The 57,671-nt window shown below is 72.6% G+C and carries 46 protein-coding genes and 1 tRNA gene (2 of these 47 only partly in view); 21 read left to right on the top strand and 26 right to left on the bottom strand.

The features are described from left to right. From thrB to ACH4J0_RS22630, 6 genes are all read right to left on the bottom strand, one after another. On the bottom strand, positions 1–760 hold the 5' portion of the coding sequence (gene thrB / locus ACH4J0_RS22655) for a homoserine kinase (RefSeq protein ID WP_396242318.1). The gene continues 179 nt to the left of window position 1, outside the view; only the first 760 of its 939 coding nucleotides appear in the window; its start codon is at positions 758–760; its stop codon lies beyond the left edge, outside the window. A 366-nt stretch (positions 761–1,126) separates the two neighbouring features. Continuing rightward, entirely contained in the window at positions 1,127–2,224 is a 1,098-nt protein-coding gene (gene thrC / locus ACH4J0_RS22650; RefSeq protein ID WP_396242317.1) for a threonine synthase, read from the bottom strand. A 10-nt stretch (positions 2,225–2,234) separates the two neighbouring features. After that, positions 2,235–3,527: a homoserine dehydrogenase gene (locus ACH4J0_RS22645; protein ID WP_396242316.1), complete on the bottom strand. Its 1,293-nt coding sequence runs from the start codon at positions 3,525–3,527 to the stop codon at positions 2,235–2,237. A gap of 138 nt (positions 3,528–3,665) precedes the next feature. Beyond that, positions 3,666–5,057 carry a diaminopimelate decarboxylase gene (gene lysA / locus ACH4J0_RS22640; protein WP_396242315.1) on the bottom strand — a complete coding sequence of 464 codons (1,392 nt, stop codon included), beginning with the start codon at positions 5,055–5,057 and terminating at the stop codon, positions 3,666–3,668. Between the two features lie 155 nt (positions 5,058–5,212). After that, positions 5,213–6,874: an arginine--tRNA ligase gene (gene argS / locus ACH4J0_RS22635; RefSeq protein WP_396242314.1), complete on the bottom strand. Its 1,662-nt coding sequence runs from the start codon at positions 6,872–6,874 to the stop codon at positions 5,213–5,215. Positions 6,875–6,968: 94 nt separating this feature from the next. Next, the gene (locus ACH4J0_RS22630; protein WP_396242379.1) at positions 6,969–7,388 is read right to left on the bottom strand and encodes a response regulator; all 420 of its coding nucleotides are present in this window, start codon (positions 7,386–7,388) and stop codon (positions 6,969–6,971) included. A 181-nt stretch (positions 7,389–7,569) separates the two neighbouring features. On the opposite strand from ACH4J0_RS22630, the gene ACH4J0_RS22625 reads away from it, so the two are divergent. Continuing rightward, positions 7,570–7,641, top strand: a tRNA-Arg gene (locus ACH4J0_RS22625). Between the two features lie 125 nt (positions 7,642–7,766). On the opposite strand, the gene ACH4J0_RS22620 is transcribed toward ACH4J0_RS22625, so the two are convergent. Both ACH4J0_RS22620 and ACH4J0_RS22615 read right to left on the bottom strand, forming a co-directional pair. Continuing rightward, entirely contained in the window at positions 7,767–8,747 is a 981-nt protein-coding gene (locus tag ACH4J0_RS22620; RefSeq protein ID WP_396242313.1) for a trypsin-like serine peptidase, read from the bottom strand. Positions 8,748–8,984: 237 nt separating this feature from the next. Next, on the bottom strand, positions 8,985–10,691 hold the full coding sequence (locus tag ACH4J0_RS22615) for a DUF885 domain-containing protein (RefSeq protein ID WP_396242312.1): 1,707 nt from the start codon (positions 10,689–10,691) through the stop codon (positions 8,985–8,987). Positions 10,692–10,890: 199 nt separating this feature from the next. Between ACH4J0_RS22615 and ACH4J0_RS22610 the strand changes: the two genes are divergently transcribed. After that, on the top strand, positions 10,891–11,643 hold the full coding sequence (locus tag ACH4J0_RS22610; protein WP_396242311.1) for a TetR/AcrR family transcriptional regulator: 753 nt from the start codon (positions 10,891–10,893) through the stop codon (positions 11,641–11,643). A 57-nt stretch (positions 11,644–11,700) separates the two neighbouring features. Here ACH4J0_RS22610 and ACH4J0_RS22605 read toward each other — a convergent pair whose 3' ends face one another. Next, positions 11,701–12,552, bottom strand: a complete 852-nt coding sequence (locus ACH4J0_RS22605; RefSeq protein WP_396242310.1) for a fumarylacetoacetate hydrolase family protein — start codon at positions 12,550–12,552, stop codon at positions 11,701–11,703. A gap of 273 nt (positions 12,553–12,825) precedes the next feature. Between ACH4J0_RS22605 and ACH4J0_RS22600 the strand changes: the two genes are divergently transcribed. Then, positions 12,826–13,560, top strand: a complete 735-nt coding sequence (locus ACH4J0_RS22600) for an MBL fold metallo-hydrolase (RefSeq protein ID WP_396242309.1) — start codon at positions 12,826–12,828, stop codon at positions 13,558–13,560. Here ACH4J0_RS22600 and ACH4J0_RS22595 read toward each other — a convergent pair. From ACH4J0_RS22595 to ACH4J0_RS22565, 7 genes are all read right to left on the bottom strand, one after another. Continuing rightward, positions 13,480–14,730 (bottom strand): serine/threonine-protein kinase, encoded by a 1,251-nt coding sequence (locus ACH4J0_RS22595; RefSeq protein WP_396242308.1) that lies wholly within the window; start codon positions 14,728–14,730, stop codon positions 13,480–13,482. The two genes, ACH4J0_RS22600 and ACH4J0_RS22595, sit on opposite strands and share 81 nt — an antisense overlap. Before the next feature lie 98 nt (positions 14,731–14,828). Next, positions 14,829–15,818 carry an ABC transporter substrate-binding protein gene (locus tag ACH4J0_RS22590; RefSeq protein WP_396242307.1) on the bottom strand — a complete coding sequence of 330 codons (990 nt, stop codon included), beginning with the start codon at positions 15,816–15,818 and terminating at the stop codon, positions 14,829–14,831. A gap of 37 nt (positions 15,819–15,855) precedes the next feature. Beyond that, positions 15,856–16,608, bottom strand: coding sequence for an amino acid ABC transporter ATP-binding protein (locus ACH4J0_RS22585; protein ID WP_396242378.1), 753 nt, complete (start codon positions 16,606–16,608; stop codon positions 15,856–15,858). 44 nt (positions 16,609–16,652) lie between these two features. After that, positions 16,653–17,666, bottom strand: coding sequence for an amino acid ABC transporter permease (locus tag ACH4J0_RS22580; RefSeq protein WP_396242306.1), 1,014 nt, complete (start codon positions 17,664–17,666; stop codon positions 16,653–16,655). Between the two features lie 28 nt (positions 17,667–17,694). Beyond that, positions 17,695–18,645, bottom strand: coding sequence for an ABC transporter substrate-binding protein (locus ACH4J0_RS22575; RefSeq protein ID WP_396242305.1), 951 nt, complete (start codon positions 18,643–18,645; stop codon positions 17,695–17,697). A gap of 9 nt (positions 18,646–18,654) precedes the next feature. Then, the gene (locus ACH4J0_RS22570; protein WP_396242304.1) at positions 18,655–19,152 is read right to left on the bottom strand and encodes a GNAT family N-acetyltransferase; all 498 of its coding nucleotides are present in this window, start codon (positions 19,150–19,152) and stop codon (positions 18,655–18,657) included. Next, the gene (locus tag ACH4J0_RS22565; RefSeq protein ID WP_396242303.1) at positions 19,149–20,312 is read right to left on the bottom strand and encodes an LLM class flavin-dependent oxidoreductase; all 1,164 of its coding nucleotides are present in this window, start codon (positions 20,310–20,312) and stop codon (positions 19,149–19,151) included. Before ACH4J0_RS22565 ends, ACH4J0_RS22570 begins: the two co-directional genes overlap by 4 nt. Positions 20,313–20,937: 625 nt before the next feature. Between ACH4J0_RS22565 and ACH4J0_RS22560 the strand changes: the two genes are divergently transcribed. The 3 genes from ACH4J0_RS22560 (at position 20,938) to ACH4J0_RS22550 (ending at position 26,396) form a co-directional block, all read left to right on the top strand. Further along, on the top strand, positions 20,938–21,891 hold the full coding sequence (locus ACH4J0_RS22560; protein WP_396242302.1) for an amino acid ABC transporter permease: 954 nt from the start codon (positions 20,938–20,940) through the stop codon (positions 21,889–21,891). Further along, positions 21,888–23,813 (top strand): FAD/NAD(P)-binding protein, encoded by a 1,926-nt coding sequence (locus ACH4J0_RS22555; protein WP_396242301.1) that lies wholly within the window; start codon positions 21,888–21,890, stop codon positions 23,811–23,813. Before ACH4J0_RS22560 ends, ACH4J0_RS22555 begins: the two co-directional genes overlap by 4 nt. A gap of 297 nt (positions 23,814–24,110) precedes the next feature. Further along, positions 24,111–26,396, top strand: a complete 2,286-nt coding sequence (locus ACH4J0_RS22550) for an FdhF/YdeP family oxidoreductase (protein ID WP_396242300.1) — start codon at positions 24,111–24,113, stop codon at positions 26,394–26,396. 63 nt (positions 26,397–26,459) lie between these two features. On the opposite strand, the gene ACH4J0_RS22545 is transcribed toward ACH4J0_RS22550, so the two are convergent. Further along, on the bottom strand, positions 26,460–28,049 hold the full coding sequence (locus ACH4J0_RS22545; protein WP_396242299.1) for an NlpC/P60 family protein: 1,590 nt from the start codon (positions 28,047–28,049) through the stop codon (positions 26,460–26,462). Positions 28,050–28,413: 364 nt separating this feature from the next. Here ACH4J0_RS22545 and ACH4J0_RS22540 point away from each other — a divergent pair, with 364 nt between their 5' ends. Both ACH4J0_RS22540 and ACH4J0_RS22535 read left to right on the top strand, forming a co-directional pair. Continuing rightward, complete coding sequence (locus ACH4J0_RS22540; protein ID WP_396242298.1) at positions 28,414–29,637, top strand: anion permease; 1,224 nt, start codon at positions 28,414–28,416, stop codon at positions 29,635–29,637. Positions 29,638–29,656: 19 nt separating this feature from the next. After that, positions 29,657–29,905: a hypothetical protein gene (locus tag ACH4J0_RS22535; RefSeq protein WP_396242297.1), complete on the top strand. Its 249-nt coding sequence runs from the start codon at positions 29,657–29,659 to the stop codon at positions 29,903–29,905. An 80-nt stretch (positions 29,906–29,985) separates the two neighbouring features. Here the strand turns inward: ACH4J0_RS22535 and ACH4J0_RS22530 are convergent, their stop codons facing one another. Both ACH4J0_RS22530 and ACH4J0_RS22525 read right to left on the bottom strand, forming a co-directional pair. Beyond that, a complete protein-coding gene (locus tag ACH4J0_RS22530; RefSeq protein ID WP_396242296.1) occupies positions 29,986–31,539 on the bottom strand; it encodes an MDR family MFS transporter in 1,554 nt (517 codons plus the stop codon). Between the two features lie 167 nt (positions 31,540–31,706). Beyond that, positions 31,707–32,156, bottom strand: coding sequence for a MarR family winged helix-turn-helix transcriptional regulator (locus tag ACH4J0_RS22525; protein ID WP_396242295.1), 450 nt, complete (start codon positions 32,154–32,156; stop codon positions 31,707–31,709). 112 nt (positions 32,157–32,268) lie between these two features. On the opposite strand from ACH4J0_RS22525, the gene ACH4J0_RS22520 reads away from it, so the two are divergent. Further along, positions 32,269–33,333: an ABC transporter permease gene (locus tag ACH4J0_RS22520; RefSeq protein WP_396242294.1), complete on the top strand. Its 1,065-nt coding sequence runs from the start codon at positions 32,269–32,271 to the stop codon at positions 33,331–33,333. A 76-nt stretch (positions 33,334–33,409) separates the two neighbouring features. On the opposite strand, the gene ACH4J0_RS22515 is transcribed toward ACH4J0_RS22520, so the two are convergent. The 4 genes from ACH4J0_RS22515 to ACH4J0_RS22500 form a co-directional block, all read right to left on the bottom strand. Beyond that, positions 33,410–34,624 (bottom strand): ROK family protein, encoded by a 1,215-nt coding sequence (locus tag ACH4J0_RS22515; RefSeq protein ID WP_396242377.1) that lies wholly within the window; start codon positions 34,622–34,624, stop codon positions 33,410–33,412. A gap of 17 nt (positions 34,625–34,641) precedes the next feature. Then, positions 34,642–35,184 (bottom strand): GtrA family protein, encoded by a 543-nt coding sequence (locus ACH4J0_RS22510; protein ID WP_396242293.1) that lies wholly within the window; start codon positions 35,182–35,184, stop codon positions 34,642–34,644. Between the two features lie 46 nt (positions 35,185–35,230). Beyond that, positions 35,231–37,627 (bottom strand): endopeptidase La, encoded by a 2,397-nt coding sequence (lon, locus tag ACH4J0_RS22505; RefSeq protein WP_396242292.1) that lies wholly within the window; start codon positions 37,625–37,627, stop codon positions 35,231–35,233. 184 nt (positions 37,628–37,811) lie between these two features. Next, complete coding sequence (locus tag ACH4J0_RS22500) at positions 37,812–38,606, bottom strand: rhomboid-like protein (RefSeq protein WP_396242291.1); 795 nt, start codon at positions 38,604–38,606, stop codon at positions 37,812–37,814. Positions 38,607–39,168: 562 nt separating this feature from the next. Between ACH4J0_RS22500 and ACH4J0_RS22495 the strand changes: the two genes are divergently transcribed. The 7 genes from ACH4J0_RS22495 (at position 39,169) to ACH4J0_RS22465 (ending at position 49,743) form a co-directional block, all read left to right on the top strand. Further along, the gene (locus ACH4J0_RS22495; protein ID WP_094742879.1) at positions 39,169–39,906 is read left to right on the top strand and encodes a response regulator transcription factor; all 738 of its coding nucleotides are present in this window, start codon (positions 39,169–39,171) and stop codon (positions 39,904–39,906) included. Between the two features lie 79 nt (positions 39,907–39,985). Further along, entirely contained in the window at positions 39,986–41,116 is a 1,131-nt protein-coding gene (locus tag ACH4J0_RS22490; protein ID WP_396242290.1) for a sensor histidine kinase, read from the top strand. Between the two features lie 287 nt (positions 41,117–41,403). Beyond that, positions 41,404–45,150: a multifunctional oxoglutarate decarboxylase/oxoglutarate dehydrogenase thiamine pyrophosphate-binding subunit/dihydrolipoyllysine-residue succinyltransferase subunit gene (locus tag ACH4J0_RS22485; protein WP_396242289.1), complete on the top strand. Its 3,747-nt coding sequence runs from the start codon at positions 41,404–41,406 to the stop codon at positions 45,148–45,150. Positions 45,151–45,378: 228 nt separating this feature from the next. Next, a complete protein-coding gene (locus ACH4J0_RS22480) occupies positions 45,379–47,334 on the top strand; it encodes a protein kinase (RefSeq protein WP_396242288.1) in 1,956 nt (651 codons plus the stop codon). A gap of 50 nt (positions 47,335–47,384) precedes the next feature. Next, the gene (locus ACH4J0_RS22475; protein ID WP_396242287.1) at positions 47,385–47,567 is read left to right on the top strand and encodes a DUF6104 family protein; all 183 of its coding nucleotides are present in this window, start codon (positions 47,385–47,387) and stop codon (positions 47,565–47,567) included. A 198-nt stretch (positions 47,568–47,765) separates the two neighbouring features. Continuing rightward, positions 47,766–48,689 carry a DUF4097 family beta strand repeat-containing protein gene (locus ACH4J0_RS22470; RefSeq protein ID WP_396242286.1) on the top strand — a complete coding sequence of 308 codons (924 nt, stop codon included), beginning with the start codon at positions 47,766–47,768 and terminating at the stop codon, positions 48,687–48,689. A 1-nt stretch (position 48,690) separates the two neighbouring features. Beyond that, positions 48,691–49,743 (top strand): PadR family transcriptional regulator, encoded by a 1,053-nt coding sequence (locus tag ACH4J0_RS22465; protein ID WP_396242285.1) that lies wholly within the window; start codon positions 48,691–48,693, stop codon positions 49,741–49,743. Positions 49,744–49,799: 56 nt separating this feature from the next. On the opposite strand, the gene ACH4J0_RS22460 is transcribed toward ACH4J0_RS22465, so the two are convergent. Together ACH4J0_RS22460 and ACH4J0_RS22455 are read right to left on the bottom strand one after the other, a co-directional pair. Continuing rightward, positions 49,800–50,762, bottom strand: a complete 963-nt coding sequence (locus ACH4J0_RS22460) for a zinc-binding dehydrogenase (RefSeq protein ID WP_396242284.1) — start codon at positions 50,760–50,762, stop codon at positions 49,800–49,802. Between the two features lie 118 nt (positions 50,763–50,880). After that, positions 50,881–52,074: an NADP-dependent malic enzyme gene (locus ACH4J0_RS22455; protein WP_396242283.1), complete on the bottom strand. Its 1,194-nt coding sequence runs from the start codon at positions 52,072–52,074 to the stop codon at positions 50,881–50,883. A gap of 584 nt (positions 52,075–52,658) precedes the next feature. On the opposite strand from ACH4J0_RS22455, the gene ACH4J0_RS22450 reads away from it, so the two are divergent. From ACH4J0_RS22450 to ACH4J0_RS22430, 5 genes are all read left to right on the top strand, one after another. Then, entirely contained in the window at positions 52,659–53,585 is a 927-nt protein-coding gene (locus ACH4J0_RS22450; protein ID WP_396242282.1) for an ABC transporter substrate-binding protein, read from the top strand. 435 nt (positions 53,586–54,020) lie between these two features. After that, positions 54,021–54,950, top strand: coding sequence for an ABC transporter substrate-binding protein (locus tag ACH4J0_RS22445; protein WP_396242281.1), 930 nt, complete (start codon positions 54,021–54,023; stop codon positions 54,948–54,950). Positions 54,951–54,988: 38 nt separating this feature from the next. Continuing rightward, a complete protein-coding gene (locus tag ACH4J0_RS22440; RefSeq protein ID WP_396242280.1) occupies positions 54,989–55,963 on the top strand; it encodes an amino acid ABC transporter permease in 975 nt (324 codons plus the stop codon). Then, positions 55,960–56,763, top strand: coding sequence for an amino acid ABC transporter ATP-binding protein (locus ACH4J0_RS22435; protein WP_396242279.1), 804 nt, complete (start codon positions 55,960–55,962; stop codon positions 56,761–56,763). Before ACH4J0_RS22440 ends, ACH4J0_RS22435 begins: the two co-directional genes overlap by 4 nt. A 115-nt stretch (positions 56,764–56,878) precedes the next feature. After that, positions 56,879–57,466 (top strand): CGNR zinc finger domain-containing protein, encoded by a 588-nt coding sequence (locus ACH4J0_RS22430; RefSeq protein WP_396242278.1) that lies wholly within the window; start codon positions 56,879–56,881, stop codon positions 57,464–57,466. On the opposite strand, the gene sodX is transcribed toward ACH4J0_RS22430, so the two are convergent. Further along, positions 57,463–57,671 carry the 3' portion of a nickel-type superoxide dismutase maturation protease gene (gene sodX / locus ACH4J0_RS22425; protein ID WP_396242277.1) on the bottom strand. Its footprint extends 232 nt past the window's final position, so the window shows 209 of its 441 coding nt (coding positions 233–441); the start codon falls outside the window, past its right edge; its stop codon occupies positions 57,463–57,465. The genes ACH4J0_RS22430 and sodX overlap by 4 nt on opposite strands.

Here is a 57,671-nt window from a genome sequence, read left to right as displayed (position 1 = left end):
CCTCCGCACGCAGCGCGCCGACCAGCGCGGCGCTGTCCGGCATGGCGGAGGCGCGGTAGTCCTGGTGCAGCCGGTCCTCGGTGGCGGCGAGGAGCAGTTCGGGCCGCCGGGTGAGCGCCTCCACCAGCAGTGCGGAACGGCCCGCGTTGACGGCGGCGTCGGCCAGCGGGACGGTCTTCGGCAGCAGGCCGCGGGCGGTCTCGGTGAGCACCTCCCCGGCCGGGACGAACACCACCGGGACGACCTGCTCGGAGGGCTCCAGGGCGATCGCCTTGGCCGACTCCTCGTCGGTCCAGGCGATGGTGAAGTTGCCGCGCAGGCAGGCGGCGACGTTGTCGGGGTGACCCTCCAGCTCGGAGGCGAGGGCAAGCAGCGCGTCGTCGTCCAGCGCGGACGGGCCGCCGATGGTGACGGCGCGGGCGGCCACGATGCCGGCGCAGATGGCGGCCGAGGAGGAACCCAGGCCGCGGCCGTGCGGTATCCGGTTGGCACAGACCACTTCGAGGCCGCGCGGCTGACCGCCGAGTCGGTCGAACGCGGCCCGCATCGAGCGGACCAGCAGGTGGCGCTCGTCCCGGGGCAGCGTCTCGGCGCCCTCGCCGGCGATGTCGACGGCGAGGCCGGAGTCGGAGACCCGGACGACCACGTCGTCGTACAGGCCCAGCGCGAGCCCGAAGGCGTCGAAGCCCGGGCCGAGGTTGGCGCTGGTCGCGGGAACCCTGACCCGGACGGCGGCGGCACGGAACGCGGGACCGGCCATGCGGTGGACTCTCCTGGGGAAATCGGGCGGCGCGGAGCGCGTCGTCGGTGCGAGGGTGGGGAAAGGGCCGCGGGCCCCTCGGGCCTGGCGGTCACAGTCGTCGGCGCGGCCCGCACCAGGACGGGCCCGGGGCATGTGCCACACGGCCGAACCCAGAGTATCGAAGAGAGGTTCCCCAGTGGTACACCCCGTGGGCCTTCGATCTGGTGTGTTGCCGGTTCTGGCCGGAATGCGCACCCCTCCCCGTCAAGGAGAGGGGTGGAATCGGATCGGAATGCGCAGCGGAATTGACACAAAGGAGTCACTGGAGAACTTCGACGGGCCGCCCCCCGAAAGGTCGGCCCGTCGAAGTGTCAGACCCCGTCGTCAGTCGAGCAGTCCGAGCCGCCGGGCCGCCGCCTCCGGGTCGATCGGGACGACCTGCGGCTGCGGCGCGCCGGCCACCGCCCAGTCCGGGTCCTTGAGGCCGTTGCCGGTCACCGTGCAGACGATCCGCTGGCCCGGGTCGACCAGACCGGCCTCCGCCTTGGCCAGCAGGCCGGCCACCGAGGCGGCCGATGCGGGCTCCACGAAGACACCCTCCTGTGCGGCCAACATTCGGTAGGCAGAGAGGATCTGACGGTCCGTCACCTTGTCGATGAGGCCGCCGGACTCGTCCCGCGCGGCGAGCGCGAAGTCCCAGGAGGCCGGGTTGCCGATCCGGATCGCGGTGGCGATGGTCTGCGGCTTGAGGACGGGCGCGCCGTCCACGATCGGGGCCGAGCCGGAGGCCTGGAAGCCCCACATCCGCGGGGTCCGCGAGGCCATCCCGTCGGTCGCGTACTCCCGGTAGCCCTTCCAGTACGCGGTGATGTTGCCCGCGTTGCCGACCGGCAGGACGTGGATGTCCGGGGCGTCGCCGAGCATGTCGACGATCTCGAAGGCCGCGGTCTTCTGGCCCTCGATCCGCACCGGGTTCACCGAGTTGACCAGGGCGACCGGGTACTTCTCGGACAGTTCGCGGGCCAGCGTCAGGCAGTCGTCGAAGTTGCCGTCGACCTGCAGGATCTTGGCGCCGTGCACCAGCGCCTGGCCCATCTTGCCCAGCGCGATCTTGCCCTGGGGCACGAGCACCGCGGAGACCATCCCGGCCCGCACCGCATAGGCGGCGGCGGAGGCCGAGGTGTTGCCGGTCGACGCGCAGATGACGGCCTGCGCGCCCTCCTCCTTGGCCTTGGAGATGGCCATCGTCATCCCGCGGTCCTTGAAGGAGCCGGTCGGGTTGGCGCCCTCGACCTTGAGGTAGACCTCGCAGCCGGTGCGCTCGGAGAGCACCTGGGCGGGTACCAGGGGCGTGCCGCCCTCCAGCAGGGTGACCACCGGGGTGGCCGCGGTGACCGGCAGGCGGTCCCGGTACTCCTCGATCAGGCCGCGCCACTGGTGGGTGTGCGCGCCTCGGACGACGTTCTCGGCAACGGCGTTCATGGCTGGTTCCTTATTCCCCTTCGACCCGCATGATGCTGGCCACGTCCCGCACGCTGTCCAGCGCGCGGAGCTTGTCGACCGTCGCCGACAGCGCGGCGTCGGTGGCACGGTGGGTGACCACGACGAGCGAGGCGTCGCCGTCGCGGCCCTGCTGGCGCACGGTGTCGATGGAGACGCCGTGCTCGGCGAAGACGGACGCCACCTGGGCGAGCACGCCCGCCCGGTCGTCCACGTCCAGGCTGACGTGGTAACGGGTGACCACCTCGTCCATCGGCTTGGCGGGCAGCCGGGTGTACACGGAGTCCCCGGGACCGGTGGCCCCGGCCAGCTTGTTGCGGCATACCGCGACCAGGTCGCCGAGCACCGCGGAGGCGGTCGGCGAGCCGCCCGCGCCCGGGCCGTAGAACATCAGCCGGCCGGCCGCCTCGGCCTCGACGAACACCGCGTTGTACGCCTCGCGGACGGAGGCCAGCGGGTGCGAGAGCGGGATCATCGCCGGGTGGACCCGCGCGGTGACGGACTCGCCGTCGGCGGCCCGCTCGCAGATCGCGAGCAGCTTGACCACGCAGCCCATCGCCTTGGCTGAGGCGATGTCGGCGGCGGAGACCTCGGTGATGCCCTCGCGGTAGACGTCCGCCGCGGTGACCTTGGTGTGGAAGGCGATGCCGGCCAGGATCGCGGCCTTGGCGGCGGCGTCGAAGCCCTCCACGTCGGCGGTCGGGTCGGCCTCGGCGTAGCCGAGCGCGGTGGCCTCCTCCAGCGCCTCCGAGTAGCCGGCGCCGGTGGTGTCCATCTTGTCGAGGATGAAGTTGGTGGTGCCGTTGACGATGCCCAGCACCCGGTTGACCTTGTCCCCGGCGAGGGACTCGCGCAGCGGGCGCAGCAGCGGGATCGCGCCCGCGACCGCGGCCTCGTAGTACAGGTCCACGCCGGCCTCGGCGGCCGCCGCGTGCAGTTCGGTGCCGTCCTTGGCGAGCAGCGCCTTGTTGGCGCTGACCACCGAGGCGCCCTGCTGGAAGGCCGACAGGAGCAGCGATTTGGAGGGCTCGATCCCGCCCACCACCTCGACGACGACGTCGATGTCGCCCCGGTTGACCAGGGCCCCGGCGTCGGTGGTGAGCAGGTGCTCGGGCACCCCCGGGCGCACCCGGCCGGCCCGGCGGACCGCGATCCCGGCGAGCTCGACCGGGGCACCGATGCGAGCGGCGAGGTCGTCGGCCGTCGTCGTCATGATGCGCGCCACCTCGGAGCCCACCACACCACAACCCAGCAACGCCACCTTCAGCGGGCGCGTACGCATCATCCGACTCCGCTCTGCATTCTTTCGTGCTTCGGTATTTCCGGCGGTTTTCCGGTGCCGCCGGGAACTTCGGTCCGTACCAGTCTCGGGGACTTTCCGCACGGATCTACGGTCGTTCCATGATCTGAGACGAGAATTTCGTCATCCGATATCCAGGCGCAGGAGATCCTCCTCCGTCTCGCGCCGGACGATCACCCGCGCCGCACCGTCCCTGACGGCGAGCACGGGGGGCCTGAGGGCGTGGTTGTAGTTGCTCGCCATCGAGCGGCAGTAGGCGCCGGTGGCGGGAACCGCGATCAGGTCGCCCGGGGCCAGGTCGGACGGCAGGAAGGCGTCCCGGACGACGATGTCGCCGGACTCGCAGTGCTTGCCGACCACCCGGACCAGCATCGGCTCGGCGTCGCTGGTGCGCGACACCAGGGCCACCGAGTACTCGGCGTCGTACAGCGCGGTGCGGATGTTGTCGGACATCCCGCCGTCCACGCTGACGTAGGTGCGCAGGCCCTCCAGCGGCTTGACGGTGCCGACCTCGTACAGGGTGAACGCCGTCGGGCCGACGATCGCCCGGCCCGGCTCCACGCTCAGCCGGGGGGTGTTCAGGCGTGCGGCGGCGCACTCGCGGCGGACGATCTCGGCCAGCGCGGCGGCGATCTCGGCCGGCTCGCGCGGGTCGTCCTCGCTGGTGTAGGCGATGCCGAGGCCGCCGCCGAGGTCGATCTCGGGCAGTTCGACGCCGTACTCGTCCCGGATCCCCGCCAGCAGGCCGACCACGCGGCGGGCCGCCACCTCGAAGCCGGCCATGTCGAAGATCTGCGAGCCGATGTGCGAGTGGATGCCGCGCAGCTCCAGGCTGTCGTGACCGAGCACCCGGCGCACCGCCTCGGCGGCGGCGCCGCCGTTCAGCGAGAGGCCGAACTTCTGGTCCTCGTGCGCCGTGGCGATGAACTCGTGGGTGTGCGCCTCGACGCCGACGGTGACCCGGACCAGCACCTGCTGGCGCACGCCCTGGCGGGCGGCGATCGCGGCCAGCCGCTCGATCTCCTCGTAGGAGTCGACCACGATGTGCCCGACGCCGGTCTTCACCGCGTGTTCCAGCTCGTCCGGCGCCTTGTTGTTGCCGTGCAGCGCGATCCGCTCCGGCGGCATCCCCGCGGCCAGCGCCACCGCCAGCTCGCCGACGCTGCACACGTCGAGGTTGAGGCCCTCCTCGTGCAGCCAGCGCACGATCGCCTTGGAGAGGAAGGCCTTTCCGGCGTAGTAGACGTCCGCGTCGGCGCCGAAGGCGTCCCGCCAGGCGCGGGCCCGGCTGCGGAAGTCGTCCTCGTCCAGCACATAGGCCGGGGTGCCGAACTCGGCCGCCAGCCGCTTGACGTCGATCCCGCCGACGGTGGCCACGCCCTCGGCGTTGCGGGCGACGGTGCGCGACCACACCTTGGGGTCGAGCGCGTTCAGGTCGGCCGGCGGGGCCTGGTAGTGGCCCTCGGGCAGGACGTCGCCGTGGCGGGGGCCCGCGGGGTGTGCGGAGCGGCTCATGCGCCCACCTCGCTGCGCTCGGCGGGGCGTTCGCCACGCGCGGTACCGATGACTCGATCGCTCATGTCCGGGTTCCTTCGAGACCTATGGCGAGGGGCGGCGGACGGTCCCCGTTGACCGTCAGCCGCCCCCCGATGTGCGCTTGGGGGTGGTTCCTACATCCGCTCGGGCGCCGTCACGCCCAGGAGCGTCAGGCCGTTGGCGAGCACGGTGCGCGTCGCCTCGACCAGCCACAGGCGGGCCCGGTGCGTGTCCGTGAGCTCCTCGTCGCCCTTGGGCAGGAACATGCAGTTCTCGTACAGGCGGTGGTACTTGCCCGCGAGCTTCTCCAGGTAGACGGCGACCCGGTGCGGCTCGCGCAGCTCGCCGGCCGTGGCCAGCACGCGCGGGAACTCGGCGAGGTGGCCGAGCACGTCGGACTCCCACTCGGTGGCGAGCAGTTCGGGTTTGAACTGCTCGGCCGTGCCCTTGTCCACGCCCAGCTCGACGGCCTTGCGCGCCACACCGCACATCCGGGTGTGGGCGTACTGGACGTAGAAGACCGGGTTCTCGTTGGTCTGGCTGGTCAGGATGTCGATGTCCAGCGTGATCGTCGAGTCGGTGGAGGAGCGCGCCAGGGTGTAGCGGGCGGCGTCGACGCCGATCCACTCGACCACGTCGTCGATCGTGATGATGTTGCCGGCCCGCTTGGACATGCGGACCTCTTCGCCGTCGCGAAGCATCTTCACGAACTGGCCGATCTTCACCTCGATGTTGCGGTTCATGTCGTCGCCCGCGCAGGCCGCGATGGCCTTGAGGCGGTTGACGTAGCCGTGGTGGTCGGCGCCCAGCATGTAGAGCGCGACCTCCGCGCCGCGGTCCCGCTTGGACAGGTAGTACGCGGCGTCGGCGGCGAAGTAGGTCTTGTCGCCGTCGGCCTTGATCAGGACGCGGTCCTTGTCGTCGCCGAAGTCGGTGGTGCGCAGGAAGACCGCGCCGTCCTGCTCGAAGACGTGGCCCTGCTCGCGCAGCCGGTCGATGGCCTTCTCGACGGCGCCGGAGTCGTGCAGCGTCTTCTCCGAGAACCACACGTCGAAGTGGGTGCCGAACTCGTCCATCGAGCGCTTGATCTCGGCGACCATGAGCTTGAGGCCCTCGGTGCGGAAGACCTCCAGCTGCTCGGCCTCGGGCAGGTCGAGCACGCCCGGGATCGCGTCGGTGAGCGTCTTGGCGATGTCGACGATGTACTCGCCGACGTAGCCGCCCTCGGGCACCTCGCGGCCGTTCGCGGCGGCCTGGAGGGAGGCGGCGAACTTGGTGATCTGCACACCGGCGTCGTTGAGGTAGTACTCGGTGGTGACGTCGGCGCCGGAGGCCCGCAGCACGCGCGCCAGCGAGTCGCCGACGGCGGCCCAGCGGACGCCGCCGATGTGGATCGGGCCGGTCGGGTTGGCGGAGACGAACTCCAGGTTGATCCGCAGGCCCTTGAGGGCCTCGTTGCGGCCGTAGGCCTCGCCCGCCTCCACGATGGTGCGGGCGAGCGCACCGGCGGTGGCGGTGTCCAGGGTGATGTTCAGGAAGCCCGGACCGGCGATGTCGACCTCGGCGACGCCGGTGATCCCTCGCAGGCGCTCGGCCAGGACCTCGGCAACGGCTCGCGGCGGCTTGCCGGCCGCCTTGGCGAGCTGGAGGGCCACGTTCGTCGCGTAGTCGCCGTGGTCCCGGTTCTTGGGCCGTTCGACCGTCACGTGCTCGGGCACGGCGACGGCCAGTTCGCCCGCCTCGACGGCGGAGCTCACTGCGGCCTGGATTGCCTGGGAAAGGTCTGCGGGGGTCACGACGCCAAGCGTAGGCGAGACGGGGTGCCCGCCCGCCACCCGGTTTGCCGGTTGAGACGTCCGGACGGGCCCCGGCGCCGCCCGTCCAGGGGTGTCAGCCGCGATCGGTGCGCTCTGTTCGCTCAGGGCGAAACGCGGCGGGCCGCTCCCCGGCCCGCATCAGGCGCCGGACCAGGGCCACCAGGTCGGCGGGATCGAAGGGCTTGCCGAGGTAGCCGTCCACGCCGACCGCCTCCCCCAGATCGAGGTCCGCCGGGGTGCAGGCGCTCACGATCGCGATCGGCAGCCCGCTGGTGTCCGGGGTCGCGCGCAACCGGGCCGCCGTCCGCAGGCCGTCCAGCCGCGGCATCATCACGTCCAGGGTCACCACGTCGGGCTTCACCCGGCGGACGACCTCCAGGCACTCGGCGCCGTCGGCGGCGGTCACCACCTCGAAGCCTTCGAGCTCCAGGTTGACCCTGATCAGCTGGCGGATCACCTCGCTGTCGTCCACCACGAGGACCCGCCCGGACACTCCCGACACCTCACCGAGGGTATCGGCGGCCCCGCCGCCCCGTCCGGCCTTTGGGCACTTCCGCCCGCCGGGCCTGCGGGCGCCGCCCCGGCGATCTTTCCGGAAACCCGTGCACGGACCGCCCGCGAAGCCTGGTAGTGTTCATCACGTCGGAACGCGCGAGTGGCCGACAGACCAGTAGGCCCCCGTAGCTCAGGGGATAGAGCACCGCCCTCCGGAGGCGGGTGCGTAGGTTCGAATCCTACCGGGGGCACTTCGCAGGAAGTGCAACTGAGGCCCAGATCAGTGGAGTTGATCCACGGATCTGGGCCTTCGTCATGTCCGGGCGCGGTTCTGCGGGCCCCGCCCGGGGAGGGCGGGGCCGTCGGACCGGGCGGCTCAGGAGGCGTCGGCCTCGGCCTGGTTGTACAGGTCGGTGATGGTGTGGTCGAAGTAGGCGCTGTACGAGGTGTCGTCGGTGTCGCCGCCCTGCTGATACCCGCCTATGGCGCCGACCACGTCGCCGGTGGCGGTGTTGATCCACGGGCCGCCGCTGGTGCCGCCCGGGTAGGACGGGCACTGGATGACCCGCTGGTAGGCGCTCTCCTGGGCGGTGGTGTTGGCGCAGAGGTTGGGCTCCTCGGCGTCGGCGGGGTAGCCGTAGAGGCGGACGCTGGCGCCGAAGGGCTCGTCGGTGCCCAGCTTGTTGCCGCCGACCACGTCCTCGACGTTGCGGCCGTTGTTGGGGGCGGTCTCCAGGATCGCGAAGTCCTCGTCCACGTCGCCCTTCTGGGACCAGCCGGAGGCGGTGTGCACCGCGGTCACCCGCCAGGTGCCGTACGGGGCGGAGCCGTCCCGGTAGCCGGGCGCGAACGTCACGCCGTCGGTGCTGGTGAGGCAGTGCGCGGCGGTCAGCAACAGGTTGCCGGTGGCGCTGTGCAGCACGCTGGCGGTGCAGAAGTGGTTGCCGGGCGCGACCGAACCGCTGAACAGGGCGCCGACAGTGGCGGTCTCCCGGGCGTCGGCGGGGGCGGGGGCGGTCGTCCCCAGGACGGCGCTGTGCACGGCGGGGGCGGCGGAGGCGGTGGCCGACGGGCTGTCGGTGGGGGTCGGCGTCGGGGTCGGGCTGCCGCTCGGGGTGGTGTCCGCGGCCGGGGCGGGCGAGGCGGGCGCCGCCGTGGTGGCGGCCGGGGAGGTCGCCGGGGCGGGGGCGACGGCCCGGGTGCTGCGCGCCTCCTTCCCGGCGGCAGTGGCGTCGGCCAGGCTGAACCCGTGCGTTCCGGCCACCGCCGTGGCCACCACGACGGCGGACAGCGCGGTGAACAGCGCGGGGGCCAGCAGACGGTGGCGGCGCGACCCGTGACGGCGGTGCTGGCCCATGCCTGTCTCTCCTGCCGTGGTCGATGGCGTCTCGTTCGATCAGTGACTATGACGCCTCAGCCTGGAAGGGTCGTTACCGCAGGCTTGGAGCTCGATGAGAAAAGGTCACCGGGCCGGGAGTGTCGGACGCGCGCGAAGAGCGTATCGAGGACGGGCGCCTCGAACCCTCACCGGACCGGAGAACCAGGCTCCGGGACTCGCGACCGAGTCCCGGACCCCTGGCCCCGCACCCGCCCCTCAGAGTGCCGACAGCTCCGCGACCAGGTCGTCCAGCCCCAGCGAGCCCTGCGAGAGCGCCGCCATGTGCCAGGCCTTGAGGTCGAACTCCTCGCCGCGCGCCTCGTGCGCCGCCCGCGCCGCCGCCCGGCCGCGCAGCCAGGCGCGCTCGCCCAGCTTGTAGCCGATCGCCTGGCCGGGCATGCCCAGGTAGCGGACCAGCTCGCTGTCCAGGAAGTCCGCGGACAGCCCGCAGTAGCGGCCGAAGAAGTCCCGCGCGTGCTCCGGGCTCACCGGCTCGCCCGGCCGGTACGGGGAGTCCGCCGGGAAGTCCAGGCCGACGTGCATGCCGATGTCGACGATGACCCGCAGCGCCCGCATCATCTGGGCGTTGAGGAAGCCCAGGCGGTGGCCCGGGTCGGTGAGGTAGCCCAGCTCGTCCATCAGGCGCTCGGCGTACAGGGCCCAGCCCTCCATGTTGGCGCTCACCCCGCCGAGGCTCACCTGGTAGGTGGAGAGCCGGTCGGCGACGTACACCCACTGCGCGAGCTGGAGGTGGTGCCCCGGGACGCCCTCGTGGTACCAGGTCGAGACCAGGTCCCAGACCGGGAAGCGCTCCTCCCCGAGCACCGGCAGCCAGGTCCGCCCGGGGCGGCTGAAGTCCAGCGAGGGCTGGGTGTAGTACGGCGCGGCGGCGCTGCCGGGCGGGGCGATCCGCGACTCGACCCGGGTGACCGGCTCGGCCAGGTCGAAGTGGGTGCCCTGGAGGTCCCGGACGGCCTGGTCCATCAGGCCCTGCAAGTACTCCCGGGCGGCCTCGGCGCCCTCGATCGCCGGGCCGTCCGACTCCAGCCACTTCATCGCCGCCATCGGGTCGGCGCCCGGGCGGACCTTCTCGGCCTCGGCCTCCATCTGCGCGAACAGGTCGTGGAACTCGCTCCAGGCCCAGGCGTAGGCCTCGTCCAGGTCCAGGTCGGCTCCCGTCCAGTAGCGCACCCAGCGGCCGTAGCGCTCGCGGCCGACAGTGTCCGGGGTGCCGGCGGTGGCCGGGCCGTAGACGTCGCGCATCCAGTCGCGCAGCGCGGCCAGCGCCTCGGCGGCGGCCACCGCGTGCCCGGTCAGCTCGGCGCGCACGCCCTCCGGCGCGCCCTGGACAAACTCGCCGAACCATCCGCCGGGGGTGTCCCCCGCCAGCCACTCGCCGAACTGGCCGACCACCGTCTCCACCTGGCGCGGGCCGGACAGCAGACCACGCTCGATGCCCTCGGCCAGGGTCTGCCGGTACTGCTCCAGCGCCAGCGGGAACCGGGCCAGCCGACGGCCGATCAGCTGCCACTCGGCCTCGGTGCCGGTGGCCATCAGGGTGAAGGCCTCCCGGGTGTTGTGCACCGGGGAGCCCAGGTTGCGCACCGCGCGGTACTCCTCCCCCGCGTCGTGGACGGCGAGTTCGGCGGTCAGCCGCTCGCGCAGCAGCCGGGCGCAGCGGCGCTCGGCCTCGTCCTCGGCGGCGCCGGCCCGCTCGGCCTCGTCCAGCCGGGCCAGGGTGCGGCGGGCGAGGTCGGCGATCGCCTCGGACCCGGCCGGGGACAGGTCGGGCAGCCGGTCGTCCTCCGGGTTGAGACCGAGGTAGACCGCGGTGAGCGGGTCGAGGTCGGCCAGGGCCTGGACGTAACCGTCGGCGATGCGGCGGGGGGTGTCGCCGCCGGAGTTGATCAGTTCTTCAGCCATCCGGACATCATCGCGTCGCCCGGGCCGATTGCAAGCCCCCGGCACGGACCGTTGACCTGCTGCGGTCCGCGCTCTGACGGACGGTGAGTCGGCCGGCGGGCGGCGCCGTCGCGGCTCCGCGGCGGCACAAACACCCGTTCGGAAAGATCCTCCGCCCGACAGGTTCCGATCGGTCCGACGCCCATTACGCTGAGGCTCCATGGAAGCCCGCCCCACCACGGCAACCGAGCCGGCCGCCCCCGCACCGCGCCCGCGCCGCTCCGGCTACCGGCGGCTGCCGGTCGAACAGCGGCGCGAACAGCTGATCGCCGTCGCCCTGGAGCTGTTCGCCTCCCGGCCGCCCGAGGAGGTCGGGCTGGACGACGTCGCCGAGGCCGCAGGCGCCTCCCGACCCCTGGTCTACCGCTACTTCGCGGGCGGCAAGCAGCAGTTGTACGAGGCCGCGCTGCGCACCGCGGCGGACGAGCTCACCAGCCGATTCGCCGTACCGCTGACCGGGACTCCGTCCGAACAGCTGGCGTCCGTACTGGACGGCTACTTCGCCTTCGTGGCCGAGCACGACGCGGGCTACTCGGCGCTGCTGCGCGGCGGTTCGGTGGTGGAGACGGCCCGGACCTCGGCGATCGTCGACGACGTCCGGCGGGCGGCGCTCAAGCGGACCCTGCGGCACCTGGGGGTGCGGGAGGCCGGGCCGCGGCTGACACTGCTGGTGCGCTCGTGGATCGCGGTGGTCGAGGGGGCGTCGCTGAGCTGGCTGGACGAGGGCCGCACGCTGCCGGTGGACGGACTGCGGGACTGGCTGGTGGACCAGTTCACGGCGATGGCGGCCGCGACGGCCCTGCACGATCCGCAGACGGCGGAGGTGCTGGCCGGGCTGCTCGCGCTGGAGGGGCCGCGGGCGGAACGGGCCGAGCGGCTGCGGGCGGTGCTGGACACACCGGACCGGCCCTAGCGGCCTTCCCGACCCCCGTGCCAAGGGTCGGGGCGGCCCGGCAACCGGAGCCCGTGCCTAGGCCTTGCCGAGCACCTGGCGCTGGCGGCCGAGGCCGTCGATCTCGATCTCGACGACGTCACCCGGGGCGAGGAAGGGCGTGCCGGGGCGGCCCAGGGTGACCCCGGCCGGGGTGCCGGTGATGATCACGTCGCCGGGCTCCAGCACCATGAACTGGCTTGCGTAGCGCACGAGTTCGAGCACCGGGAAGATCATCTCCGCGGTGTTCCCGTGCTGCCGATGCTCGCCGTTGACCCAGAGCCGCAGCGCCAGCGCCTGCGGGTCGGCCACCTCGTCGGCGGTGACCAGCCAGGGCCCGAGCGGCGTGAAGGTCTCAGCCGACTTGCCCTTGTCCCACTGGCCGCCGCGCTCGAACTGGAAGGCCCGCTCGGTGACGTCGTTGGCGATCGTGTAGCCGGCGATCACTCCGGCGGCCTCGGCGTGCGAGTCCAGGTAGCGGGCGGTGCGGCCGATCACGACGGCCAGCTCGGCCTCGTAGTCGGTCTTCTCGCCGCCGCGCGGCACCAGCACCTCGTCGTACGGGCCGACCACGGTGGAGCTCGGCTTGAGGAAGATCACCGGCTCGGCCGGGATCGCGGCCCCGGCCTCGGCCGCGTGGTCGCGGTAGTTGAGCCCGATGCCGACCACCTTGCCCGGCCGGGCCACCGGCGCACCCACCCGCAGGCCGTCCAGGTCCACCACCGGCAGCGCACCGGCGGCCGCCTCGCGGGCCAGCGCGGCGGTGTCCAGCCCGGCCAGGAAGGCCCCGTCGAGGTCGCGGGCCCGCCCGGAGAGGTCGTACGCGGTGCCGTCCTCGCCCAGCACGGCCGGGCGCTCGGCGCCCGGGGGTCCGACGCGGAGGAGCTTCATCGATCCGTCACCAGCCTTTCGTCGCAGCTCACCGGGGCGGCGCGGACACCGCTCCCGAGTCCGGCAACGAGGTATATCAACGGGCCGGGCCGGTGGACCAGACCGTCCCGATGGGCGGATTCCCATCAAATCGCACAGCGGCGCGGGGCCGCGAATCGGTGGCCCCTACGGTTGACACCCCCGGGAACGGGGCCGATCTGCCAGGAGCGAAGTCCTGAACGCCCAGGGCGAACGACGGTGTGCCGGGGCGCCGCGGGGCGCAGGATCAGGGGCATGGAGATCACCCGGGTACGCGACGAGTTGCACATGATCACCCTGGAGTTCGGCACCGCCTACCTCTGGCGGGACGACCACGGACTGACCCTGGTCGACACCGGCATCGCCGGATCGGCGGACGGGATCGAGCAGGCCGTCCGCGCGCTCGGGCTGGAGCCGGGGACGGTGCGCCGGATCGTGCTCACCCACCACCACGAGGACCACACCGGTTCCGCCGCCGAGCTGGCCCGCCGCTGGAGCGCGGAGGTGGTGGCGCACCGGCTGGAGGCGCCGGTGGTCCGGCGCGAGCAGCCGGCCGCACCGCCGGTGCTCAGCCCCTTCGAGCAGCAGCTGTGGGACGGCCTGCCGCCGATCCCGCCCGCCGAACCCTGCCCGGTGCACCGCGAGGTCGAGGACGGGGACGTGCTGGACATCGGCGGCGGCGCGGTGGTCGTGCACGTCCCCGGCCACACCGACGGCAGCATCGCGCTGCACCTGCCCGGGCCCGGGGTCCTGTTCACCGGGGACATCGCGTCCAACGTCCAGGGGCGGACCCGGCCCGGGGTGTTCCACACCGACCCGGCGCGGGCCCTCGCCTCCTTCCACCGGCTGGCCGCGCTGCCGGTGGAGACGGCGGTCTTCGGGCACGGCGACCCGATCGCCGCGGGTGCCTCAGCCGCGCTGCGCGCCGCCGCAGCCGCCGCCCCGGCCGCCCCCGCCGACGCCACCGCCGAGCAGCACCCGGGCGCTTAGCGCCGCCCGCGCCGTGCCCGGTCCGAGCCGGACGGCCTCCCGCTGCCAGTGCGCGAGGTCGCGCCGCAGGTCGGCCCGGGCCTCCCCGGCGGTGCCCGGCTCCGCGGCCAGCGCCTCCAGCAGCGCGACGGCGGCGCCCCGGCTGCCGTCCCGGGCCAGCCAGAGGGCCAGGTCGTGGCAGGTGCGCAGGGTGCGCGGGTCGGCCGGGCCGCAGATCCGGGCGAAGTCGGGGACCAGCCGCGCCAGGATCTCCACGGCCTCCCCGGCCCGGCCCTCGACACCGTGCCGCCAGGCCAGGTCGGCCCGGCGGCGCAGCTGCTCCGGGCTGGGGTCGTCCGGCCGCAGCATCCCCGGCCGGATCCGGCGCAGCCGCTCCAGCACCTCGGCGGCGTCGGCCGGCCGGTCCGCGGGCCGCTTGGCGAGCAGCTGGGCGACCAGCTCGGCCAGCTCCGGGTCCTTGCCGCGCAGCCGGGGCGGGATCTCGTCCATGTGCTTGTGCATGTACTCGTACGGCGAGTCGGCGCGGAACGGCCGCCGGCCGGTGCTGACCTCGTACAGCATCACGCCGAAGGCGTAGAGGTCGGCCCGGCCGTCCACGGTGCCGCCGGACCAGCACTCGGGCGCCAGGTACGGGACGGTGCCGACCACGCTGCCGGTCGAGGTGAGCCCGGTGGACTGGGTGAGCAGCCGGGCGATGCCGAAGTCCAGCACCTTGGCGCGGTCCCCGCCGTCCGCGATCATCACGTTCTCGGGCTTGATGTCCCGGTGCACGACCCCGCTGCGGTGCGCGGCGTCCAGCGCCTCGCAGACCTGCGCCATCCAGGCGAGCGCCCGCCCGTGGTCCGGCAGGCCGGCCTTGAGGACCGCGGACAGCGGGCGGCCGCGGACCAGCTCCATCACCAGGTAGTGGATCTCCCCGGCGGCGTCGCCGACCCGGCCGTAGTCGTGCACCGTGACGATGTGCGGGTGGGACAGGTTGCCGGCCAGCTTGGCCTCGCGGACGAACCGCCCGACGGCCTCCCGGTCGGCGGCGTGCTCGGCCAGCAGCAGCTTCACCGCGACCGGCCGGTCCAGCACGGTGTCGGTCGCCCGCCAGACCACGCCGAAGCCGCCCCTGCCCAGCCACTCGTCCAGCCGGAAGCGACCGCCGAGCACCTCGCCCTTGTGCATGCCCTCCCCCAACTCGACCGCATCCGGACGGCGTTCGCCGCCGGAGGGGTCGGAGGGGTCACCATAGCGGCGGGCTGGGACGAACGGGTGAACGAGACCTACGGCTTCGGCTTGGGCAGGCCGGCGGGGTTGATCTCGGAGCTCCGCACCGCCTCCTTCTCCAGGCCCCAGCGCTTGAGCACCTGCCCGTACGTCCCGTTCCTGATCACCTCGTCGAGCGCCTCGTTGAGCGCCTTGACCAGCCCGTTGTCCTTGCGGGTGGTCGCCGCGATCTTGCCGAGGACGTCCGCGCCGCCGCCCGAGTAGGTGCCGACCACCTCGGTCTCGCCGGTCTGCACGGCGTGGAAGGCCAGGCTCGGGTTGGGGCCGGTGTAGACGTCGATCCGGCCGGAGGAGAGCGCAAGGTAGTACTCGGTGCCGGAGAAGTACTTGATGTCGATCGGCTTGAGTCCGTTGCGGACGTCCTCCTCGCTCCAGGCGATCAGCAGCTTCTCCTGGTTGGTGCCGGTGGAGACGCCGACGGACCGGCCGGCCAGGTCCTTGGCGCCGGTGACCTTGATGCCGCTGCCCTTCTTCGCCTCGAAGCCGAGGACGTCCAGCCGGTAGGTGGCGAAGTCGTACTTCTCCTTGCGTTCCTCGGTGACGGTGATGTTGGACAGGCCGGCGTCGTACTTCCCGCTGTCCAGGCCGACGAAGATGTTCTCCCAGGAGACCGGGTTGAACTCGACCTTGAGGCCGAGCACGTTGCCGATCAGCGAGGCGATGTCCGGCTCGACGCCGATGACGGTCCTGTCGTCGTCGGCGTAGAAGTCCAGCGGCGGGGTGGTGCCGATGGAGTCGACGACCCTCAGCGTGCCTCTTCGCCTGATCTCCTCCGGTACCAGCGCGGCGATCGCGTCGACCTCGGGTGTGGTCACCCGGTTCTGCGCGGGCGACAGGTTCACCACGGTGCCGTTCGGCGCGGTGCTGCCCCTGGCCGGGGCGAGTTCCGCCGAGGCGCCCGTGGCACCGCTGCCGCAGCCGGCCAGGACGAGGGCTGCGGCGAGTGCGCCGGCGGTGGTCACGAGGGCGCGACGGGGTAGGGACATGGCGGAACTCCTGCTCGGTGAAGGGTAGATGGGAGGGTCAGAGGACCTTGGCCAGGAAGGCCCGGGTGCGCTCGTGCCGGGGGTGGTCCAGGACCTCGGCGGGCGGCCCCTGCTCGACCACCACACCGCCGTCCATGAAGACCACGGTGTCGGCGACCTCGCGGGCGAAGCCGATCTCGTGGGTGACCACGACCATCGTGGTGCCGCTGCGGGCGAGGTCCTTGATGACGTCCAGCACCTCGCCGACCAGCTCGGGGTCGAGCGCCGAGGTGGGCTCGTCGAAGAGCAGCACCTTGGGCTCCAGGGCCAGAGCCCGGGCGATCGCGACCCGCTGCTGCTGCCCGCCCGACAGCTGCCGGGGGTAGGCGGCGGCCTTGTCGGCCAGTCCGACCCGCTCCAGCAACGCCAGCGCCGTCGCCCTGGCCTCGGCCCGGGGGCGGCCGAGCGCGGCGATCGGCGCCTCGACCAGGTTCTCCAGCACGGTCAGGTGCGGGAAGAGGTTGAAGTTCTGGAACACGAAGCCGATGCCGGTGCGCTGGCGCAGCACCTCGCGCTCCTTGAGCTCGTACAGCCGGTCGCCGGAGCGCCGGTAGCCGATCAGCTCGCCGTCGATGACGACGTGGCCGCGGTCGAGCTTCTCCAGGTGGTTGATCGCCCGCAGCAGGGTGGACTTGCCGGAGCCGGACGGGCCGAGCACCACGGTGACCGAGCCGGCCGGGACGTCCAGGTCGACCCCGCGCAGCACGTCCAGCCGGCCGAAGCTCTTGTGCAGGCCGCGGACCTGCACCATCGGGGCGCTCCGCGGCTCGGTGGCCTGCGGTTCGGTCAGTGTCGTCACGGGGTTCCTCCGGAGGTACGGGACGGGGTTCCTCCGGAGGTACGGGCGGGCAGGCTCCGTACGAGGGCCCGGAGGCGCTGCAGCGGGGTGGGCGGCGGGGTGCGCCGGGCGCCGCGGGAGAAGTAGCACTCGACGTGGTACTGGCCGATCGACAGCACCGTGGTCAGCACCACGTACCAGACCGTGGCGACCATCAGCAGCGGCACCACCCGGCCGGTCCGGCCGTAGATCACCTGGGCCTGGTAGAAGAGCTCGCCGATGGCCATCACGTAGACCACCGAGGTGCCCTTGAGCAGCGAGATCACCTCGTTGGCGGCGGCCGGCAGGATGCTCCGCATCGCCTGCGGCAGCACGATCCGCCGGGCCTGCCGCACGCGCGGAATGCCCAGCGCGGCGGCGGCCTCGCGCTGGCCGGCGTCCACCGCGATGACGCCGCCGCGGATGATCTCGGCGGCGAACGCGGCCTGGTGCAGCCCCAGGCCGAGCACCGCGGCGCCGAGCGCGCCGAGCACGCCGACCGTCTCGAACTCGCCGAAGGTCGGGCCGAACGGGATGCCGAAGCCGAACCGCTTGTAGAGGTAGGAGAGGTTGAACCAGAACACCAGCTGGACGATCAGCGGGATCGAGCGGAACACCCAGACGTACGCCCAGGCGAGGGTCCGCAGGATCGCGCTGCGGGACAGCCGCATCGCGGCCACCACGGCGCCGAGCGCGAAGCCCAGCACGGTGCCGTAGGCGGTGAGTTCGAGGGTGCGGCCGATCGCCCGCAGGATGGTGTCGGCGGTGAAGTAGAGCCGGAAGGTGGCCCAGTCCCAGGCGGGGTTGGTGGCCAGGCCGTGGAGGAACTGGACCAGGACGACGAGGGCGGCGGTCCCGGCCGTCCAGCGCCACGGGTGCCGGGCGGGGACGGTCCGCAGGCCTTCCAGTTCCCCGGCGTCGAGGCCGGGGGCGGGGCCGGGGGTGCCCGCGGGTCTCGCCGGGGCCGGCGGTGCTTGCGTACTGGCGGTCATCGGGGGACTCCTTCGACGGGCCCTGGGCTCACGGGTGTTCGGGCGGGCTGATCTGCGACTCCTTGATCGCCGAGTCGGTGAGCCCCCACTTCCGGAGGATCCGCTCGTACGTCCCGTCCTTGATCAGCTGGTTGACCGCCGCCTGGAAGGCCGGGGTGAGCGGGGAGCCCTTCCTGAAGGCGAAGCCGACGTCCAGCCGGTGGAACTCGTTGAGGAAGCGCACCCCGGCGGCCTCCTGCGAGGCCTGGTGGCGCAGGCCGTTGATGGTGGACATCTCGACGTCCACCCGGCCCTGCTGGAGGCCGGTCAGCAGCGCGCCGCCCTCGCTGAACGCCTTGACCTCGTACGGCTTCTTCCCGGCGTCGGCGCAGACGCCCTTCTTGCCGTTGAGGGTGGTCTCGAAGGTGGTGCCGGCGCCGGTGCCGATGGTCAGCCCGCAGAGCTGGGCCAGGTCGGTGACCGGCTGGACCGCCGTGTCGTCCTTCTTCACCGCGAAGCCCTGGCCGTCGTCGACGTAGGTGACGAAGTCGACGGTCTTCAGGCGCGCGGTGGTGACCCCGAAGTTGCCGGTGCCGACGTCGTACTTGCCGCTGCCCAGGGCGGGCAGGATGGTCTCGAAGGCGGCGTCCTCGCGCTGCACGGTCAGGCCGAGCAGCTTGGCGACCGCGTCGGTGAAGTCGATGTCCACCCCGACCGGCTTCTTGCTCGCCTGGTCGGCGTAGAAGGCGCTGGGCGGGGCGCCGACGGACGAACCGAACTTCAGCACACCGGACTTGCGCACCTCCTCGGGCAGCAGTGCGGCCGCCGCCTCCGACCGGGCCAGGCCCGAGACGACGTCCTCGGTGGCGGTGGCGGCGGGCCCGCTCGCCCCGGCCGCGCCCGCGATCTTCGGGTCCGAGCCGCACGCGGCCAGCGCCAGGAGCGGCAGCAGGGCGGTGGCCGCGAGGAGGAGGCGGCGGCGGACGGTGGTGGTTCTCACGGGGGCCTCTCAGTGGGTGGGGGCCAGGGCCGGCAGGGGCTTCTCGAAGGGGAGCGGGCCGGTGGTCGGCGGATCGGCGGTGACGTCGAACAGCGGGGTGTAGCCGGCGGCCAGGTAGAGGCCCCTGGCCTCGGGCTGGCGCGGGCCGGTGGTGAGGAAGATCCGGCGGTAGCCGGCGGCCGCGGCGGTGCGCTCCAGTTCGGCCAGCACCCGGCGGGCCAGGCCCCGGCGGCGGTGCGCGGAGTGCGTCCACATCCGCTTCACCTCGGCGCTGTACCCGTCGTGGCGCCTGTACCCGCCGCCGGCCACCGGTTCGCCGTCCTCCAGCAGGAGCAGCAGCGCGCCGTGCGGCTCGGCGAAGGCCTCGGCCGGGTAGCGGGCCATCTCCTGGTGGGCGCCGGGGCCGTAGCGGCTGACGTACTCGTGGGTGAGTTCGCGCAGCAGCGGTTCGACCAGCGGGTCGTCCAGGGTGACCCGGCGGAAACCGGCGGTCGGCACAGGGCTCACGCCTGGACCGCGATCAGCTGGTGCCGGTCCCGCTCGGCCCGCTCGGCGGCCTTGGCGGCGTCCCGCTTGGCGACCTCCTCGCGGACGATCGGGATGACGTGGCGGCCGAAGTCGATCGCGTCGCCCAGCAGGTCGTAGCCGCGGGCGGAGAGGATGTCCACGCCCAGGTCGTAGTAGTCCAGCAGCGCCTGGGCGACCGTCTCCGGGGTGCCGACCAGCGCGTTGGAGTTGCCCGCCCCGCCGGTGGCCGCGGCGGTCTGGGTCCACAGCGCGCGGTCGTAGCGCTCGCCGGCCTCGGCGATCTCGATCAGCCGCTGGGAGCCGACGTTCTCAGGTGCCGCGGCCCCGGGCGTGGACGTCCCCGGGCGGCGCCGGGGCGCGAGCGCCCCGCTCTCCCGGCGTGCCCGCACGGTGGCCACCGTGCGGTGCGCCTTCTCCCAGGCCAGTTCCTCGGTCGGCGCGATGATCGGCCGGAACGCCACCTGGATGCGCGGCAGGTCGGTCCGTCCGGCGGCCCGCGCCGCCTCCCTGACCCGCTCGATCTGCTCGGCGGTGCGGGCCAGCGGCTCGCCCCACAGGCAGTAGATGTCGGCCTCGGCGCCGCCGGCCGCGTAGGCGGCGTCCGAGGAGCCGCCGAAGGAGACCGCCGGGCGCGGCTGTTGGACGGGGAAGACGTCGGAGACGAAGTCGTTGAAGCGGTAGTGCGAGCCCTCGTGGTCGAAGGGTTCCCGGCTGGTCCAGGCCTTCTTCACGATGCCGATGTACTCGCGGGTGCGCTCGTAGCGCTGGTCCTTGGTGAGGAAGTCGCCCTCGCGCTGCTGCTCGTGGTCGGTGCCGCCGGTGATGAAGTGGACGGTCAGCCGGCCGTCGCTGATCCGGTCGAGGGTCGCGAAGGTCTTGGCGGCGAAGGTCGGGTACGAGACGTTCGGCCGGTGCGCGAGCAGGATCTGCAGCTTGTCGAGGCGGGAGGCGAGGAAGGCGGCCGCGGCGGCGGGCTCCGGGGAGCCGGAACCGTACGCGAAGAGCACCCGGTCCCAGCCGTGGTCCTCGTGCGCCCGGGCCAGCCGCAGGGTGTAGTCGCGGTCGAAGGCGGCGGTGGTGCGCGGGTTGGTCTCCGAACCGTCGGCGGTGGCGGCGATGCCGAGGAATTCGACGGGCATGGCGGAACCTTTCGGGGTGGCTGGGTCCGGCGAGCCGCGGGCGGGGCAGGCCGGAGACGGCCGGGGCGGCGGGCGGCCGTCGGGCAGGGGGCGGTACGGGTGCGAGGGAGGGAACTGCCGGAGCGCGGTGCGAAGTCAGCGGTGGCAGCGGATCGCTGATGCCTCATCAGCCAGGGGACGAGGGCGATGCCGGGCCGCGGCGGGGCTCACCGAGGGAGGGCGCCCCGCCGGGAGATCAGGCCGGACGGGCGGTCCGCTGTCCGGTCAGCCGCGACACGCCGCGGACCACACCCGACCGAAGTCGATGTGGTCGCGGGTGACCAGGGGCTGCTCGGCGTACATGGCCTCAAGTTGAGCAGTCGGCCGAGCGGTACGTCAACCGTCCATCGTTGCCGCACTGTTGCGATCTCCTGTCACTTTCCCGACGCGCCGCGACCGGCCCCGGGGCCACCCCGCCGCATCCCGGTCGGCCTTGACAGCCGTCGATCGCGCATGCGTACGATCGACGCGGAGTGCAGTGCAGCGCACCGGCCGCGTTGAGGGACGCGGACCGGCACCCGAGGGCCCGTACGTGATCACCCCCGTACCTCTCCCCCCGCCCGCACTCCGCCCAGGAGCCGCCGCCATGGCCACCCCACAGGACGTCCTGCCCGCCCCCGCCCGCATCGAGGCCGCACCGCCGGCCCCGGCCCCCGAAGCCCGGATCGTCGCCCGCCGCAAGCCCGGCCAGTGGATCGCCGCGGCTGTCGCCCTGCTGCTGGCCGCGATGGCGGTCAGCTCGGTGATCCGCAACAGGGCCTTCCAGTGGAGCGTGGTCGCCGACTGGTTCACCGCCCGGTCCGTCCTCGACGGTCTGACCCTGACCCTGTGGCTGACCGCCGTCACCCTCGCCCTCGGCTTCGTGTTCGGCACCGTCCTCGCCACCATGCGGCTGTCCCCCAACCCGGTTCTGCGCACGCTGGGTTGGGGCTACGTCTGGATCTTCCGCTCCACCCCGCCGCTGGTGCAGCTGCTGTTCTTCTTCAACATCGGCGCGCTCTACCCGACCCTCGGCCTCGGCATCCCCTTCGGCCCCGAGTTCGTCACGGTGAAGACCGTCAACCTGATCGGCCCCACCCTGACCGCCGTCATCGGGCTCACCCTGCTGGAGACCGCGTACGCCGCCGAGGTGATCCGCGGCGGCATCCTCTCCGTCGACCGCGGCCAGCTGGAGGCCGCGGCCGCGCTCGGGCTCGGCCGGTGGCGGGTGCTGCGGCGGATCGTGGTGCCCCAGGCGATGCGCGCGATCGTGCCGACCGCCGGGAACATGCTGATCGGCGCGCTCAAGGGCACCAGCATCGTCAGCGTGCTGGCCGTCTCCGACCTGCTCTACTCGGTGCAGTTGGTCTACCTGCAGTCCTACCAGGTGATCCCGATGCTGATGGTCGCCACCCTCTGGTACCTGGTGGTCACCACCGTGCTGTCCATCGGCCAGTACTACGTCGAGCGCCGCTTCGCCAGGGGCGCCACCCGGGACGGCCTGCCGCCCACCCCGTTGCAGCGCGCCCGCGCGGCCCTCGTCAAGGTGGTACGGGCGTGACGGCGCTCGTGATCGTCGGCGCCGGCCCGCGCGGCACCGGGCTGCTGGAGCGGATCGCCGCCAACGCCGCCGAACTGCTTCCCGCCGACCGCCCCTTGGAGATCCACCTGGTCGATCCGTACCCGCCCGGCGGGGGCCGGATCTGGCGCCACGACCAGTCCCCGCTGCTGCGGATGAACTCGATGGCCGAGGACGTCACCATGTTCACCGACGAGCTCGCCACCATCGACGGACCGGTCCGCCCCGGCCCCTCACTGGCCGAATGGGCCCGGCGGCAAAGGGAGTTCGCGCCCTACCGGGAGGTCGCCGACCCGGCCGTACGGGCCGAGCTGCGCGAGCTCGCGCCCACCGACTTCCCCACCCGGCGCGCCCAGAGCGCCTACCTGGACTGGGCGTTCCGCCGCGCCGTCGCCGACCTGCCGGACCACATCACGGTCACCGTCCACCGGGACACCGTGCGCCGGATCGACGGACCGGCCGACGGCCCGCAGACCGTCCACCTCGGCGACACCACGCTCACCGCCGACCACGTCGCCCTCACCCTCGGCCACCTCGACTCCGCCCCGCACCCCCGGTACGCGGCCGACGCCGCGTTCGCCGCCCGGCACGGCCGCTTCCACCTCCCGCCCGCCTACTCCGCCGACGTCGAGGCCGAGCTGGCCCGGATCGCCCCCGGCGAGCACGTGGTCCTGCGCGGCCTCGGCCTGGCCGCCGTCGACCTGATCGCGATGCTCACCGAGGGGCGCGGCGGCCGTTTCGAGCCCACCGGCGACGGGCCCGCCCTGCGCTACCGCCCGTCCGGCCGCGAACCGGTGCTGCATCTCGGCTCCCGGCGCGGTGTCCCGTACCGCTCCAAGATCGACTACCGGCTCCAGGGACCGCCCGCCCCGCTCCCCCGCTACTTCGGCGCGACCGCCGTGGACGCCCTGCTCGCCACCGACGGACCGCTCGAACTGCGGCGCGACGTCTGGCCGTTGATGGCCAAGGAGATCGGCTTCGGGCACTACCACGAGCTGTTCCACGCCCACCCCGAACGCACCGCCCTGCCCTGGCCGCAGTTCCTGGACCGCTACGACCGGCACGGCTGGTACTCCCCCGAACTCACCGTCCTGGTCGCCGAGGCCGTCCCCGACCCGGCCGACCGGATCGACTTCGAGCGGCTCGACCATCCGCTGGCCGGGCTGGAACTCCGCACCGCCGAGCAACTCCAGGCCCACCTGCGCGCGTACGTCACCGCCGACGCCGACCGCCGCGCCGACCCGGCCCACAGCGCCGACCTGGGCGCCTTCCTCGCCCTGCTCTCGCTGTTCGGCCAACTCCCCAGGCTGGTCACCAGCGGCCGGCTCACCGCCCGCTCGGTCGCCCAGGAGCTGGACGAGTGGTTCTTCGGCTACTTCAACTTCCTCGCCTCCGGCCCGCCCGGCACCCGGTTGCGCCAGCTGCTCGCGCTCTCCGAGGCCGGGGTGGTGCGCTTCCTCGGCGCGGGCGTACGAATCGAACGGGACGGGACCACCGGCACCTGGCGGGCCTGCGGCAGCACCGTGCCCGGCCACACCGTGACCGCCACCGCACTGGTCGAGGCCTACCTGCCCAAGCACGCGCTGGCCCGCACCCTCGACCCGGTGCTGGGCGCACTGCACCGCGCCGGACGGGTGGTGGAGGAGGTGATGAGCGACGCGGAGCACACCCACCGCTCCGGCCTGGTCACCATCGACCCCGCCGACAGCCGGCTGATCGACCCGGCCCTCGGCGGCGCCCCGCACCCGCGCCGCACCGCGCTCGGCCCGCACACCAGCCTGCGCTCGGCCGCCGCCTTCGCCCGCCCGCGCACCAACGCCCCGGTCTTCCGGCAGAACGACGCCGCCGCCCGGGCGCTGCTGCGGTCGCTGGCGGCGCTCCCGGTGGCGGCGCTGGTGGGGTGAACGGCCCGGTGGGGCGGGCTACGGCCCGAAGACGGGCTCGTCGGCCGGCTCCGGCGCGGGCTCCCCGGGTGTCCTGGGGCCGCAGGCCACTGCGAACCCGCCCCGGCCCGAGCCCTCCGGGAGCTCGTACCGGCCGTCGAGGACGTCACCGCCCCGCGCGCGCCGCTCCTCCCCCTCCCGTTGTGACGGCGGACTCCACCGACGGCCCTGCCCCCGTGACCGGCCAGGTGGAAGGATGGGCGGACGGCCCCGCAAAGGTGCGGCGGCCCGCACCAGCAACGCCCGAGGAGCGCAGTCATGGCCAAGCAGGCCCCGCAGAGCGACCCGGCGCAGGACGCCCCCGAGGTGTCCGCGCCCCAGCACGCGGCGGCCGGCCTGCCCGCCGTCGGCCACAGCCTGCGGATGGCCGCCGAGCAGATGGGCGCCCGCCGCACCCTCGCCACCCTGCTCAAGGTCAACCAGCCGAACGGTTTCGACTGCCCGGGCTGCGCCTGGCCGGAGCCGGACAAGACCCACACCGCCGAGTTCTGCGAGAACGGCGCCAAGGCCGTCGCCGAGGAGGCCACCGAGCGCCGGATCCGGGCCGAGTTCTTCGCCGCCCACCCGGTCGCCGACCTGGCCGAGCGCTCCGGCTACTGGCTGGGCCAGCAGGGCCGGCTCACCCAGCCGATGCTGCTCGACGAGGGCGCCACCCACTACACCCCGGTCTCCTGGGACGACGCCTTCGCGCTGATCGCCGAGGAACTGCGGGCCCTGGACTCCCCGGACGGCGCCGCCTTCTACACCTCCGGCCGCACCAGCAACGAGGCCGCGTTCGCGTACCAGCTGTTCGCCCGCCGGCTCGGCACCAACAACCTGCCGGACTGCTCCAACATGTGCCACGAGTCGTCCGGTTCGGCGCTCACCGAGACCCTCGGCGTGGGCAAGGGCAGCGTCGGCCTCAAGGACCTCCACCAGGCCGACCTGATCATCGTGGCAGGCCAGAACCCGGGCACCAACCACCCCCGGATGCTCTCCGCCCTGGAGCGCGCCAAGCGGGCCGGCGCCACCGTCGTCAGCGTCAACCCGCTGCCGGAAGCCGGCCTGGAGCGGTTCAAGAACCCGCAGCAGGCTCGCGGACTGGTCGGCCAAGGCACCAAGCTGACCGACCTCTTCCTGCAGATCCGCCTCGGCGGGGACCTCGCCCTGTTCCGCGCGCTCAACCGGATCATCGTGGAGCGGGACGGCGTCGACCGTGCCTTCGTCGCCGAACACTGCCACGGCTACGAGGAGTTCGAGGCGCAGGTCCGCGGGACCGAGCGGGAGGACGTGCTCGCCGCGACCGGCCTGCCCTGGGAGCAGATCGAGGAGCTCGCCCGCCTGGTGCTCTCCTCCAGGAAGATCATCGTCTGCTGGGCGATGGGCCTCACCCAGCACAAGCACTCCGTGCCGACCATCCGCGAGGTGGTCAACTTCCTGCTGCTGCGCGGCAACGTCGGCCGCCCCGGCGCCGGGGTCTGCCCGGTGCGCGGGCACAGCAACGTCCAGGGCGACCGCACCATGGGCATCTTCGAGCGGCCGTCGAGGGCCTTCCTGGACGCACTGGGCAAGGAGTTCGGCTTCGAGCCGCCGCACGAGCACGGCCACGACGCGGTGGACACCATCCGCGCGATGCGCGACGGCAAGGTCCGGGTGTTCTTCGCGATGGGCGGCAACTTCGTCGCGGCCACCCCGGACACCGCGGTCACCGAGGCCGCGATGCGGCGCTGCCGGCTGACCGTCCACGTCTCCACCAAGCTCAATCGCTCCCACGTGGTCACCGGCGCCCGCGCCCTGATCCTGCCCACCCTCGGCCGCACCGACCGGGACGTCACCCCCTCCGGCGCCCAGTTCGTCAGCGTCGAGGACTCGATGGGCCAGGTCCACGCCTCCCGCGGCGGCCTGCGCCCGCCCGCGCCCGGTCTGCTCTCCGAGACCGCGATCGTCTGCCGCCTCGCGCGCACCGTCCTCGGCCCGCAGGACACCGTGCCGTGGGAGGACTTCGCGCGCGACTACGACATCCTGCGGGACCGGATCGCCCGGGTCGTGCCCGGCTTCGAGGACTACAACGAGAAGGTCCGCCGCCCCGGCGGCTTCACCCTCCCGCACGGCCCCCGCGACTCCCGCACCTTCCCCACCACCACCGGCAAGGCCAACTTCACGGTCAACCGGCTCACCGCCCCCGAAGTCCCGACGGGCCGCCTGCTGCTGCAGACCCTGCGCTCCCACGACCAGTACAACACCACGATCTACGGCCTCGACGACCGCTACCGCGGCATCAAGGGCGGCCGCCGCGTGGTCCTGGTCAACCCCGCCGACGCCGCCGAACTCGACCTCCCCGAGGGCCGGTACGTCGACCTGGTCAGCGAGTGGACGGACGGCACCGAACGCCGCGCCCCGCACTTCCGCGTGGTCCACTACCCCGTCGCCCGCGGCGGCGCGGCGGCGTACTACCCGGAGACCAACGTCCTGGTCCCCCTCGACTCCACCGCCGACATCAGCAACACCCCCACCTCCAAGGCCGTCGTCGTCCGCTTCGAACCCGACTCGGCCCCGGCCGCTTAGGACAGGCCCCGGCACGGAGGCCGCCCCACGTCAGCGGACGTGGGGCGGCCTCCTCGTGCCGGGTCAGTGCAGCAGGCCGCCGAGCGGCAGCGTGGCCGTGGGGCTGCCGGGCGCGGAGGCGCCGGACGAGCCGGTGGCGCCCGGGGTGCCGGTGGCCGTCGGGGTACCGGTGGGGGTCGGGGTGTTCGTCGGCGCCGGGGTCTTCGTCGGCGTCTGGGTCGATGTGCCCGTGGGCGCGTCCGTCGGCGTGCCCGTCCCGGACGGGCTGCCGGTGCCGGACGGGGTGCCGGTGCCGGACGGGGTGCCGGTGCCGGACGGGGTGCCGGTGCCGGACGGGGTGCCCGGGTTGCTCGGTGTGCCGGTGCCCGACGGCGTGCCGCTCGGGGTGCCCGGGGTGCTCGGGGTGCCGGCGGGCTGCTGGGCCGCCGGCGGGGCCGGGGGCGGCGTGGGCGTGATCGGGGTGACGGAGTCCCAGCCCTTGGGCAGGTCCGGCACCTTCCAGGCGCCGCCCGCGTCGTCCGCCGCGCCGTCCGGGTCGGGCCGGACGGCCCCGAGGATCGGCATCGAGCCGATCGGCGACACCTTGATGAAGGCGCCGGGCCTCGGGGCCTGGACGATCAGCCCGCCTCCGATGTACATCGCGACGTGCGAGGCGTCCTGGAAGTAGACGACCAGGTCGCCGGGCCGCAGCTGGTTCAACGGGACGTGCTGCAGCTGGGCCCACTGCTCCTGGCTCGTGCGCGGGACGGGCTTCCCGGCGTGCAGCCAGGCCTGCGAGGTGAGGCCGGAGCAGTCGTAGGAGTCGGGCCCGGTGCCGCCCCAGAGGTACGGCTTGCCGAGCTGGGCGAGCGCGAAGGCGACGGCGGCGCGACCGGAGAGCGAGGGGGTGCGCTCGCCCTTGCCGAGGGCGCCGGAGGCGAGGAAGGCGAGCTGGGCCTCGTCGGCCTTGGCCTTCTCCAGCTGTTCGAGTTCGGTCCGCTGCGCGCCGGTGAGCGAGGAGACCAGCTGCTCGACCGAGGCGAGGTCGGCGGCGACCTTGGCCTTGGCGGCGTCCTGCTGGACGACCAGGGCCTGCGAGGTCCTGAGGGCGTCCTCGGTCTGCTTCTTCAGCCCGTCGAGCGCCTCCCGGTCGGCCTTCAGCCGGTCCAGGAACTCGGACTGCGACCGGCTGGCCGCCTGGAGCAGTTCGGCGATGGTGACGGCCTCGTACGGGTCCTTGGAGAGCAGCAGTTCGGCGTACGCGGAGGCGGCGCCGTTGCGGTACTGGGCGGCGGCGAGCTGGGAGGCGATGTCCGTCCCGGCGTCGACCTGCTTCTGCTGCCGGTCGAGCTTGCCCTGGAGGTCGGTGAGCGCGGCCTGCTGCTCGGTGACCTTGGCGACCGCGCCGTTGTACTGCTCGGTGGCGGCCTCGGCGCTCTGGTACAGCCCGTGGAGCTGGTCGAGGAGCGGCCCGAGGGTGGCCTTGGCGGCGGCCAGCGGGTCGGCCCCGGACGCGACGGCGACCCCGGAACCGGGGTCGGGCGCGGCGTGGGCCGCCTGGGCGGCCGCCTGGAGGGAGAGCGCGGCGGCCGCGAGGACGGCGCCGCACCTCAGGGCCGCCCGCACCCAGGGCCGTACGCCCGACGTCTCCGTGCGCTGTGCAGCCCCGCCCATGGGATGGTCCTCCCCGCCCTTGCCTGTCCTGCCCCGGTGGCGCCGTCCCCGGTCTCCCGGGGACGATCCCGCAGATCCTCCCACGGGTCACCCCTCGGAAACAGAGCGCACCGGGGCCGGGAGGTTAATTTCCCGTTGATCTGTCGATCTGTGAGACAGGTCTCAGCAAAAGGGGGTGAAACGGTACGTACCCGGTCAATGTCCAGCTCAACGCGCCCCAGAACACCCCTCAGAAAGCTTCCGGCCACCACCAGGACACCGCCGGAACCACGATTCCCGGCTCAGTTCACCTTCCGTTTACCCAACAGACCTACGGTCGCGACGACACCAACGTCCGTGCGACAACTACGACGATTGTTTGGGTATGGAACACATCTCGTTCCTGGTGGCCGTTGTGATCATCACGGCGCTCGCCTTCGACTTCACCAACGGGTTCCACGACACCGCCAACGCGTCCGCCACCGCGATCGCGACCGGGGCCCTTCGTCCGAAGGTCGCGGTCACCATCGCGGCCCTGCTCAACTTCGCGGGCGCGTTCCTGTCCGTGAAGGTCGCCACCACCATCTCCGGCGGCATCGTCAACGAGAAGGCGGGCGTCCACCCCGAGATCATCTTCGCCGCACTGGCCGGCGCGATCCTGTGGAACCTGCTGACCTGGCTGCGCGGCCTGCCGTCCAGTTCCTCGCACGCGCTCTACGGCGGCCTGATCGGCGCCACGATCGTCGGCGTCGGCATGAACGGCGTCAACTTCGACACCGTGATCACCAAGATCATCATCCCGGCGGTCGCCTCGCCCTTCGTCGCCGGCCTGGCCTCCTGGGGCGCCACCAAGCTGGCCTACGCGATCACCCGCAAGGGCAACTCCGCGGCCACCGACAAGGGCTTCAAGACCGGACAGGTCTTCTCCTCCTCGCTGATCTCGCTCGCGCACGGCACCAACGACGCCCAGAAGACGATGGGCATCATCACCCTGACCCTGGTCTCGGTCGGCGCCCTGCCGCACGGCGCGCTGCCCCCCACCTGGGTGATCGTCTCGGCGGGCGCGGCGATCGCGCTCGGCACCTACATGGGCGGCTGGCGGATCATCCGCTCGATGGGCAAGGGCCTGGCGGACATCAAGCCGCTGCAGGGCTTCGCCTCCGAGTCGGCCGTCTCGACCGTCATCCTGACCTCCTCGCACATGGGCTTCGGCCTCTCCACCACCCAGGTCTGCACCGGCGGCATCATGGGTGCCGGTCTCGGCGGCCCGAAGCCGGAGCTGCGCTGGAGCCTGGTCCGCCGCATGGTCTACACCTGGGGCCTGACCCTGCCGGCCGCCGGCCTGGTCTCCGGCGGTGCCGCCGTCCTGGCCCGGCAGGGCACCTGGGGCGTTGCCCTGGTCGGCGCGGCGCTGGTGGCCGGTTCGGCCGCGATGTGGATGCTTTCCCGCCGCGAGCGGGTCGGCGCGGACAACGTGAACGACGTCGCCGAGGTCACCCCGGTCGAGGTCGCCCCGGTCGAGGTCACCGACGTCACCCCCGTCGAGCTCGCCACGGCCTCCCCGGCGACCGCCGCCCCCACCCCCGCCTCGACCACGGTCGCGGCCTGAGCGCCTCGGAGCACTCACCATGCACATCAAGTGGAACGCCCTGGCGCAGACCGCCGGCATCAGCTTCGGCGTCACCGTCGCCGTGGTCGCCGTCTTCGCCCTCGGCATCCTGGCGCTGTCCCGCCGTGAGGCCGCGCTGGGCGCGCGCGACGCGGCGGGCGGCCAGTCCTCCGGCGGCCGTCCGGCCCTGCTGGCGGGCGCGTACGCCTGCTTCGCGCTCTGCGCCGCCGCGGTGGCCTACGGCCTGGTGCTGATCGCCGCGCCGTAAGGCGTGTCCGGACGGAAGGACCGCGACGGGCCGGGGAGTGTTCACACTCCCCGGCCCGTTCCGCGTGTCCCCGCGTCCGGTCAGCCCTGCTGGCTCGTCCTCAGCGCGGTCTCCCGGATGAACAGCACGGTGACGAAGGCCAGCGCCGCGAAGGGCGCGGCCCACAGGAAGACGGTGCCGACGCCGTGGCCGAAGGCGTCCGTCACCAGCGGCAGGATCGGGGCGGGCAGCTTCGACAGGTCCGGGATGCCGCCGCCGGTCGCCGCGTGCCCGGCAGGGATGTGCGCCGCGGCCAGGTTCTCGGCCAGGTAGTGGCCGACCTTGTTGGTCATCAGCGCGCCGAGCGCGGAGACGCCCATCGCGCCGCCCATGGTGCGGAAGAAGGTGACGACGGAGCTGGCCGCGCCGAGCTCGTGCCGGGGCACCGTGTTCTGCACCGCGAGCACCAGGTTCTGGCTGGTCAGGCCGAGGCCGACGCCGGTGATCGCCATGTAGAGGGAGAGCAGTCCGTAGCTGGTGTCGACCCGCGCCGTGCCGAGCAGGCCGAAGCCGATCGCGAGCAGCGCGGTGCCGGAGACCAGGTAGGCCTTCCACTTGCCGTACTTGGTGATCAGCCGGCCGGCCACCGCGGAGGAGAGCGCCAGGCCGATGATCATCGGCAGGGTCATCAGGCCGGCCATCGTCGGGGACTTGTCCTTGGCCAGCTGGAAGTACTGGCTGAGGAAGGTGGTCGCGCCGTACATCCCGACGCCGACCAGCACGCTGGCGATCGCGGCCAGGGTGACGGTGCGGTGCTTGAACAGGGACGGCGGGATGACCGGCTCGGCGGCGCGGCGCTCGACCACGACGGCCAGTGCGGCCAGCAGCAGGCCGCCGCCGACCATCACCGCGGTCTGCCAGGACAGCCAGGCGTAGTTGGTGCCGGCCAGCGTGATCCAGATCATCAGCAGGCTGACGGCGGCGGTGACGACCAGCGCACCCAGGTAGTCGATCTTCACCGGGCGCTTGACCACCGGCAGCTTGAGGGTGCGCTGCACCACCAGGATCGCGGCCAGCGCGAACGGGATGCCGACGTAGAAGCACCAGCGCCAGCCCAGCCAGGAGGTGTCCACGATGACGCCGCCGATCAGCGGGCCGCCGATGGTGGCGAGGGCGAAGACCGCGCCGAAGTAGCCGCTGTACCGGCCGCGCTCGCGCGGCGGGACCATCGCGGCCAGGCAGATCTGGCCGAGCGCGACGACACCGCCGGCGCCGATGCCCTGCAGCGCGCGGCAGGCGATCAGCTCGCCGGTGTTCTGCGACAGGCCGGCCAGTGCGGAGGTGGCGATGTAGATCAGCAGGGCGATCTGGAGCAGCAGCTTCTTGCTGGCCAGGTCGGAGAGCTTGCCCCAGATCGGGGTGGAGGCGGTCAGCGTCAGCAGGGCCGCGGTGATCACCCAGGTGTAGGCGGACTGGCCGCCGTGCAGGTCGGTGAGGATGTGCGGCAGGGCGTTGGAGACGACGGTCGAGGAGAGCACGGCCACGAACAGGCCGAGCAGCAGGCCGGACAGGGCCTCCATCACCTGCCGGTGGGTCATCGGTCGGTCGTCGACGGCGCCTGCGGCGCCGGTCGAGGCCTCGGTGGTCACGGTCATCTGGGTCCTTCGGCGAGGCGGGCGGAGTGCGGAGCGGGCGCGGCGCGCGGGGACGCGCGGGCATGAAACTTCGTTGCCTTAAGCAACCATACGACCGATGGTTGACTAAGGCAACTTTCTTGGCACTCCAGCTTGCGCTCCGGCCGAACCGCGCCCGGACCCTCGGCTCACTCCGCGGGCGGCTCCCCCAGCACCTCGTTGAAGCGGTGCAGCAGCTCGGCGAACCGGCCCACGTCCTCGCGCGACCACCCGCCCATCACCTCGCGCACCCGCCGCATCCGGACGTCCCGGGCGGACTCGAAGCGCCGCCGCCCGTCCGCGGTCAGCGAGACCAGTGCCGCCCGGCGGTCCAGCGGGTCCGCCTCCCGGGCCACCAGGCCGAGTTCCTCCAGCGCCCGGATCTGCCGGCTCACCGTCCCCTTGCCGACCGCGAAGTGCGCCCCGACGTCCGTCACCCGCACCCGCCCGGCCTGCTCCACATAACCGAGCAGGCTGTACGCCATACCGTCCAGCTCGGGGTGCACACGGCGTGAGAGTTCGGCCACTCTCGCGCGACCCCGCCGGAACATCAGTCCGACCTCGCGCTCCACCGCCACCAGGGCTTCCTCGTCCGTCACCGCGCCAGTATCGCCCAGCGACCGTGGCCGGGAACCGGCGCGGGCGATGGGACAACCCAACTAGTTCATGGTATTAAGTATCCGATTTCCGCCGATACGCAAGGAGATGTGGATGGCCGCCCCGGGGCAGGGTTTCATCGCTGAACTGAAGGGCGCGGTCACACCGCGTGCGGCCATGCTCGTGATCGGCGTGCTGCTGTTGCAGCTCGGCTTCATCACCTCGTACGTCGGGGCGCTGCACCACCCGACCCCGCACGAGCTGTCGATCGCGGTGGTCGCACCGCCGCAGGTCACGCCCAAGCTGGTCCAGGCCCTGGAGTCGGTGCCGGACGAGGCCGTCAAGCCCGTCACCGCGCCGGACACCGAGACGGCGACCCGACAGATCAAGGACCAGAAGATCTACGCCGCGCTGGTCGTGAACCCGAACGGCACCGAGGACACCCTGCTCACCGGCAGCGCCCGCGGCACCTCCGCCGCCAAGGCCGCCGAGAGCATCACCACCGCGCTGGACAAGTCCCAGGGCCGCACCGTCAGGGTCGAGGACGTCGTCCCGCTGGCCAAGGGCGACACCAACGGGCTCACCGCCTTCTACCTGGTCATCGGCTGGTGCGTCGGCGGCTACCTGGTCGCCTCGATCCTCGGCATCAGCGCCGGCTCCAAGCCGGCCAACGTCCACCGCCTGCTGATCCGGCTCGGCGTCCTGGCGCTGTACTCGGTCGGCGCCGGCCTCGGCGGCACGGTCATCGCCGGACCGGTGCTGGACGCGATGCCCGGCTCGATCCTCGCCCTGACGGCCATCGGCGCCCTGGTGGTGTTCACGGTCGGCGCGTTCACCATGGCGCTGCAGTGCCTGTTCGGGATCATCGGCATCGGCCTCGCCGTGCTGGTCTTCGTGGTGCTGGGCAACCCGAGCGCCGGTGGTGTCTACCCCGCCCCGATGATGCCGCCGTTCTGGCGGGCGATCGGCTCGCTGATCCCCAACGGCGCCGGCACCAGCGCCACCAAGTCGATCGCCTACTTCGGCTCCATCAACCTGGGCATGCCGATCCTGGTCCTGGTGGTCTGGGCCGTCATCGGCACCGGCGTCGCCTTCCTGGCCGTCCTGCGCGGCCCGCGCGTCGACGACGGCGGCACGGTCGAGGCCCCCAGCCCCGCGCAGGCCCCCGCCAAGGCCTGAGCCCCCGGCGCACGATCCGACCGAGCCCCCGGCCGCGGTGGCCGGGGGCTCGGTCGCGTCCCGGCGCGGTCGGGGCTCAGCCGCCCGTGAGCGGGCCCGGGTCGGCCACGATGGCCCGCACGACGCCCACCGCCGCGCCCAGCAGCGGCCCGCGCCGGCCGAGCCGGGAGACCGTCAGCCGGTCCTCCGCCCAGGGGCGCACCGTCACCCGGGAGGTCAGTTCGCGCCGCATCGCCGGCAGCAGCCAGGGCGCCAGCCGGGCGTAGCCGCCGCCCAGCACCACCTGGGCCGGGTCCAGCAGGTTGACCGCCCCGGCGGCCGCGATGCCGAGCGCCGAGCCCGCCCCGGCCAGCGCCGCCCGGGCGGGTTCGTCCCCGGCGCCGGCGCGTTCGGCGAGCAGGGTCACCCAGTCGCCGCGCACGCCGGCCAGCCCGGCCGCCCGCAACACCGCCGCCTCGCCCGCGTACTGCTCCAGGCAACCGTGCGCCCCGCAGGCGCAACGCGGCCCCTCCGGGTGGACGGGTACGTGGCCGAGTTCGCCCGCGTAACCGCGCGCCCCGCGCAGCAGCCGGCCACCGACCACGACGGCCGCACCGACACCGGCCTCGGCGGAGACGTACAGGAAGTCCTCGGGGCTCCCGCCCAGCCACCGTTCGGCCAGTCCACCGAGGTTGGCCTCGTTGTCCGCCTCGACCGGCAGTTCGGCCAGGCCCTCCCCGGCGAGGCGCAGCGCCGGGCGCAGTTCGGCGGCGAGCGGGATGTCCTGCCAGCCGAGGTTGGCGGCCCGTTGGAGCACCCCGCTGCCGCCGACCAGCCCGGGCACGGCCAGGGTCAGCCCGGCGGGCCGCAGGCCGGACTCGGCGACGGCCGAGCGCACCAGCCGGGCGAGGTCGGCCATCACCGCGGCGGGCCGGCGGCCGCAGTTGGCGCTCTCCTGGCGCCGCCAGGCGCGGACCTCCCCGCGCAGGTCGACCACGCAGACGCCGAGGTGCCGGACGCCGATCTCGGCGCCGAGGCCGCCGGGCCCGAGCGGGTTGAGCCCGAGCGCGGTGCCGGGGCGGCCGACCTTGCCGCTGGGGGCGGCGGGGCCCTCCTCGACGACCAGGCCGGCCGAGATCAGCTGTTCGGCGAGCGAGGAGACCGCGGCCCTGGTCAGCCCGGTCTCGGCGGCCACCTCGGCGCGCGAGCGGGGGCCGCTCGCGATCACGCCGAGCACCAGGGCCAGGTTGGCCCGGCGCATCCCCTGCTGGCTGGCGGGCCCGGTCCGGACGCCGTCCGGCTCCCCGCGCATATCGGTCACCTCATGTCCTAGGGAACATCCCGTGGCATCTCGGGTGCAGCGTAACCGGGTTCCGGCACCGGGACCGCCCGCGGGACGGAGCCGGTGAAGACCCAGCGCCGCATCGCCCAGTACCGGAACAGCATCGCGACGAAGGTGCCGAGGACCATCCCGCTGACGAAGTCCGCGACCTCCTGGTGGAACGGGGTGACGTACGGCTCGCGCAGCTGGAAGGCGTACCGGGAGAGCGCCAGCGGAATGACGTTGACACCGATCGCCACCGCGCTGACCAGGAAGAACAGCACGGCCTCGGTTCGGTGCCCGGCCGTCCGGAAGGCCCAGCGGCGGTTGAGCACGTAGGAGACGACGGTGGCGATCACCGTCGCCACCGTCAGCGCGACCACCGGTTCGTGCTCCAGGACGGTGAACTTGAGCTCCAGGTCGATCACCGTGGTGAGCACGAAGCAGCCGCTGCCGACCAGCAGGAACTTCACCAGCCGGCGGTGCCGGACCAGGAACGGTCGCAGCCGCACCGGCACCCGGGCCAGGGCGCGCTGCGTGGGGGACGGCATGTCCGCAGTGTGGCACGCGGACCGGCCGTCCCCCCGTCGATCACCGTCAGGCCGCGGCGATCAGCACCCCGGCCGGCTCCAGGGCCAGCTCGAGCACCTCGCGCACGTCCGCCACCGGGTGGACGGTGAGCCGCTCCAGCACCTCGGCCGGGACGTCGTCCAGGTCGGCCTCGTTGCGCTTGGGGATGATCACCGTGGTGATGCCGGCCCGGTCGGCGGCGAGCAGCTTCTGCTTCACCCCGCCGATCGGCAGCACCCGCCCGGTCAGCGACACCTCGCCCGTCATCGCCACGTCGGTGCGCACCTTGCGGCCGGAGAGCAGCGAGGCCAGCGCCGTGGTCATGGTGATGCCGGCGCTCGGCCCGTCCTTGGGGACGGCCCCGGCCGGGACGTGCAGGTGCACGCCGCGGTCGCGCAGCGAGGTGACGGGCAGCTCCAGTTCGGCGCCGCGCGAGCGGAGGAAGGAGAGCGCGATGTGCGCGGACTCCTTCATCACGTCACCCAGCTGCCCGGTGAGGGTGAGCCCGGTGCCGCCGGTCTCGGCGTCGGCGAGCGAGGCCTCGATGTAGAGGACGTCGCCGCCGGCGCCGGTGACCGCGAGGCCGGTGGCCACGCCGGGGACGGCGGTGCGCCGTTCGGCGGGCTCCTGGGCGGACTCGGGCACGTGGTGCGGTCGGCCGATCAGGGCGCGCAGGTCCTGAGCGCCGACCGCGGCGGGCAGTTCGCGCTCGCCCAGCTCGGTCTGTGCGGCGATCTTGCGCAGCACCCGGGCGATCGAGCGCTCCAGGGTGCGCACGCCCGCCTCGCGGGTGTACTCCCCGGCGAGCCGGCGCAACGCCTCCTCGTCGACACTGACCTGTCCGTCGCCGAGGCCGGCCCTCTCCAGCTGGCGCGGGAGCAGGTGGTCGCGGGCGATGACGACCTTCTCGTCCTCGGTGTAGCCGTCGAGCCGGACCAGCTCCATCCGGTCGAGCAGCGGCTCGGGGATGGCCTCCAGCACGTTGGCGGTGGCGAGGAAGACGACGTCGGAGAGGTCGAGCTCGACCTCCAGGTAGTGGTCCCGGAAGGTGTGGTTCTGCGCCGGGTCCAGCACCTCCAGCAGGGCGGCGGCCGGGTCGCCCCGGTAGTCGGAGCCGACCTTGTCGATCTCGTCGAGCAGGACGACCGGGTTCATCGAGCCGGCTTCCTTGATCGCCCGCACCAGGCGGCCGGGCAGCGCGCCGACGTAGGTGCGCCGGTGGCCGCGGATCTCCGCCTCGTCGCGGACGCCGCCGAGCGCGACCCGGACGAACTTGCGGCCCATGGCACGGGCCACCGACTCCCCGAGGGACGTCTTGCCGACGCCGGGCGGGCCGACCAGCGCGAGCACCGCGCCGCCGCGGCGGCCGCCGATCAGTCCCAGCCCCTGGTCGGCCCGGCGCTTGCGGACGGCCAGGTACTCGACGATCCGCTCCTTCACGTCGGCGAGGCCGGCGTGGTCGGCGTCGAGCACGGCGCGGGCGCCGGCGATGTCGTACGCGTCCTCGGTGCGCTCGTTCCAGGGCAGCTCCAGGACGGTGTCCAGCCAGGTGCGGATCCAGGAGCCCTCGGGCGACTGCTCGGACGAGCGCTCCAGCTTGTCGACCTCCTTGAGCGCCGCCTCCCGCACCTTCTCCGGGAGGTCGGCGGCCTCGACCCGGGCGCGGTAGTCGCCCTCCTCGTCGGCCGGGTCGCCGTTCAGCTCGGCCAGCTCCTTGCGGACGGCCTCCAGCTGGCGGCGGAGCAGGAACTCCTTCTGCTGCTTGGCCACGCCCTCCTCGACGTCCTTGCGGATGGTGTCGTTGACCTCCTCCTCGGCGAGGTGGTCGCGCAGCAGGGTGAGGGCGTACTCCAGCCGGGCGACCTGGTCGGCCTCCAGCAGCACCTTGAGCTTCTGCTCGGCGGTGGCGAAGGGCGCGTAGCCGATGTTGTCGGCCAGCTCGCCGACGCCCTCGATCTGCGCGACCCGGTCCACGATCTGCCAGGCGCCGCGCTTGCGCAGCCACTGGGTGGACAGCGCCTTGTACTCCTTGACCAGCTCGGCGGCCCGCCCGGCCACCGGCATGCCGACCGAGGACTCCCGGAACGGCGTGGTCTCCACCCAGAGCGCGGCGCCGGGGCCGGTGGTGCCGACCCCGATCCGGACCCGGCGCACGGCGCGCACCAGCGCGGCCGGATCGCCGTCGGCGAGGCGGCCCACCTGCTCCACCGTGGCCAGCGTGCCGGCCGCCGCGTACGAGCCGTCCACCCGCGGAACCAGCAGGACCTGGGGCTTGCCGGAACCGGCGGCCGCGGCGCGGGCGGCCTCGACCGCGGCGCGCACCTCGGTGTCCTTCAGGTCCAGCGGGACGACCATGCCCGGGAGGACGACCTCGTCGTCGAGCGGCAGCACGGGCAGGGTGAGCGGTGTGGACGTCGATGCCATGATCTCTCCCCAGTCAGTGAACTTGAGTCGACCTGACTAAGGCTTCACGGCCGCCGGATGTTCCCGGCATCTTGTTCGCTGCGAGCGAACGCCTCGTCACCACAGCGGCCGGGAGGGGGCGCCGTCAACCGGGAGGGGGCGCCGTCAAAAGGACGGGAAGGAAGGGCCCGAGAGGGCCCCGGCGTCAGCGCGCGGTGGACGGACGGGCGCCGGCCCGCACCGCCGCGGCGGCCGAGGAGGCGACCGCCGGGGCCTGCGCCGCACGGGTCCGCGGCCGCGGCGGGCGTCGCTCGATCCGGCGCAGCCAGCGCGACAGCACCACTCCGGCGAGCACCGCGGCCGGATGCCCCACGGCCGTGACCACGTCCTTCCCGGTGGCGATCTGCTGGGCGATCATCAGCCCCGCCCCGCCCAGCGCCAGCACCCGCCCGCGCCAGGGCAGCAGCCCGGCCACCGCGCCCAGGCAGGCGAGCACGCCGTAGCTGACCCCGACGTCCAGGTGGTCCATCGCCTCCGGCGCCATCCGCCCGGCCTCCACCGCGGTGATCACCACACCCTGGGAGAGCAGCGTCGCCGCGACGTGCCCGATCGCGAACACCGCCGCGGCCCGGCCGGTGCCGACCCTGCGCTCCAGCGGCGCCAGGGTGAGGGCGAAGCCCCACACGTAGGGCAGCCACACCTCCCCGGCCACCCAGAAGCCGCTGAGCACGAGGGCGCGCAGCGGGTGCTGGAGCAGGTTGTGGCCGTCCGAACTGGAGGCCTCCCGCAAGCGCTGGACGAGTTCCGGATCGGCGATCCCCGCGAAGGTGGTGGTGGCTCCGACCACGGCGAGATATCCGAGGGTGAAGGGAGTGCGCCGGGGCGTCGGCACGCGTTCCAGCAGCCATTCGAAGACGCCGGCGCGCAGTCCGTACCGGAGCATTCCGTACGGCATCCCCGCGGGGACGCTCCGGACGGCCTCCCGCCGCAGTCCCGCCATGCCGCCTCCGCTCCACGCCCGCCGACACCGGCGCTCGCAGGTGCCCGACGTACCGGCGCGTGCGCCGGATTCCGCCCGGCGGGGCGTTGTCGTGGCCACGGTACGTCGAGGTTCTGAGAGGCACCTGAGAAAAGCCCGTGAAGACCGTCGACGCGAGGAGCCGCCGGATTCCCGGCATTGGTCCAGACCTTCTTCCCATTAACGCGTCAGTAGGGCCTCTGACCGGCGACTTGGCGTCAACTGGAGTGCATACGTACCGTTACGCAGAGAAAATTCGCCGGGTAAGGTATCGGCCCGTGCCCACTCAAGCGGTGGGCCAACGGGCGGCCGGACAGCCGGCCCACGGGCCGGAAACGTCCGGTCCACCTGCCGGAAAGCATCCGCTGTCCGTACGCTGCGAAGTGCGTGGGAGACGTGGACGGGAGACCATCCGTCCGCACAACTCCCGGACGCGCGACGGGACGGCGGACCCGGCACAGTCCACGACGGAACAAGACTACGAGCGGAGCCCCGCCATCCCCACAGGTGGCCGGCCCGCAGCCCTGGGGGCGGTGGCGTGACCGTGACAGAAATTCAGCAGGACAACCCCAACACCGGTGGCACGGTGAGCAGTCAGCGCAGAGTGCTGGTGGTGGAGGACGAGCCCACGATCGCCGAGTCGATCGCGGCCCGACTGGGCGCGGAGGGGTTCAAGGTCGCCGTGGCCCACGACGGCCCCGGCGCGGTGGACGGCTTCCACACCTGGCAGCCGGACCTGGTGGTCCTGGACATCATGCTGCCCGGCTTCGACGGGCTGGAGGTGTGCCGCCGGATCCAGGCCCAACGCCCGGTCCCGGTGCTGATGCTGACCGCCCGCGACGACGAGACGGACCTGCTGGTCGGCCTCGGCGTCGGTGCCGACGACTACATGACCAAACCGTTCTCGATGCGCGAACTGGCCGCCCGGGTCAACGTGCTGCTGCGCCGCGTCGAGCGCGCCCAGCAGGCCGCCCGCACGCCCGCGCTCGGCAGCCTGCGCTTCGGCGAGCTGGAGATCGACCACGTCCAGCGCCGGGTCCGGCTCGCCTCGGGCGACGTCCACCTGACGCCGACCGAGTTCGACCTGCTGGCCTGCCTGGCCGCCCAGCCGCGCGCGGTGCTCACCCGCGAGCAGCTGCTGGCCGAGGTGTGGGACTGGACCGACGCGTCCGGCACCCGCACCGTCGACAGCCACGTGAAGGCGCTGCGCCGGAAGATCGGCGCCAGCTGGATCCGCACCGTGCACGGCGTCGGATACGCACTGGAGGCCCCGCTCTCCTGACGGGGGCCTCGGGCGACGGGCCACCGGGGGGCCCGTGTCCCGGCACCGCCGTGACACCACGCGGGGATCACAGGGACCAATGACCTTTCCACAGCAACGCAACCGGGACGCCGACGGCGCGCGCCCGCAGACGCTGGCCGCACGCGCGGCCAGCCGGGTCTGGGCCGACATCCGCCCGCTCGACCCGGTCCGGTCGATCAAGGGCAAGCTCGCCCTGCTGGTGATCGTCTCCGTGTTCCTGGCCACCGGGATGGTGGTCGTGGCGATCCGGTCCGAGACCCAGATCCGGATCATCATGGTCTTCTCCATGATCGCCTCGCTGCTGTTCATGCAGTTCCTCGCGCACGGGCTGACCGCCCCGCTGCGCGAGATGACGGCCGCCGCCCGCGCGATGGCCTCCGGCGACTACAGCCGCCGGGTCGAGGTGAACTCGCGCGACGAGATCGGCGAGCTGGCCGCCGCCTTCAACGCCATGGCCGCCGACCTCCAGGCCGCCGACCAGCACCGCCGAGAGCTGGTCGCCAACGTCTCGCACGAGCTGCGCACGCCCATCGCCGCGCTGCGCGCCGTGCTGGAGAACGTGGTGGACGGCGTCGTGCAGCCCAATCCGGCGACACTGGAGGCCGCGCTGGAGCAGACCGAGCGGCTCGGCCGCCTGGTCACCCACCTCCTGGACCTCTCCAAGATCGACGACGGCGTGGTCGACCTGGACGCCCGCCCCTTCGAGGTGCGCGAGTTCCTGGACGGCGTGCTGCGCGGGGTCACCGTGGACGGCGCGACGGCCGGCGGGGCGTTCTCCCGGCGCGGCGACGTCCGACTGGCCCTGGAGGTCAGCCCGGCCGGCCTGACCGCCGTGGCGGACCCGGAGCGGCTCCACCAGGTGGTCGCCAACCTGGTCGACAACGCCTGCAAGCACTCCCCGCCCGGCGGCACCGTGACGGTGCGCGCGAGACCGGACGGCGAGGAGGGCGGCCTGCTGCTGGAGGTCCAGGACGAGGGTCCGGGCATCCCCCTGGCGGACCGCGGCCGGGTCTTCGAGCGGTTCAGCCGCAGCGGCACCGCGACCGCCTCCGGCGCCGGCGCCGACGGCGGCACCGGACTGGGCCTGGCGATCGCCCGCTGGGCGGTGGACCTGCACGGCGGGCGGATCGCCGTCGCGGAGTCGCCGCGCGGCTGCCGGATCGAGGTCCGCCTGCCCGGACAGCCCTGAGCGGGCCGGGACATTTGTCACAGATCCGACACAGACGCACACGAAGATCGTCTGCGGATCACTCCAGGTCTTTGTCCGTTTTCGCCCCGGTTTGGAGGGCGATCGGGCCCGATCGGTTCCCCTCGGATACGGCTTTCTAACGTACTTTTTCAGCCAATCTGCAGGTCAGGACTGTGATCTGGGCGACGCCTGGGGCCCGGGGACTGCGCGATCACTGGTCAGGGGCGTAGCCTTAATCCCCGCTGTCCAAACATCCCAAAAGGAAGCGGAAGAGGGCGGTTGCCGCCGTGTCGCCACAGTCCCCTGAAACCCCCAACAGCTCGGCAAGCTCCACTGGCTTCGGCCCCAATGAGTGGCTCGTCGATGAGATCTACCAGCAGTACCTCCAGGACCCGAACTCGGTCGACCGAGCCTGGTGGGACTTTTTCGCCGACTACAAGCCCGGTACCGAGGTGACCCCAGTGACCCAGGCCGCGACCCAGGCCGGCCCCACGCCGACCCCTGCCGCTGCCCCCGCGCCCGCCGCTGCTGCTCCGGCCGCACCCGCGCCCGCCGCTCCGGCCGCCCCGGCCGCTCCGGCCCCGGCTGCCGCCCCGCTCGCCGCCGCGCCCGCCGCACCCCCGGCCCCCAAGGCCGCCGCCGCTGCCCCGGCCCCGGCCGCCGCCCCGGCCGGACCCGAGCTGGTCCAGCTGCGCGGCCCGGCCAAGGCCGTCGCCACCAACATGGACGCCTCGCTGGAGGTGCCGACCGCGACCTCGGTCCGCGCCGTCCCGGCGAAGCTGTTGATCGACAACCGCATCGTCATCAACAACCACCTGCAGCGCGCCCGCGGCGGCAAGGTCTCCTTCACCCACCTGATCGGTTACGCCCTGGTCCAGGCCATCAAGGCCGCCCCGGGCATGAACCACAGCTACAAGGTGGAGGACGGCAAGGCCTTCCTGGTCAAGCCGGAGCACGTCAACCTGGGCCTGGCGATCGACCTGGTCAAGCCGAACGGCGACCGCCAGCTGGTCGTCGCGGCCATCAAGAAGGCCGAGACCCTCGACTTCTTCGGCTTCTGGCAGGCCTACGAGGACATCGTCCGCCGGGCCCGCGCCAACAAGCTGACCATGGACGACTTCACCGGCGTCACGGTCTCGCTGACCAACCCCGGCGGCATCGGCACCGTGCACTCCGTGCCGCGCCTGATGCAGAACCAGGGCACCATCGTCGGCGTCGGCGCCATGGAGTACCCGGCCGAGTTCCAGGGCTCCGCCCCGGAGACCCTGTCCCGCCTCGGCGTCTCCAAGATCATGACGCTGACCTCGACCTACGACCACCGCGTCATCCAGGGCGCGGCGTCCGGCGAGTTCCTGCGCGAGATCCACCGCCTGCTGCTCGGCGAGAACGGCTTCTACGACGAGATCTTCGAGTCGCTGCGGATCCCGTACGAGCCGGTCCGCTGGGCCACCGACGTCGCCACCACCCACGACGACGAGGTCAACAAGACCGCCCGCGTCATGGAGCTGATCCACTCCTACCGGGTCCGCGGTCACCTCATGGCCGACACCGACCCGCTGGAGTACAAGCAGCGCAAGCACCCCGACCTCGACGTCACCACCCACGGCCTCACCCTGTGGGACCTGGAGCGCGAGTTCGCGGTCGGCGGCTTCGGCGGCCAGAAGATGATGAAGCTCCGCGACATCCTCGGCCTGCTGCGCAACACCTACTGCCGCACCGTCGGCATCGAGTACATGCACATCCAGGACCCGAAGCAGCGCAAGTGGCTGCAGGAGCGCCTGGAGAAGCCGTACGCGAAGCCCGAGCGCGAGGAGCAGCTGCGGATCCTGCGCCGGCTGAACTCTGCCGAGGCCTTCGAGACCTTCCTGCAGACCAAGTACGTCGGCCAGAAGCGCTTCTCGCTGGAGGGCGGTGAGTCGCTGATCGCGCTGCTGGACGCGACCATCGACTCCGCCGCCGAGCACCGCCTGGACGAGGCCGTCATCGGCATGGCCCACCGCGGCCGCCTGAACGTGCTGGCCAACATCGTCGGCAAGCCGTACGGCAAGATCTTCGGCGAGTTCGAGGGCAACCTCGACCCGAAGTCGATGCACGGCTCCGGCGACGTCAAGTACCACCTGGGCTCCGAGGGCACCTTCACCGGCCTGGACGGCGAGCAGATCAAGGTCTCGCTGGCCGCCAACCCCTCCCACCTGGAGACGGTCGACCCGGTGGTCGAGGGCATCGCCCGCGCCAAGCAGGACATCCTGGACCAGGGCGGCAGCACCTTCCCGGTGCTGCCGATCCAGATCCACGGCGACGCGGCCTTCGCCGGCCAGGGCGTCGTCGCGGAGACCCTGAACATGTCGCAGCTGCGCGGCTACCGCACCGGCGGCACCGTGCACATCGTGGTGAACAACCAGGTCGGCTTCACCGCCGCCCCGGCGTCCTCGCGCTCCTCGATGTACTGCACCGACGTGGCCCGCATGATCGAGGCCCCGATCTTCCACGTGAACGGCGACGACCCGGAGGCCGTGGTCCGCGTCGCGCGGCTCGCCTTCGAGTTCCGCCAGGCGTTCCACAAGGACGTCGTGATCGACCTCATCTGCTACCGCCGCCGCGGTCACAACGAGGCCGACAACCCGTCGTTCACCCAGCCGCTGATGTACGACCTGATCGACAAGAAGCGCTCGGTGCGCAAGCTGTACACCGAGGGCCTGATCGGTCGCGGCGACATCACCATGGAAGAGGCGGAGCAGGCGCTCCAGGACTTCCAGGGCCAGCTGGAGAAGGTCTTCGCCGAGGTCCGCGACGCGGCCCAGGCGCCGGCCGACACCACCACGGGCAAGCCGGTCGCCGACTTCCCGGTCTCCATCCAGACCGGCATCTCCCAGGAGATGGTCAAGCGGATCGCCGCCTCGCAGGTCAACCACCCGGACTGGCTGACCGTCCACCCGCGCCTGCTGCCGCAGCTGCAGCGCCGCGCCGCCTCGGTCGAGGACAACACCATCGACTGGGCGATGGGCGAGACCCTCGCCATCGGCTCGCTGCTCATGGAGGGCCACCCGGTCCGCCTGGCCGGCCAGGACAGCCGCCGCGGCACCTTCGGCCAGCGGCACGCCGTCCTGATCGACCGCAAGACCGGCGAGGACTACACCCCGCTGCAGTACCTCACCGAGGACCAGGCCCGCTACACCGTCTACGACAGCCTGCTGTCGGAGTACGCGGCCATGGGCTTCGAGTACGGCTACTCGCTGACCCGCCCGAACGCGCTGGTCATGTGGGAGGCGCAGTTCGGCGACTTCGTCAACGGCGCGCAGACCATGGTGGACGAGTACATCGCCTCCGCCGAGCAGAAGTGGGGCCAGCACTCCGGTGTCGTCCTGCTGCTGCCGCACGGCTACGAGGGCCAGGGGCCGGACCACTCGTCCGCCCGCCCGGAGCGCTTCCTCCAGCTGTGCGCGCAGGACAACATGACGGTCGCCATGCCGACCCTGCCGTCGAACTACTTCCACCTGCTGCGCTGGCAGGCGCACAACCCGCACCACAAGCCGCTGATCGTCTTCACCCCGAAGTCGATGCTGCGTCTGAAGGCCGCGGCGAGCGCGACCGAGGAGTTCCTGTCGGGCTCCTTCCGCCCGGTCATCGGTGACACCACCGTCGACCCGGCGCAGGTCCGCAAGGTGGTCATCACCTCCGGCAAGTTCTACTACGACCTGGCGGCGGCCCGGACCGAGCGCGGCATCACCGACACCGCGATCGTCCGCATGGAGCGGCTCTACCCGCTGCCGGTGGCCGAGCTCCAGGAGGAGCTGGCCCGCTACGGCGACGACGTCCAGTTCGTCTGGGCGCAGGAGGAGCCGGCCAACCAGGGTGCCTGGCCGTTCATCGCGATGAACCTGGTCGACCACCTCCAGGTCGTCATCGGCCGCAGCGGCGGCGACGCCCGTCTGCGCCGCGTGGCCCGCACCTCGGCCTCGTCGCCGGCGGTCGGCTCGGCCAAGCGGCACGGTGCCGAGCAGCAGGCGCTGATCGAGGAGGTCTTCGCGCTCTGACGCGCCGAGACCGACACGCTGCGGCCCCCGTCCCCTCGCTGAGGGGGCGGGGGCCGCAGTGTTTCCCGTTCACGTCAAGGTCGCAGCTCTGCGACCAAACGGGGACCGGCCCGCACCTCCTCCTGACGGATCGATAGGTTATGCCTCGCCAGATCGCCGCCCGGCGCTCGTCACACGCCCGCGGCCCCGGCCGAACGACCTCACCGCTCTCCCAGGGGGATCCACCGCATGACCGACACGCTGCACCCCGGCAAGCTCCCTCCGGTCTTCCAGCCGCTCCTTCCGGACGACCCCCGGGAGGTCGGCGGCTACCGGCTGTTCGCCCGGCTCGGCGCCGGCGGCATGGGCCGGGTCTACCTGTCGTACACGCCGGGCGGACGCCCGGTGGCGCTCAAGGTGGTCCGGCCCGAGTTCGCCGAGGACGGCGAGTTCCGCCGCCGGTTCGCCCAGGAGGTCAGCAACGCCCAGCGGATCCACGGGCTGTACACCGCGCAGGTGATCGATTCCGGCGGCCTGGACTCGGACGCCCCCTGGCTGGTCACTGCGTACGTCCCCGGCCCGTCCCTGCAGCAGGTGGTGCGGGAGCACGGCGCGCTACCCGTCCGCACCGTGCTGCTGCTGATGGGCGGCATCGCCGAGGCGCTGCAGGCGATCCACAGCGTCGAGGTGGTCCACCGCGACCTCAAGCCGGCCAACGTGCTGGTCGCCGGGGACGGCCCGCGGGTGATCGACTTCGGCATCGCCCGGGCCGCCGACGCCACCGCGCTGACCGGCACCGGCTACCGGATCGGCTCCCCCGCCTTCATGGCCCCCGAGCAGGCGCAGGGCCGCGCGGTCACCCCGGCCACCGACGTCTTCGCGCTCGGCGCCCTGGCCGCGTACGTGGCCGGCGGCACCCCGCCGTTCGGCGACGGACCGGACACCGCGGTGCTCTACCGGGTGGTGCACGAGGAGCCGGACCTGACGGCCGTCCCGGCGGACCTGCGCGAGCTGGTCCAGCGCTGCCTGGCGAAGTCGCCGGAGGACCGCCCGAAGCCGGCCGAGATCATCCAGACCGCCCGCAACCACCCGGAGGTCGGCGGCCAGCTGCGGTTCGCCGAGGACTGGCTACCGCGGCAGGTCAACACCGAGATCACCCGGCGCTCCGACCTGCCCAGGACGCCGTCCACCCCGCCGCCGGCCGCGCCCGCGACCCCGCCGGCCCCGGCGGCTCCCCCGCAGCCGGTCGGCGCGCCGACCCACCCGGTCACGGTGGCGGTCCAGCCGCCGCAGCACCCCACCACGCCGCCGCCCGGCTTCGCCCCGCCGCCCCTCGGCATGTACGGCGCCCCGCAGCCGCCCACCGAGACCCCGACCGCACCGGTGCTGCCCGCCCCGCCGACCGTCCCGCTCCGGGCGGAATCTCCGTCCTTCGACACCCCGCCGCCCGGCCCGGTGGTCGCCGCCGCCCCGTCGCCCGAGCCGGAGCCCAAGCGCGGGGGCGGCGTCTCCTGGAAGGTGCTGTTGACGGTCGCCCTGGTGATGGCGGTCGGCGGCACCGCGGGCGGCGTGGTGCTGATGAAGAAGCTGGACGACGGCGGGAAGGCCAAGAGCGGCAGCAACAACAGCGCGGCCCGGCAGACCGGCGGCGGCACCCCGAACCCGGCCCCCGCCCTGGACGACGCCTCCCCCACCCCGACCGCCTCCGCCTCCGGCGCGCCGGTGTCCGCAGCTCCCTCGAAGTCCGGCCCCGGCACCGTCTCGGCGCCCGCCCGGCCGGTCGGCTACACCCTGCTGCTGGACAGGAAGGCGCTCTCGATCCCGGCCGCCGAGTACTCCTCGGACGCGTACCGGATCGACCTGAACGCCGGCACCGTGGTGCCGCGCAGCGGCTCCGGCGACCTGAAGTGGGGCCTGGGCGTGACCAACACCGGCAGCGGCAGCAAGGCCAACTCCTTCGAGAGCGCGGGAGACGAGAAGTCGGACTTCGCCGTGATCACCGAGTCGACGGTCACGGCCGAGCAGTGCGCCGCCGCGATCGACTCCCGGCCGGACACCGACCTGACGTACAACCGGGTCGCGCCCGGGCGCCTGCTCTGCGTCCGCGACCGGGACAGCCGCAACATCGCGATCGCCGCGATCACCGCCGCCGACCCGACCACGGGTGCCGCCTCGATGACCGTCAGCACCTGGCGGGCCAGCTGACCGGCGGGTCTATCCTGGCCGGGTCAAATCCCATCGGACCGGAGCGAACCGTGTACTTCACCGACCGAGGCATCGAGGAGCTGCAGAACCGGCGCGGCGAGGAGGAGGTCACCTTCGAGTGGCTGGCCGAGCGCCTGCGCGAGTTCGTCGACCTCAACCCGGACTTCGAGATCCCGGTCGAACGGCTGGCCACCTGGCTGGCCCGGCTCGACGACGAGGACGAGGACGAGTGACGTCCTGACGCCGTGATCACCGAAGGGTCCGGGAGGCAACCGCCTCCCGGACCCTTCGCGCGTCTCCCCTTAGGGGAGAGCTCCGGGTCCGGTCCGGGCCGCTCTCGGGGGCGGAACCGCTTGCTTTTCCCGGCACGCGATATATCGTCTTCAAGAGAGAACGCGATACATCGCGATCCGCGACGGGAGGCGGCAGAGATGAGCCAGTGGACGATCGAGGGGCCGGGCAGGACCACCTTCGAGGACGCGGTCCGTGCGCTGCACGTGCGCGTCATCGACGGCACCGTGAACGTGGTCGCGGCCGACGGCCCGGCCCGCCTGGAGGTCACCGGTCTCAAGGGCGACGCGCTGCACGTGACGCTGGTCGACGGCGTCCTCACCGTCACCTACCGGGACATCAACAGCTGGGGCGAGTTCGGCGACTGGATCAAGTCGATCGGCTCGGTCCGCAACTTCTTCGACTCCTTCAAGCGCAAGCGCTCCGTCGACGTCACCCTGACCGTCCCGGCCGGCACCGACGTCAAGGTCGGCACCGTGTCGGCCCACTCCACCGTCACCGGCATCGAGGGGCACGTCTCGGTGCAGGCCGCCAGCGGCGACACCACCCTGGCCGGGGTCACCGGGCGGATCGACGCCAGCACCGTCACCGGCGACGTGGACGCCCAGGCGGTGGGCGGCCGGCTCAAGGTCAACACCGTCTCCGGGCAGCTCACCGTGATCGCCGGAACCGCCGACCGGGTCCAGGCCAACAGCGTCACCGGTGCCGTCACCCTGGACCTCGACGTGGCAGGCGAGACCGACGTCAAGGTCAACACCGTCAGCGGCCCGGTCGTGGTCCGGATCCCCTCGCTGGCCGACGCCACCGTCGAGGCCGGCTCCACCAGCGGCGATGTCTCCAGCACCTTCGACGAGCTCACGATGAGCAGCACCTGGGGCGCCAAGAAGATCTCCGGACAGCTCGGCGAGGGCCGCGGCAGCCTCAACGTCACCACCGTCTCCGGCGCGGTGACGGTGCTGCGCCGCCCCGACACCGAGGACGACGCCCCGGTGGTCGTCAAGGAGCTCCCGGCCTCCCCCGCCACCGATGGGCCCACCGGCCCCGACCTCACCAAGGAGGCCTGAGATGACCCCTGTGTTCGGCCACGGCCGGCTCCGGCTCTACCTGCTGAAGCTGCTGGACGAAGCCCCGCGGCACGGCTACGAGGTGATCCGCCTGCTGGAGGAGCGCTTCCAGGGCCTGTACGCCCCGTCCGCCGGCACGGTCTACCCGCGGCTGGCCAAGCTGGAGCAGGAGGGCCTGGTCAGCCACAGCACCGAGGGCGGCCGCAAGGTCTACCGGCTCACCGACACCGGGCGGGTCGAACTGGAAGCGCGACGGGGCGAGCTGGACGAGCTGGAGCTGGAGATCCACGACTCCGTGGCGCAGCTCGCCGGGGCGATCCGGGAGGACGTCCGGGACAGCGCCAAGGACCTCCGCGAGGAGCTGTGGCAGGCCGCCAAGCAGGCCCCCCGGCCGGAGCGCGGCGCCGGCGCCTCGACCGGCGGGGACCCGTGGGCCGGCCCGTGGGGCGACAACGAGTCCTGGCAGCGTGCCAAGGAGGAGTTCGCCCAGTTCAAGCGGCAGGCCAAGGAGCAGGCCAAGCGCGCCCGGGAACAGGAGCGGGCCGCCAAGGCCAAGGCGAAGGCCGCCGAGGAGGAGGCCCGCCGACTGCGTGAGCAGGCCAAGGCCTCCCGCGCCGCCGCCCAGCAGGAGGCGCTGCGGATCAAGCGCCGGGTCGAGCAGCAGGTGCGCGAGCACGCCGCGAAGGGCGACTGGCCGACCGGGCTGGCCGAGGGCCTGTCCGAACTGACCAAGGGCCTGGCCGGACTCGCCGACGCCGCCCGCTGGGGCCACCCGACGGCGGAGAAGTCGGCCGAACCGGGCGAGCGGGTCACCGCGACCCGGATCGACCTGGACAAGGACCAGGACGCGACGGCCGCCCCCGCCGACCTGCCGCCGTGGGCGCGCACCGACCCGGACGGGGACCCGTCTCGCGAACTGGAGCGGCTGCTCGACCGCTTCCGCGACCAGGTCCGTGACGCGGCCCGGGACGGCGGGGTGAACGCCGACAAGCTGGCCACGGCCCGCTCGGTGCTGGGCGCGGCCGGCGAGCGGCTGAAGCGGCTGCTCGGCTGACCCACGCCGGTGTGGAGGCCCGGTGTCCTCGTACGGGGACACCGGGCCGTCACGGCTCAGGGGTTGAGCACGATCTTGCCGAAGACCTCGCCCTTGGCGAGCCGGGCGAAGCCCTCCCGGGCCTCGGACAGCGGCAGCACCGAGTCGATCACCGGGCGGACCCCGGAGTTGGCGCACAGAGCCAGCAGCCCGGCCAGCTCCTCCTTGGTGCCCATGGTCGAGCCGACCACCTTGAGCTCCAGGAAGAAGATCCGGTTCAGCTCGGCGGCCTTCGGGCTGGGGCCGGAGGTGGCACCGGAGATCACGATGGTGCCGCCCGGGCGCAGCGACTTCACCGAGTGCGACCAGGTCGCGGCGCCGACCGTCTCCATCACCGCGTCCACCCGGGAGGGCAGCCGGGCGCCGCTCTCGAAGGCCGCGTCCGCGCCGAGCTCGACCGCCCGACGGCGCTTGGCCTCGTCCCGGCCGGTCACCCAGACCCGCAGGCCGGCCGCCTTGCCGAGGACGACCAGCGCGGTCGACACCCCGCCGCCGGCACCCTGGACCAGGACGGTGTCGCCGGGCCTGACTCCGGCGTTGGTGAACAGCATCCGGTACGCCGTCAGCCAGGCCGTGGGCAGGCAGGCGGCCTCCTCGAAGCTCAGCTCGGCGGGCTTGGGCAGCAGGTTCCAGGTCGGCACGGCCACCTGCTGGGCGAAGGTGCCCTGGTAGCGCTCGGTGAGGATGGACCGGGGCTCGGTCGGGCCCACCCCGTGGCCGGTCTGGCCGATCACCGAGTGGATGACGACCTCGTTGCCGTCCTCGTCGACGCCGGCGGCGTCGCACCCGAGGATCATCGGCAGCTTCTCGGCAGGCAGGCCGACGCCGCGCAGCGACCACAGGTCGTGGTGGTTGAGGCTGGCGGCCCTGACCGTCACCACGCTCCAGCCGGGGCGGGCCTGCGGCTCGGGGAGTTCGCCCAACTCCAGGCCGCTGAGCGGGTCGTCGGCGTCGATACGGGCGGCATAGGCAGCAAACATGTCCCGGACACTAGCCGGGACGGCCGAGGCCGGGAACCACGCGTACGTGTGACGCGTGTCCCGGCCTCAGGCGGTGACTCCCCCGCTCGGCTCCGGGGTTCGTCAGATCGTCAGATCGTCAGATCCGCGCCACACCCTCGGCGCGGGCGGCGTCCGCCACGGCCTTGGTGACCGCCGGGGCGACCCGCTCGTCGAACGGCGAGGGGATGACCTTCTGCGGCGTCAGCTCGTCGGCCACCACGCCGGCCAGCGCCTTGGCGGCGGCCAGCTTCATGCCCTCGGTGATCCGGGAGGCCCGCACCTGCAAGGCGCCGGCGAAGATGCCCGGGAACGCCAGCACGTTGTTGATCTGGTTCGGGAAGTCGCTGCGCCCGGTGGCGACGACCGCCGCGTACTTGTGGGCCACCTCGGGGTGGATCTCCGGGTTGGGGTTGGCCATCGCGAAGATGAACGCGCCCTCGGCCATGGTCGCCACGACCTCCTCCGGCACGGTGCCGCCGGAGACGCCGATGAACACGTCGGCGCCGGCCAGCGCGTCGGCCAGCGAGCCCTTGAGGGCCGAGCGGTTGGTCTGCTCGGCGATCTCGGCCTTGACGTCGGTCAGGTCCTCGCGGCCCTGGTGGACCACTCCCTTGCGGTCGCAGACGGCCACGTCGCCGATGCCCGCGGCCAGCAGCATCTTGGCGATGGCGATGCCGGCCGCGCCGGCGCCGGAGATGACGGCCCGCAGCGAGCCGATCTCCCGGCCGGTCACCTTGGCGGCGTTCCACAGGGCGGCGGTGGTGACGATCGCGGTGCCGTGCTGGTCGTCGTGGAAGACCGGGATGTCCAGGGCCTCCTGGAGCCGGCGCTCGATCTCGAAGCAGCGCGGGGCGGAGATGTCCTCCAGGTTGACGCCGCCGAAGGAGGGGGCCAGCCGGACCACCGTCTCGACGATCTCGTCCACCCCGGTGCAGGCCAGCGCGATCGGCACCGCGTCCACGCCGCCGAACTGCTTGAACAGGATCGCCTTGCCCTCCATCACCGGGAGCGAGGCCTCCGGGCCGATGTCACCGAGGCCCAGCACCGCGGTGCCGTCGGTGACCACCGCGACGGTGTTGGACTTCCAGGTGTAGTCGTTGACCAGCTCCGGCTGCTCGGCGATGGCCGTGCAGACCCGGGCGACACCGGGGGTGTAGGCGAGGGACAGGTCGTCCGCGTCGCGCACCGGCACGGTCGCCCGGATCTCCATCTTGCCGCCGCGGTGGAGCGCGAAAACGGCGTCGACCGGATCGTCGGTGTCCTGGGTGCTGCTGATGATCTCCGCTGCCACGATGACCTCTTCGTCATTGATCTGGCGAGGTGCGCGGCCGACGGGCAGTGCGGCCCCGTCCGGAAACCGGAAACCGGGTACGCCGAAGCGGACCCGGGGTCGGGGTGGGGCGCTGCCGTCGGGTGGCGCCCTCGGATGAGGGTTTTTATGGGGTCTTGTCTTGATCCGCGTTGTGCTACCGGGCCGAGCGTAGGTCGGACGGAGGCATCGCACCTATGCCTTTTCGTCCTCGTCACGTGCCATTCATCGCCGTGCTGTCGCGTCGACTGGGATCCGGCGTCGGAAGCGCCGGGCCCCGGCGGCGGCAACGGCGTGGAGGCACGCGCACCCGCAGGAGTGAACGCAGATCCGTTGGGGAGTCGGCGCTCCGGATACGGAGCCACGTCATGACTTCCGGTCCTGAGCACCCCGAGCCTGTCGGGGCTCGTCGGTCTGGTTCGAGCGTTCGGGGATCACCCGGTACCGAATTCTGACATACCCGCCGCCGGGCCCGGCAGGGTGGGATGGCAAGATCGCGTGTCCGCCATTCCGCGTACGCCAGCGCGACACCGCGACGACCGCGGTCGCCCCCAGGAGCAGCCCTCATGCCTCACCTCCCCCATGCCCGCCGTCCGGCCGTCGCCGGAACCGTCCTGGCCGCCGTCGGAGCACTGCTGCTCACCGGGTGCGGCAGTGGCCAGCAGGCCGCCGCGAGCGACCCGGTCAAGGACATCCGCGCCAAGCTTCCCAAGGCCCAGCGCTCGGCCGGGGTGCTGCGCATCGGCATGGACGTCAACTACACGCCGGTGGAGTTCCGCGGGCCGGACGGCAAGCCGACCGGCCTGGACCCCGATCTCGCCGCCGCCCTCGGCCGGATCCTCGACGTGCGGGTCGAGTTCGAGGACACTCCGTTCGCCAAGCTGATCCCGGGCCTCCAGGGCAAGCAGTTCGACGTGGCGATGTCCGCGCTCAGCGACATCCGCCAGCGCCGCGAGGGCCTGGACGAGAACGGCAAGCAGGTCAACCCGGGCGTGGACTTCGTGGACTACTTCATCGCCGGCACCTCGATCGTCGTCCCGAAGGGCAACCCCAAGGGGATCCACGGCCTGGACGACCTGTGCGGCCGCACGGTCGCCTTCCAGCAGGGCACTTCCCAGGACGACATCGCCACCCGGCAGACCGCCGTCTGCGCCCGCGCCGGCCGCCCACTGACCGTGCACCGCCTCGACTCCGACGCCAAGGCGCTGGCCGAGGTCGCCTCCGGCGCGGCCGCGGCCGGCCTCAACGACTACCCGGTGGCCGCCTACGCGGCCAAGACCACCGACGGCGGCGGCCGCTTCGAGGTGACCGGCGCCCAGTCCACCTCCAACCCGTACGGGATCGCGGTGCGCAAGGAGGACACCGAGCTGCGCGACACCCTGTCCAAGGCGGTGGACCAGCTGATCCGCAGCGGCGAGTACGACAAGATCCTCGGCAAGTGGAACGTGAGCGCCGGCGCGGCCCAGAACGCGGTGGTCAACGGGGGCATCTGAGCCCCCGGGGCGGCGGGCGGCTCCGGCGGGCCTTCCGGGCGGAGTACAGGCAGATCTGCATACTTATACGCAGGGTGACAGGGGCACGCGATCCGTCCGCATAGCGGACAGCATGAGCCCTTGTTATCCGATTTTGATCTGGATGAGGGCCACCTGACCGTCCTCAGATGGCAGGATTCCCCCCATCTCGGATCGAGCCGGCCACTGGTCGAGGCGGTTCAGGTCGACGTCCACCTCGGCGGAGGGTGGCGCAAGCAGTACCCGCACCACCCTGGGCGGCCCCCGTGCGCCCAGGCAACTGCACCACCCGGCAACGCCCGTACGACGACGTACAGCGCCATACCACCCGTACGACGACGTACGGCCAGCTGCCCCGGTGCGCCGCTCCCGCGGCGCGCTCCGCCCGATTTCTCTCCCCAGGAGGAGATCCCCCTCATGACCGCCCGTACCCAGCGCACCCGCCTCCTCGCGGCCGGCGTGGCCGCCGTGTCCGTGTCCCTCGTGCTGACCGGCTGCGGCAGCAGCAAGAGCAATGAGGGCGGTGGCGCCCCCAACGCCTCCGCGACCGTCAACGAGGTCAAGGCCGACGACAAGCTGGTCGCCCTCGTTCCCGCGGACATCAAGTCGGCCGGGAAGCTCGTGGTCGGCGCGGACGCCTCCTACGCGCCGGACGAGTTCAAGGACGACAGCGGCAAGGTCATCGGCATGGACGTCGACCTCGCCAACGCCATCGCCGCCAAGCTCGGCCTCAAGGCCGAGGTCCAGGACTCCGGCTTCACCGCGATCATCCCGGGCATCCAGTCGAACAAGTTCCAGCTCGGCATGTCGTCCTTCACGGACAACAAGGAGCGCGAGCAGGTCGTCGACATGGTGACCTACTTCAACTCCGGCAGCGCCATCGCGGTCAAGAAGGGCAACCCCAACAAGGTCGACCCGAAGGACCTCTGCGGCAAGAAGGTCGCCGTCCAGACCGGCACCACCCAGGCCGACGAGATCAAGGACACCCGCAACCCGGACTGCGCCAAGGCCGGCAAGCCGGGCATCCAGAACGAGGGCGACAAGTTCGACCTCCAGACGGACGTCACCAACGCCGTGGTCTCCGGCCGCGACGACGCGATGATGGCCGACTCCCAGGTCGTCGACTACGCGATCAAGCAGTCCGGCGGCCAGCTGGAGAAGCTCGGCGACACCTACGGTGTGGCCCCCTACGGCGTCGCCCTGGCCAAGGGCTCCAAGCTCACGCCGGCCGTCCAGGGCGCCATCCAGTCGCTGATCGACGACGGAACGTACAAGCAGATCCTCACCAAGTGGGGTGTCGAGGCCGGTGCCCTCGACAAGTCGACCGTCAACGGCGCCGTCAGCTGACCTCTCGTACGCTTCATCTCTCCCCCCGAGGCCACACCGTGAACTCTCTGGACAAGGGGGCGGCGGAGAAGGGACGGCCTGAGACCATCAAGGCCGTCCCGGTTCGCCACCCCGGACGCTGGGTGGGCGCTGTCGTCATCGCCCTGCTCGCGGCGATGCTGCTGAGCGCCCTCTTCACCAACCCCGCTTTCAAGTGGGACATCGTCGGGCAGTACCTGTTCCACGACAGCATCATGCACGGCCTGCTCGTGACGCTGGAGCTGACCGCCCTCTCCATGCTCATGGGTGTGGTCGGCGGCATCATCCTCGCGGTGATGCGCCTGTCGCCGAACCCGCTGCTGGCCGGCACCGCCTGGGTCTACATCTGGGTCTTCCGCGGCACCCCGGTGCTGGTGCAGCTGGTGTTCTGGAACTTCCTCGGCCTGATCTGGGCCAAGCTGTCGATCGGCGTCCCGTGGGGACCGGAGTTCTGGTCCGAACAGACCAACGTCCTGATCCCGACCTTCGTCGCCGCGCTGCTGGGCCTCGGCCTCAACGAGGCCGCCTACATGGCGGAGATCGTCCGCGGCGGCATCCAGTCCGTCGACGAGGGCCAGACCGAGGCCGCCCACGCGCTCGGCATGAGCCGGTTCCAGACCATGCGGCGGATCGTCCTGCCGCAGGCCATGCGGGTGATCATCCCGCCGACCGGCAACGAGACCATCTCGATGCTGAAGACCACTTCGCTGGTTTCCGTCATCTCCCTGGAGGAGATCTTCCGAGCCGGCCAGGTCATCTACTCTCGGAACTACCAGAACATCCCGCTGCTGATCGTGGTCAGCCTCTGGTACCTCTTCTTCACCTCGGTGCTGACCATCGGCCAGTACTACATCGAGCGCTACTACGCCCGAGGCTCCAACCGCACCCTCCCGCCCACCCCGCTGCAGCGACTGCGGGGCCTGTTCGCCGGGAAGCCCACCCCGAAGACGCACGCCGACGTCGTCCCGGGCCTTGAGGGAGGTGGTCACGTATGACCGATCTGAGCAAGACCCCCGCCGCCTCCGTCGCCTCCGCCGAGCCGATGGTCCGCGCCGAGAACGTGCACAAGTCCTACGGGCCGGTCGAGGTGCTCAAGGGCATCGACCTGGAGGTCAAGCAGGGCGAAGTGTTCTGCCTCATCGGCCCGTCCGGCTCCGGCAAGTCGACCTTCCTGCGGTGCATCAACCACCTGGAGAAGATCAACGGCGGCCGCCTCTGGGTGGACGGCGAGCTCGTCGGCTACCGGCAGAAGGGCGACAAGCTCCACGAGCTCAAGGACCGCGAGGTCGCCCTGAAGCGGCGCGACATCGGCATGGTGTTCCAGCGCTTCAACCTGTTCCCCCACATGACCGCCATAGAGAACGTCATCGAGGCACCGGTCCAGGTCAAGGGCGAGACCAAGGCCGACGCCCGGGAGCGCGGGATGGCCCTGCTGGAGCGGGTCGGCCTCGCCGACAAGGCGAGGAACTACCCCTCGCAGCTCTCCGGCGGCCAGCAGCAGCGCGTGGCGATCGCCCGGGCACTGGCCATGAAGCCCAAGCTGATGCTCTTCGACGAGCCCACCTCGGCGCTCGACCCGGAGCTGGTCGGTGACGTCCTCGACGTCATGCGGGGCCTCGCCGAGGAGGGCATGACGATGGTGGTCGTCACCCACGAGATGGGCTTCGCCCGCGAGGTCGGCGACGCGCTGGTGTTCATGGACGGCGGTGTGGTGGTCGAGTCGGGCAACCCCCGCGACGTGCTCACCGACCCCCAGCACGAGCGCACCAGGGCCTTCCTCTCCAAGGTGCTCTGAGCCCGTACGGCTGGCGCCCGGCAGGCGACTTCCTGCCGGGCGCCGCCCGTTTTCCCCAGCCGGGTAATAGGCTGGAAGCAGTCAGCCCGTTACCGATAACTCTGGAAGGACCGCCGTGGAGCTCGCCTCGTACGCCGATCTCGCCGTTCGGCTGGTGAACACCGAGGAGCCCGAGCGCGGCACCGACACGCTGACCTCGGTGGACGCGGTGCGCGCCCTGTTCTCCGACTCCGCCCGTGCCGCCGCGCTGGCCGACGAATCCGACGTGCCCCGGCTGCGGGCGGTGCGGACCAGGCTGCGCGGGGTCTTCGAGGCCGCCGCGGAGGGCGACGAGGTCCGGGCCGTCGACTTGCTGAACAGCCTGCTGATGGAGTACCCCGTCAGCCCGCTGGTCTCCGGGCACGACTACCTGGACGATGCCGGCCGGCCGCGCTGGCACCTGCACCTGGCCGACAACTCGCCCACCGCCACCGCGCACTTCAGCGCCGTCGCCTGCATGGGCCTGGCCGTCCACCTCACCGAGCTGGGCGCCGACCGGCTCGGCATCTGCCAGGCCGCACCGTGCCGCAACGCCTACCTGGACACCTCGACCAACCGCTCCCGCCGCTACTGCTCCGACCGCTGCGCCACCCGCGCCAACGTCGCCGCGTACCGGGCCCGCAAGCGTCAGGAGGCCGAGGCCGCCCTGCACTCCGGGAGCTAGACCTCTTCGACCCACACCCCGAACCGGCGGGCCAGGCCCGGCAGCCGGGACAGCCGGGGGCCGAGCAGCAGTCGCTCCAGCCCGCGGCCCGGCGCAAGCCAGGCCGGGCTCGGGCGCAGCCGCAGCAGCACCCGACCGAGCACCAGCTCGTCCGGGACCGGGCCGTAGCTGCGGCTGTCACTGTCCACCGGGCGGTTGTCGGACA

The sequence above is a fragment of the Kitasatospora sp. NPDC017646 genome (assembly GCF_044329365.1).
Taxonomy (GTDB): Bacteria; Actinomycetota; Actinomycetes; order Streptomycetales; family Streptomycetaceae; genus Kitasatospora.
Note: the sequence above shows the minus strand (reverse complement) of the source record. Positions and strands in the feature narration are given on the sequence as shown.

Excerpts from the sequence above, each read along its gene's own strand:
- ACH4J0_RS22560 (WP_396242302.1), top strand. The coding sequence starts at position 20,938 with ATGGCCACCCCACAGGACGTCCTGCCCGCCCCCGCCCGCATCGAGGCC.
- ACH4J0_RS22545 (WP_396242299.1), bottom strand. The coding sequence starts at position 28,049 with ATGGGCGGGGCTGCACAGCGCACGGAGACGTCGGGCGTACGGCCCTGG.
- ACH4J0_RS22445 (WP_396242281.1), top strand. The coding sequence starts at position 54,021 with ATGACCGCCCGTACCCAGCGCACCCGCCTCCTCGCGGCCGGCGTGGCC.
- ACH4J0_RS22605 (WP_396242310.1), bottom strand. The coding sequence starts at position 12,552 with ATGAAGCTCCTCCGCGTCGGACCCCCGGGCGCCGAGCGCCCGGCCGTG.
- lysA (WP_396242315.1), bottom strand. The coding sequence starts at position 5,057 with ATGAGCCGCTCCGCACACCCCGCGGGCCCCCGCCACGGCGACGTCCTG.
- ACH4J0_RS22490 (WP_396242290.1), top strand. The coding sequence starts at position 39,986 with ATGACCTTTCCACAGCAACGCAACCGGGACGCCGACGGCGCGCGCCCG.
- thrC (WP_396242317.1), bottom strand. The coding sequence starts at position 2,224 with ATGAACGCCGTTGCCGAGAACGTCGTCCGAGGCGCGCACACCCACCAG.
- ACH4J0_RS22550 (WP_396242300.1), top strand. The coding sequence starts at position 24,111 with ATGGCCAAGCAGGCCCCGCAGAGCGACCCGGCGCAGGACGCCCCCGAG.
- ACH4J0_RS22585 (WP_396242378.1), bottom strand. The coding sequence starts at position 16,608 with ATGGTGCAGGTCCGCGGCCTGCACAAGAGCTTCGGCCGGCTGGACGTG.
- ACH4J0_RS22580 (WP_396242306.1), bottom strand. The coding sequence starts at position 17,666 with ATGACCGCCAGTACGCAAGCACCGCCGGCCCCGGCGAGACCCGCGGGC.
- ACH4J0_RS22465 (WP_396242285.1), top strand. The coding sequence starts at position 48,691 with ATGACCCCTGTGTTCGGCCACGGCCGGCTCCGGCTCTACCTGCTGAAG.
- ACH4J0_RS22500 (WP_396242291.1), bottom strand. The coding sequence starts at position 38,606 with ATGGCGGGACTGCGGCGGGAGGCCGTCCGGAGCGTCCCCGCGGGGATG.
- lon (WP_396242292.1), bottom strand. The coding sequence starts at position 37,627 with ATGGCATCGACGTCCACACCGCTCACCCTGCCCGTGCTGCCGCTCGAC.
- ACH4J0_RS22615 (WP_396242312.1), bottom strand. The coding sequence starts at position 10,691 with ATGGCTGAAGAACTGATCAACTCCGGCGGCGACACCCCCCGCCGCATC.
- ACH4J0_RS22610 (WP_396242311.1), top strand. The coding sequence starts at position 10,891 with ATGGAAGCCCGCCCCACCACGGCAACCGAGCCGGCCGCCCCCGCACCG.
- ACH4J0_RS22435 (WP_396242279.1), top strand. The coding sequence starts at position 55,960 with ATGACCGATCTGAGCAAGACCCCCGCCGCCTCCGTCGCCTCCGCCGAG.
- ACH4J0_RS22450 (WP_396242282.1), top strand. The coding sequence starts at position 52,659 with ATGCCTCACCTCCCCCATGCCCGCCGTCCGGCCGTCGCCGGAACCGTC.
- ACH4J0_RS22540 (WP_396242298.1), top strand. The coding sequence starts at position 28,414 with ATGGAACACATCTCGTTCCTGGTGGCCGTTGTGATCATCACGGCGCTC.
- ACH4J0_RS22590 (WP_396242307.1), bottom strand. The coding sequence starts at position 15,818 with ATGTCCCTACCCCGTCGCGCCCTCGTGACCACCGCCGGCGCACTCGCC.
- ACH4J0_RS22595 (WP_396242308.1), bottom strand. The coding sequence starts at position 14,730 with ATGCACAAGGGCGAGGTGCTCGGCGGTCGCTTCCGGCTGGACGAGTGG.
- ACH4J0_RS22645 (WP_396242316.1), bottom strand. The coding sequence starts at position 3,527 with ATGATGCGTACGCGCCCGCTGAAGGTGGCGTTGCTGGGTTGTGGTGTG.
- ACH4J0_RS22600 (WP_396242309.1), top strand. The coding sequence starts at position 12,826 with ATGGAGATCACCCGGGTACGCGACGAGTTGCACATGATCACCCTGGAG.
- ACH4J0_RS22530 (WP_396242296.1), bottom strand. The coding sequence starts at position 31,539 with ATGACCGTGACCACCGAGGCCTCGACCGGCGCCGCAGGCGCCGTCGAC.
- ACH4J0_RS22520 (WP_396242294.1), top strand. The coding sequence starts at position 32,269 with ATGGCCGCCCCGGGGCAGGGTTTCATCGCTGAACTGAAGGGCGCGGTC.
- ACH4J0_RS22565 (WP_396242303.1), bottom strand. The coding sequence starts at position 20,312 with ATGCCCGTCGAATTCCTCGGCATCGCCGCCACCGCCGACGGTTCGGAG.
- ACH4J0_RS22510 (WP_396242293.1), bottom strand. The coding sequence starts at position 35,184 with ATGCCGTCCCCCACGCAGCGCGCCCTGGCCCGGGTGCCGGTGCGGCTG.
- ACH4J0_RS22515 (WP_396242377.1), bottom strand. The coding sequence starts at position 34,624 with ATGCGCGGGGAGCCGGACGGCGTCCGGACCGGGCCCGCCAGCCAGCAG.
- ACH4J0_RS22480 (WP_396242288.1), top strand. The coding sequence starts at position 45,379 with ATGACCGACACGCTGCACCCCGGCAAGCTCCCTCCGGTCTTCCAGCCG.
- ACH4J0_RS22470 (WP_396242286.1), top strand. The coding sequence starts at position 47,766 with ATGAGCCAGTGGACGATCGAGGGGCCGGGCAGGACCACCTTCGAGGAC.
- ACH4J0_RS22535 (WP_396242297.1), top strand. The coding sequence starts at position 29,657 with ATGCACATCAAGTGGAACGCCCTGGCGCAGACCGCCGGCATCAGCTTC.
- ACH4J0_RS22620 (WP_396242313.1), bottom strand. The coding sequence starts at position 8,747 with ATGGGCCAGCACCGCCGTCACGGGTCGCGCCGCCACCGTCTGCTGGCC.
- ACH4J0_RS22460 (WP_396242284.1), bottom strand. The coding sequence starts at position 50,762 with ATGTTTGCTGCCTATGCCGCCCGTATCGACGCCGACGACCCGCTCAGC.